52 protein-coding genes and 1 tRNA gene (2 of these 53 only partly in view) are annotated in these 57,671 nt (G+C 34.9%); 20 read left to right on the forward strand and 33 right to left on the reverse strand.

Features of this window, described 5'->3' with window-relative positions; all coding sequences use genetic code 11:
* Together EYY60_RS20095 and EYY60_RS20100 are read right to left on the reverse strand one after the other, a co-directional pair.
* Window positions 1-46: the start of an ATP-dependent helicase gene (locus EYY60_RS20095; protein ID WP_132991065.1), read on the reverse strand. Its footprint begins 2,291 nt before the window's first position; only the first 46 of its 2,337 coding nucleotides appear in the window; its start codon is at window positions 44-46; the stop codon falls past the left edge of the window.
* 503 nt (window positions 47-549) lie between these two features.
* Window positions 550-1,317: a sulfite exporter TauE/SafE family protein gene (locus EYY60_RS20100; protein ID WP_132991066.1), complete on the reverse strand. Its 768-nt coding sequence runs from the start codon at window positions 1,315-1,317 to the stop codon at window positions 550-552.
* A 127-nt stretch (window positions 1,318-1,444) separates the two neighbouring features.
* On the opposite strand from EYY60_RS20100, the gene EYY60_RS20105 reads away from it, so the two are divergent.
* On the forward strand, window positions 1,445-1,966 hold the full coding sequence (locus tag EYY60_RS20105) for a DUF7935 family protein (RefSeq protein WP_132991067.1): 522 nt from the start codon (window positions 1,445-1,447) through the stop codon (window positions 1,964-1,966).
* Between the two features lie 9 nt (window positions 1,967-1,975).
* On the opposite strand, the gene EYY60_RS20110 is transcribed toward EYY60_RS20105, so the two are convergent.
* The 3 genes from EYY60_RS20110 to EYY60_RS20120 all read right to left on the reverse strand — a co-directional run bounded on the left by EYY60_RS20110 (window position 1,976) and on the right by EYY60_RS20120 (window position 5,498).
* Entirely contained in the window at window positions 1,976-2,410 is a 435-nt protein-coding gene (locus tag EYY60_RS20110; protein ID WP_132991068.1) for a hypothetical protein, read from the reverse strand.
* Window positions 2,411-2,417: 7 nt separating this feature from the next.
* A complete protein-coding gene (locus EYY60_RS20115) occupies window positions 2,418-3,326 on the reverse strand; it encodes a patatin-like phospholipase family protein (RefSeq protein ID WP_132991069.1) in 909 nt (302 codons plus the stop codon).
* Window positions 3,327-3,437: 111 nt separating this feature from the next.
* Entirely contained in the window at window positions 3,438-5,498 is a 2,061-nt protein-coding gene (locus EYY60_RS20120; protein ID WP_132991070.1) for a M1 family metallopeptidase, read from the reverse strand.
* Window positions 5,499-5,593: 95 nt separating this feature from the next.
* On the opposite strand from EYY60_RS20120, the gene EYY60_RS20125 reads away from it, so the two are divergent.
* Together EYY60_RS20125 and EYY60_RS20130 are read left to right on the forward strand one after the other, a co-directional pair.
* On the forward strand, window positions 5,594-6,337 hold the full coding sequence (locus tag EYY60_RS20125) for a Dph6-related ATP pyrophosphatase (protein ID WP_132991071.1): 744 nt from the start codon (window positions 5,594-5,596) through the stop codon (window positions 6,335-6,337).
* A gap of 31 nt (window positions 6,338-6,368) precedes the next feature.
* Window positions 6,369-6,872, forward strand: a complete 504-nt coding sequence (locus EYY60_RS20130) for a hypothetical protein (RefSeq protein ID WP_132991072.1) — start codon at window positions 6,369-6,371, stop codon at window positions 6,870-6,872.
* A gap of 3 nt (window positions 6,873-6,875) precedes the next feature.
* Here EYY60_RS20130 and EYY60_RS20135 read toward each other — a convergent pair whose 3' ends face one another.
* Both EYY60_RS20135 and EYY60_RS20140 read right to left on the reverse strand, forming a co-directional pair.
* Window positions 6,876-7,415, reverse strand: a complete 540-nt coding sequence (locus EYY60_RS20135; protein ID WP_132991073.1) for a DUF1697 domain-containing protein — start codon at window positions 7,413-7,415, stop codon at window positions 6,876-6,878.
* Between the two features lie 78 nt (window positions 7,416-7,493).
* A complete protein-coding gene (locus EYY60_RS20140) occupies window positions 7,494-7,904 on the reverse strand; it encodes a hypothetical protein (RefSeq protein ID WP_132991074.1) in 411 nt (136 codons plus the stop codon).
* 272 nt (window positions 7,905-8,176) lie between these two features.
* Between EYY60_RS20140 and recG the strand changes: the two genes are divergently transcribed.
* Complete coding sequence (recG, locus tag EYY60_RS20145; protein WP_132991075.1) at window positions 8,177-10,285, forward strand: ATP-dependent DNA helicase RecG; 2,109 nt, start codon at window positions 8,177-8,179, stop codon at window positions 10,283-10,285.
* Between the two features lie 183 nt (window positions 10,286-10,468).
* On the opposite strand, the gene EYY60_RS20150 is transcribed toward recG, so the two are convergent.
* From EYY60_RS20150 to EYY60_RS20160, 3 genes are all read right to left on the reverse strand, one after another.
* The gene (locus tag EYY60_RS20150) at window positions 10,469-11,071 is read right to left on the reverse strand and encodes a PAS domain-containing protein (RefSeq protein ID WP_132991076.1); all 603 of its coding nucleotides are present in this window, start codon (window positions 11,069-11,071) and stop codon (window positions 10,469-10,471) included.
* A gap of 92 nt (window positions 11,072-11,163) precedes the next feature.
* Complete coding sequence (locus EYY60_RS20155; RefSeq protein ID WP_132991077.1) at window positions 11,164-12,030, reverse strand: hypothetical protein; 867 nt, start codon at window positions 12,028-12,030, stop codon at window positions 11,164-11,166.
* Between the two features lie 26 nt (window positions 12,031-12,056).
* Window positions 12,057-12,653: a DUF6436 domain-containing protein gene (locus tag EYY60_RS20160; RefSeq protein WP_132991078.1), complete on the reverse strand. Its 597-nt coding sequence runs from the start codon at window positions 12,651-12,653 to the stop codon at window positions 12,057-12,059.
* Between the two features lie 531 nt (window positions 12,654-13,184).
* On the opposite strand from EYY60_RS20160, the gene EYY60_RS20165 reads away from it, so the two are divergent.
* From EYY60_RS20165 to pheT, 5 genes are all read left to right on the forward strand, one after another.
* Complete coding sequence (locus EYY60_RS20165; RefSeq protein WP_132991079.1) at window positions 13,185-14,243, forward strand: efflux RND transporter periplasmic adaptor subunit; 1,059 nt, start codon at window positions 13,185-13,187, stop codon at window positions 14,241-14,243.
* Between the two features lie 122 nt (window positions 14,244-14,365).
* A complete protein-coding gene (locus EYY60_RS20170) occupies window positions 14,366-17,464 on the forward strand; it encodes an efflux RND transporter permease subunit (RefSeq protein ID WP_132991080.1) in 3,099 nt (1,032 codons plus the stop codon).
* A 63-nt stretch (window positions 17,465-17,527) separates the two neighbouring features.
* Window positions 17,528-18,838, forward strand: a complete 1,311-nt coding sequence (locus tag EYY60_RS20175) for a TolC family protein (RefSeq protein WP_132991081.1) — start codon at window positions 17,528-17,530, stop codon at window positions 18,836-18,838.
* Between the two features lie 30 nt (window positions 18,839-18,868).
* On the forward strand, window positions 18,869-19,732 hold the full coding sequence (locus EYY60_RS20180; protein WP_132991082.1) for a bestrophin family protein: 864 nt from the start codon (window positions 18,869-18,871) through the stop codon (window positions 19,730-19,732).
* Between the two features lie 183 nt (window positions 19,733-19,915).
* Window positions 19,916-22,336, forward strand: coding sequence for a phenylalanine--tRNA ligase subunit beta (gene pheT / locus EYY60_RS20185; RefSeq protein ID WP_132991083.1), 2,421 nt, complete (start codon window positions 19,916-19,918; stop codon window positions 22,334-22,336).
* 48 nt (window positions 22,337-22,384) lie between these two features.
* Here the strand turns inward: pheT and EYY60_RS20190 are convergent, their stop codons facing one another.
* The 7 genes from EYY60_RS20190 to EYY60_RS20220 all read right to left on the reverse strand — a co-directional run bounded on the left by EYY60_RS20190 (window position 22,385) and on the right by EYY60_RS20220 (window position 28,455).
* Window positions 22,385-23,614 (reverse strand): peptidoglycan-binding domain-containing protein, encoded by a 1,230-nt coding sequence (locus EYY60_RS20190; protein WP_132991084.1) that lies wholly within the window; start codon window positions 23,612-23,614, stop codon window positions 22,385-22,387.
* Between the two features lie 12 nt (window positions 23,615-23,626).
* On the reverse strand, window positions 23,627-25,300 hold the full coding sequence (locus EYY60_RS20195) for a S8 family serine peptidase (protein WP_132991085.1): 1,674 nt from the start codon (window positions 25,298-25,300) through the stop codon (window positions 23,627-23,629).
* Between the two features lie 10 nt (window positions 25,301-25,310).
* Complete coding sequence (locus tag EYY60_RS20200; protein ID WP_132991086.1) at window positions 25,311-25,772, reverse strand: hypothetical protein; 462 nt, start codon at window positions 25,770-25,772, stop codon at window positions 25,311-25,313.
* Window positions 25,769-26,356 (reverse strand): hypothetical protein, encoded by a 588-nt coding sequence (locus EYY60_RS20205; RefSeq protein ID WP_132991087.1) that lies wholly within the window; start codon window positions 26,354-26,356, stop codon window positions 25,769-25,771. The genes EYY60_RS20200 and EYY60_RS20205 overlap by 4 nt, the downstream gene beginning before the upstream one ends.
* Window positions 26,357-26,421: 65 nt before the next feature.
* Window positions 26,422-27,153 (reverse strand): hypothetical protein, encoded by a 732-nt coding sequence (locus tag EYY60_RS20210; protein WP_132991088.1) that lies wholly within the window; start codon window positions 27,151-27,153, stop codon window positions 26,422-26,424.
* Between the two features lie 18 nt (window positions 27,154-27,171).
* Complete coding sequence (locus tag EYY60_RS20215; protein ID WP_132991089.1) at window positions 27,172-27,576, reverse strand: hypothetical protein; 405 nt, start codon at window positions 27,574-27,576, stop codon at window positions 27,172-27,174.
* 18 nt (window positions 27,577-27,594) lie between these two features.
* A complete protein-coding gene (locus EYY60_RS20220) occupies window positions 27,595-28,455 on the reverse strand; it encodes a hypothetical protein (protein ID WP_132991090.1) in 861 nt (286 codons plus the stop codon).
* A gap of 282 nt (window positions 28,456-28,737) precedes the next feature.
* Between EYY60_RS20220 and EYY60_RS20225 the strand changes: the two genes are divergently transcribed.
* From EYY60_RS20225 to EYY60_RS20240, 3 genes are all read left to right on the forward strand, one after another.
* The gene (locus EYY60_RS20225; protein ID WP_132991091.1) at window positions 28,738-29,175 is read left to right on the forward strand and encodes a hypothetical protein; all 438 of its coding nucleotides are present in this window, start codon (window positions 28,738-28,740) and stop codon (window positions 29,173-29,175) included.
* 751 nt (window positions 29,176-29,926) lie between these two features.
* Entirely contained in the window at window positions 29,927-30,592 is a 666-nt protein-coding gene (locus tag EYY60_RS20235; protein ID WP_235832367.1) for a sensor histidine kinase, read from the forward strand.
* Window positions 30,576-31,226: a response regulator transcription factor gene (locus EYY60_RS20240; protein ID WP_132991094.1), complete on the forward strand. Its 651-nt coding sequence runs from the start codon at window positions 30,576-30,578 to the stop codon at window positions 31,224-31,226. Before EYY60_RS20235 ends, EYY60_RS20240 begins: the two co-directional genes overlap by 17 nt.
* A gap of 1 nt (window position 31,227) precedes the next feature.
* Here the strand turns inward: EYY60_RS20240 and EYY60_RS20245 are convergent, their stop codons facing one another.
* Window positions 31,228-31,740, reverse strand: a complete 513-nt coding sequence (locus EYY60_RS20245; protein WP_132991095.1) for an adenine phosphoribosyltransferase — start codon at window positions 31,738-31,740, stop codon at window positions 31,228-31,230.
* A 114-nt stretch (window positions 31,741-31,854) separates the two neighbouring features.
* On the opposite strand from EYY60_RS20245, the gene EYY60_RS20250 reads away from it, so the two are divergent.
* Window positions 31,855-31,928, forward strand: a tRNA-Arg gene (locus EYY60_RS20250).
* Window positions 31,929-32,164: 236 nt separating this feature from the next.
* Here the strand turns inward: EYY60_RS20250 and hemA are convergent.
* The 3 genes from hemA to EYY60_RS20265 form a co-directional block, all read right to left on the reverse strand.
* A complete protein-coding gene (gene hemA / locus EYY60_RS20255; RefSeq protein ID WP_132991096.1) occupies window positions 32,165-33,469 on the reverse strand; it encodes a glutamyl-tRNA reductase in 1,305 nt (434 codons plus the stop codon).
* Between the two features lie 277 nt (window positions 33,470-33,746).
* The gene (locus tag EYY60_RS20260; protein WP_066034731.1) at window positions 33,747-34,334 is read right to left on the reverse strand and encodes a globin family protein; all 588 of its coding nucleotides are present in this window, start codon (window positions 34,332-34,334) and stop codon (window positions 33,747-33,749) included.
* Between the two features lie 19 nt (window positions 34,335-34,353).
* The gene (locus EYY60_RS20265) at window positions 34,354-34,788 is read right to left on the reverse strand and encodes a hypothetical protein (protein ID WP_132991097.1); all 435 of its coding nucleotides are present in this window, start codon (window positions 34,786-34,788) and stop codon (window positions 34,354-34,356) included.
* Between the two features lie 312 nt (window positions 34,789-35,100).
* Between EYY60_RS20265 and EYY60_RS20270 the strand changes: the two genes are divergently transcribed.
* The 6 genes from EYY60_RS20270 (at window position 35,101) to EYY60_RS20295 (ending at window position 39,623) form a co-directional block, all read left to right on the forward strand.
* On the forward strand, window positions 35,101-35,469 hold the full coding sequence (locus EYY60_RS20270) for a hypothetical protein (protein WP_132991098.1): 369 nt from the start codon (window positions 35,101-35,103) through the stop codon (window positions 35,467-35,469).
* Window positions 35,470-36,016: 547 nt separating this feature from the next.
* A complete protein-coding gene (locus EYY60_RS20275) occupies window positions 36,017-36,706 on the forward strand; it encodes a VIT1/CCC1 transporter family protein (RefSeq protein ID WP_129748776.1) in 690 nt (229 codons plus the stop codon).
* A 112-nt stretch (window positions 36,707-36,818) separates the two neighbouring features.
* Window positions 36,819-37,256: a thioredoxin family protein gene (locus tag EYY60_RS20280; RefSeq protein WP_129748775.1), complete on the forward strand. Its 438-nt coding sequence runs from the start codon at window positions 36,819-36,821 to the stop codon at window positions 37,254-37,256.
* Entirely contained in the window at window positions 37,240-38,190 is a 951-nt protein-coding gene (locus EYY60_RS20285; protein WP_235832368.1) for an FAD:protein FMN transferase, read from the forward strand. The genes EYY60_RS20280 and EYY60_RS20285 overlap by 17 nt, the downstream gene beginning before the upstream one ends.
* Window positions 38,187-38,420, forward strand: coding sequence for a DUF4266 domain-containing protein (locus tag EYY60_RS20290; RefSeq protein WP_132991099.1), 234 nt, complete (start codon window positions 38,187-38,189; stop codon window positions 38,418-38,420). Before EYY60_RS20285 ends, EYY60_RS20290 begins: the two co-directional genes overlap by 4 nt.
* 18 nt (window positions 38,421-38,438) lie before the next feature.
* Window positions 38,439-39,623, forward strand: a complete 1,185-nt coding sequence (locus EYY60_RS20295) for a DUF3570 domain-containing protein (protein WP_132991100.1) — start codon at window positions 38,439-38,441, stop codon at window positions 39,621-39,623.
* Between the two features lie 1,204 nt (window positions 39,624-40,827).
* On the opposite strand, the gene EYY60_RS20300 is transcribed toward EYY60_RS20295, so the two are convergent.
* From EYY60_RS20300 to EYY60_RS20325, 6 genes are all read right to left on the reverse strand, one after another.
* Window positions 40,828-41,409 (reverse strand): DUF2652 domain-containing protein, encoded by a 582-nt coding sequence (locus EYY60_RS20300; RefSeq protein WP_132991101.1) that lies wholly within the window; start codon window positions 41,407-41,409, stop codon window positions 40,828-40,830.
* Between the two features lie 21 nt (window positions 41,410-41,430).
* Window positions 41,431-41,994 (reverse strand): NAD(P)H-dependent oxidoreductase, encoded by a 564-nt coding sequence (locus EYY60_RS20305; protein WP_132991102.1) that lies wholly within the window; start codon window positions 41,992-41,994, stop codon window positions 41,431-41,433.
* A gap of 72 nt (window positions 41,995-42,066) precedes the next feature.
* Window positions 42,067-42,885 carry a helix-turn-helix domain-containing protein gene (locus tag EYY60_RS20310; protein ID WP_132991103.1) on the reverse strand — a complete coding sequence of 273 codons (819 nt, stop codon included), beginning with the start codon at window positions 42,883-42,885 and terminating at the stop codon, window positions 42,067-42,069.
* An 881-nt stretch (window positions 42,886-43,766) separates the two neighbouring features.
* The gene (locus EYY60_RS20315) at window positions 43,767-44,864 is read right to left on the reverse strand and encodes a TlpA family protein disulfide reductase (protein WP_132991104.1); all 1,098 of its coding nucleotides are present in this window, start codon (window positions 44,862-44,864) and stop codon (window positions 43,767-43,769) included.
* Window positions 44,865-44,935: 71 nt separating this feature from the next.
* On the reverse strand, window positions 44,936-46,228 hold the full coding sequence (locus tag EYY60_RS20320; protein ID WP_132991105.1) for a leucine-rich repeat domain-containing protein: 1,293 nt from the start codon (window positions 46,226-46,228) through the stop codon (window positions 44,936-44,938).
* A 39-nt stretch (window positions 46,229-46,267) separates the two neighbouring features.
* Window positions 46,268-46,714 (reverse strand): hypothetical protein, encoded by a 447-nt coding sequence (locus EYY60_RS20325; protein ID WP_132991106.1) that lies wholly within the window; start codon window positions 46,712-46,714, stop codon window positions 46,268-46,270.
* Window positions 46,715-47,734: 1,020 nt separating this feature from the next.
* Here EYY60_RS20325 and EYY60_RS20330 point away from each other — a divergent pair.
* Window positions 47,735-50,119: an arylsulfatase gene (locus EYY60_RS20330; protein ID WP_132991107.1), complete on the forward strand. Its 2,385-nt coding sequence runs from the start codon at window positions 47,735-47,737 to the stop codon at window positions 50,117-50,119.
* 654 nt (window positions 50,120-50,773) lie between these two features.
* Here the strand turns inward: EYY60_RS20330 and EYY60_RS20335 are convergent.
* The 6 genes in view from EYY60_RS20335 to EYY60_RS20360 are tightly spaced (at most 43 nt apart) and all read right to left on the reverse strand, a layout consistent with a single transcriptional unit that may run on beyond the window.
* On the reverse strand, window positions 50,774-51,613 hold the full coding sequence (locus EYY60_RS20335) for an HvfC/BufC N-terminal domain-containing protein (RefSeq protein WP_132991108.1): 840 nt from the start codon (window positions 51,611-51,613) through the stop codon (window positions 50,774-50,776).
* A 9-nt stretch (window positions 51,614-51,622) separates the two neighbouring features.
* A complete protein-coding gene (gene bufB / locus EYY60_RS20340; protein ID WP_132991109.1) occupies window positions 51,623-52,537 on the reverse strand; it encodes an MNIO family bufferin maturase in 915 nt (304 codons plus the stop codon).
* Window positions 52,527-53,114, reverse strand: coding sequence for a hypothetical protein (locus EYY60_RS20345; protein ID WP_132991110.1), 588 nt, complete (start codon window positions 53,112-53,114; stop codon window positions 52,527-52,529). Before EYY60_RS20345 ends, bufB begins: the two co-directional genes overlap by 11 nt.
* 16 nt (window positions 53,115-53,130) lie before the next feature.
* Window positions 53,131-54,645 carry a ferritin-like domain-containing protein gene (locus EYY60_RS20350; protein ID WP_132991111.1) on the reverse strand — a complete coding sequence of 505 codons (1,515 nt, stop codon included), beginning with the start codon at window positions 54,643-54,645 and terminating at the stop codon, window positions 53,131-53,133.
* Between the two features lie 20 nt (window positions 54,646-54,665).
* Window positions 54,666-56,660, reverse strand: a complete 1,995-nt coding sequence (locus EYY60_RS20355; RefSeq protein WP_132991112.1) for a flavin monoamine oxidase family protein — start codon at window positions 56,658-56,660, stop codon at window positions 54,666-54,668.
* A gap of 43 nt (window positions 56,661-56,703) precedes the next feature.
* A protein-coding gene (locus EYY60_RS20360) for an alpha-keto acid decarboxylase family protein (RefSeq protein ID WP_132991113.1) crosses the window boundary here: on the reverse strand, window positions 56,704-57,671 show its 3' portion. 751 nt of this gene lie beyond the right edge of the window; the window shows 968 of its 1,719 coding nt (coding positions 752-1,719); its start codon lies beyond the right edge, outside the window; its stop codon occupies window positions 56,704-56,706.

The raw sequence follows: 57,671 nt of genomic DNA on the forward strand, positions 1-57,671 counted from the left end.
CAGGCGCTCTCTGCGCTTCGTTGAGCTGGTCAATATATTTCTGCATGTAATTTATCTCCTTTATATGCAAAAATAAGAATTAAAACTCTAAATAACTACTAAGATTCCAAGGTTCTAAGATGCTAAGTTTTTTCTTTTTTTTAAGCCGAACATTAGGCATTTTTTCAGGCATGGTTTCCCGCTTTCGGCTATATCTCTCCGCTCCGCTGCGAGGATACCGCCTCAATCGGGGCTAAATTCAAACAGTTTTTTTTTAGATACTAAGATGCTAAGTTTTTAACTAAAAGAAGAGAAACTTAACAACTTAGAATCTTAGTTATAAAACACATTATATAATGTTCTATAAAAAAAATGTGCCGTTAGGCACATTATATTGGTAGCAAAAAATAGATTTGAATTTGATCGGCGTGCCGTAGGTACGCAATAACAATAATATTGCGTACCTACGGCACGCTAAATATATATTTAATATATAATTTCTACCGATATCGAGTGCCTAACGGCAGATTTAAATTTCTTCAAATCTCTATATAAGCAAATAATGCAGAACTACTTATAGAAAACATCATAAGCAAAACGAATCAGCGTTCCTACAACAACCATCAGAAAGAAAATCCTAATAAATCCATTCCCTTTATTGATAGCCAGTTTTGCCCCTAGCCACCCTCCAAGTCCGTTGCTGATTGCCATCGGGATTGCGATTGCCCAAATAATTTTTCCTTTAATCATAAACAAACATATCGAACCAAAGTTTGTAGCAAGATTGACCATTTTCGCATTCGCGGAAGCGTGAAGAAAATCAAAACCCAACAGTGCAATAATAGCCACCACAAAAAAACTTCCCGTACCAGGGCCAATAAATCCATCATAAAAACCAACAATCATACTGATTACAACGGCATAAACAATCTGAGTGATTTCTGAATGATCTTTCGCAACATGTTGTCCAAAATTTTTCTTTGCATACGTATAAACAAACAACAACGACAAAACCACCAATAAAAGCGGTTTCATAAAATCATTACTCACCAATGTCAAAATTGTAGAACCTAAAAATGCCGATGGAACAGCCAAGCACATCATAATAATCAGCAATTTCCATTGAATTACTACTTTTTTCAAATATTGAAAAGCAGCAAATGAAGTCCCTGAAAATGCCGGGATTTTTAACGTCCCTATAACTGTAGAAACTGGAAGATTTGGCAATAAAATCAATCCCATTGGGGTTTGGATTAATCCGCCACCACCAACAATAGCATCAATAAAACCTGCTGCAAAAGCAGCCAAACAAAGCAAAATAATTATATATAAATCCATTAAAAGTATGTTTCGGTAGATTTTGAAAAACTAGTTGCAAAAGTAAGGCTTTCCGTTTTGTTTATTACCAAAAATTTAAAATGGATTTCTCATCAAAAAGTATATTTTTGCTAAAAAATTTACCCAAATGGACTTTAATAGAATTATAGAATTAGCCAGTTATACTTTACCTGCAATTGTAACCGGATTTGTAGCTTACAGTTTTTTTGAACTGCATATCAAAAACAATGATAAAAAACGCGCTTTTTTATTGAATAGAGACTACCAGAAGCAATCATTGCCAATACGTTTGCAAGCATATGAGCGTATGACGTTATTTTTGGAACGCATCAATTTGACGAAATTATTAATTAGAGTTGCGCCAATCTCTAACGACAAACACGATTATGAAAATTTCCTTATTGACCAAATCGAAAATGAATTCGAGCACAATTTGACGCAACAAATCTATATGTCTGAAGAATGCTGGACAATAATCACAACGGCAAAAAACGCAACAATACAAATGATTCGTAAAGCTGCAATGAGCGACCGTGTGGAAAATGCAGATAAATTACGTGAAGTTATTTTGAATGATTTGTTAGAAAAACAATCGCCAAGCAACGCCGCTTTGAGCTTTATTAAAAATGAAGTTGCAGATCTTTGGTAAAATTAAATTTTAAACTGATTTTAAAATTTTCTGAACCCAATCTTCATCATTTTCGGAAATAATAATAGTTTTGAAACCATTTTTTTTTCCTTCAATTTCTACTCCAATTGAATCATCTATGTGAAGGTCAATATTAAACATCGGAGGAAACTTCGAACAATAAATATTTCTTTTAGCTATTTTCTTCTGGTGTTTTTGCTGATTTACAATACAATCAACAGAAACACCATAAGAATAAAACATTAATCTAATTTTAAACTCGCTTCTATAAGAAGTAGTATATATGTAGATTTTATGTTTTCTCTTCTTTAATTCTTTAAATAAATATACCGTTCCTCTTCTAATTTGTTCAATTTCAAAAAACTTTCGGAACAAATTATTCTTTTCTAGATCAAATTTGTTTTTTGCTATTAAAGTATCATCTAAATCAAAAGATATAATCATATCAATCTCAAATCAATATCTTATTATCACTCATAACTTCTGATTTATTCTGAGCATATTCAAAACCTTGCTTCCACCATTCTTTCATTATTTCTTTATTGAAAATAAGAGCGTTGTCCGTAAGTTTTGTTGGTGTGTAGTATAAATTAAGTTTTACATCTTTATTATTTGCCATAAGTTTTCCTATAGCAATATCGTGTTTTTCAACCTGATCCAGAGCAATTCGGAACAAATCGATCATTAACGAAAATGGATTTTTGCCAATTACTGTTTTAGTTGTATTTACCTCAGTTTCTAAAATAATAACATCAATTTCAGTGGCACCGCGATTGATTGCTTCACGAATTGGAACTAAACTGGAGAATCCGCCGTCACCATACTCGCAATTGTTTTTTTCAACCAAACTCATAAACGGCACATAATTACTTGAAATCCAAGACCATTCAATAAATTCCTCATAAGTACAATCTTTAACCGATTTATATTCTGATTCGTTTTTGGTGAAATTTGTTACTGTAACAATAACATCAGTTTTAAGTTTTTTAAGCTTATTAAAATCTGAAAGCGAGAAATTATTCTGAATGTATTTCTTCAATCCTTTGCTTTCTCCAAAAGTTCGTTTTCCTTTAAAAAATTGACGCAAAACATTAAAGTGATTAATTGTCACAATATCAACTCCGTCTTTATTTTTAACTACAAAAGGACAGATATTAAAAATACTTGCCATTGTAACATTAGTATAAACAGAATGTATTTTTTTGATGTGACCAAGAGCCAAATGCGGAATTAATAAACTTCCTGTGGAAGTCCCTATAAACAAATCGTATTCGTGGTTTTTTTCTTCAATTAAATATTGTGCAACTCCGCCGGCAAATGCGCCTTTACTTCCGCCGCCAGAAATAACTAATGCTTTCATATGTGGTATTGTAGGTTTTGTTTTTTTAGATAATAGAGCAAAGAAGCAAGGGCAAAGATTATCTATAAACAGACAAATCTTTCATCTTTCGTCTTGATTCTTTCATTTTTTCTATTCTTTCAGCAAACGATTTAATTGAAATTGCTCATCGGGGGTCAAATTAGGCAAAATTCTGTTAAACGAAGCACGCATTTCTGAATTTTTTAATAACATTCTGATTGTATCTCTTCCAAATTTTGAAAACTGCCACATATGATGTGTTGTCGACGAAACTAAGTTACTCAAAACCTGATCGTTGATAATTTTAAACGCTATCAGTTTTTCAAGCGCATTTTGTCTGGTTGTCGCTTCGTATTTAGTAGAAGAAAAATTAATTAATTCTGTAACAAGTTCATCTGGATTTTCAGTGTAATTTGGCGTAGATAATGCCAGCGAAAGCCACATTGTACGAAGATTATAATCGTTAAAACCAATCCAATCTTTTGATTTGTCTAAATATGCTGTTCGATGTTCCGGAAAATTTCGCCACAACCAATATAATGCTACTTCTTGGGTTTGATAGGATTTATCATCTAGCAAAGTTTCATATTCAGTTCTGAAATCTTCTGGGATTTTGGTTAAACTTTCAGCAACAGTTTGACGAATCTGAACATCATTGTTTTTCATTGCTAACAACAATAATTCTTTCTTTGCTTCATATTTCTCATTTTCCAATTGATCAATAATAGCTTCTTTTATCGAGTGATAAACATCTGAATTCAAAGTCTTAGCAAAAAAATCTTTCTTTTCTGCCAAAGGCGTTTTTTTCAATTTATCAACCTCTAACCGAATCTGAATTGCTTTGTTTTTGCTCAATAGCGCATTTGCAGTTGACGTATCAAAAACCGTCGATTCCAGCCATGTTTTTTGAAATTTTTCCAAATCAAAATTAGATACTTTTCTGATTTCGCTAAAAAAATCTTCTGTGTTTACCGTTTGATACGCGTATTTTTTAAGATAACTTTTTATTGCTTTTTTAAATGCCTTATCGCCAATTGATTCGTGCAAAACAAAAAGTGCCCAAGCTCCTTTTTCATAAAAAGTAAGCGAACTAGCTTTTGGATTCAAAACTGGAATCGAATCGGTTCTTGAAGCAAATTTTATTTGTTGAGCAGTGTCATAAAGTTTCGAATAAAAATAATCGTCACCAAAAATATCGCGTTCAGCTAAAGCTGCATAATAAGTAGCAAAGCCTTCCTGAAGCCAATGATGTTTGCTGCTTTCCGCTGTAATCAAATTCCCAAACCAATGATGTGCTAGTTCATGCGCATCGACATTTGTATAATTGCGATCTCCAAAACCAACTGAATCAACAACATATCTAGTCGCAAAAAGTGTTGAAGTTGTGTTTTCCATTCCGGCATATAAAAAATCTCGTACGGGAATTTCTCTATAAATTCCCCAAGGATATTTTACGCCGATTTCTTTCTCCAAAAAATCAAAAATACGTTTTGAATAGCGGTAAGTAGATTCAAAGCGCGACGCATCTTTATTTTCTAAATAATATTCGAGCGGAATATTAGATTTAGATTCCGATTTCTTTTTGTCGTATTTCCCAATAGCAAGCATTAAAACATAAGAACTCATTGGTTTTTCCATTTCATATTGCCAATAAAATGAATTTCCTTTTTGAGTTTTTTCTTTTAAAATTCCGTTTGAGACAACTTGATAAGCCGTATCATAAGTTATTCCTAAGTTAAAAACTACTTTTTCATTTACATCATCAAAACTCGGAAACCAATTACTGGTGTATCTTCCCTGCCCTTGTGTCCAGATTTGAACGTCTTTATTTTCAATATCAACAAAATACAAAGCTTGTTTTGGCTTTGCCGTATATTCAAAGGTCAAGTGATTTTCGCCTTTTTGGAAATTAGAAACGATTGCCAATTGCTTACCGGAATTAACAAAAACCGCATTGTGATTATTGATTTTTACATTAGAAAATTCCATGTTTTTTGCATCAACCTTTATGGTGTCTATGGGTTTTAAAACCGTAAAATCATAATCAACAAAACCCGAAATTGATTTTTCTTTGGCATTCAATTTTAATTGTCCCGAAGCCGATTTAAAATCGACATATTGAGTTTGTTGGGCAAATGCTAAGGAAGTTATGAAGAGAAAAATGTATTTCATTAAAATTTTGAATTTATTCCAAATTCCCAAAGTTACAAACCTTTCATCAACAAATAGAATGAAATTTGTAAGTTTACGATTTAAAATTCCAAATCGTGTCAACACCTAAAAAAGCCTTATTCAATTGGAGCAGCGGAAAAGATTCTGCACTTTCTCTCTATAAAATTCTTCGAAATCCTGATTTTAAAATCGAATATTTATTGACGAGTGTCAATAAACAATTTCAGCGAATTTCCATGCACGGTGTTCGTGTTGAACTGTTGAAAGCGCAAGCGAAAAGCATTGGAATTCCATTAAAAACAATGGAAATTCCGGAAATGCCAACTATGGAAGTCTATGAAGATGTGATGTTTGAAACATTGGCAGAACTAAAAAATGAAGGCATTTCACATTCTGTTTTTGGTGATATATTTTTAGAAGATCTGCGCAAATATCGTGAAGATCAATTGGCAAAATTGGGTTTTGAAGGTGTTTTTCCAATTTGGAAGATTTCGTCGCACGATTTGATTCAGGAATTTATTTCGCTTGGTTTTAAAACTATCGTGGTTTGTGTGAATGAAAAATATCTAGACAAAAGTTTTGTTGGCCGAATTATAGACCAAGATTTCATCAATGATTTGCCTGAAAATGTTGATGTTTGTGGCGAAAACGGAGAATTTCACACTTTTGCTTTTGACGGACCCATTTTCTCTAAACCTATAGATTTTGAAATTGGAGAAATCGTGTATCGCAAATATGAAAAACCAGAAACTGATGATTCTTCAAATAAAGCTTGTGACACAAACGACAAAACTGCTTTCGATTTCGGATTTTGGTATTGTGATTTGATCGCCAAGTGAGAAGTTAATTTTATAAATAAAGCTAATTAAGATGATTTTAAAAGAGAATACTGAATTGAAAAAAGCATTAAAGTTCCTGAACGAAATAGGAATTGATGTTATAGAAAAACAATTGGATTCAACTTTTTTACCTGGGTTAGAATTAGGTCCTGATTGTATCTATATTGATTATGAAAAACTTTTATACCCTGGCGATATATTGCACGAAGCAGGGCATCTTGCAGTTGCAACTTCTGCAGAAAGAAAATTAATCGGCACAAATCAAATTTCTATCGACTGGCCTACACAAGGAGACGAAATTGCTGCAATTTTATGGTCGTATGCAGCTTTACATCATTTACAACTGCCATTAGAATTTGTATTTCATTCTAATGGCTACAAAGATTCTTCAGATTGGTATATTTCGAATTTTAACTCCAAAAATTATATCGGTTTACCCTTACTCGAATGGATGGGATTGTGTGTTGGGAACGAACGTGCAGAGAAAGAACATAAAACTGCATTTCCTGCCATGCAAAAATGGCTTCGTGACTAAAATTTATTCAGCATACATTTGGAGTAGATTCGTAACGGTATTCCAGTTTCTCATTGTTGTGATAACATTCAATTTTTTCTCGATGTATTTGCCTTCCAATCTTGTTTTTCCCGCTCCAATGGCATATTTAATAAAAATCCTATTACCATCAATACTTGCTTCATCTGGCTTAAACTGACTGATTTTCAAATCGTTTATACTTTCTTTTTTTAAGGCAATTGAAACAAAGGCCACATAAAGCTTTTTTATATCAATATCTTTCTCTTTCAGGAAAGGATTGTTTTTAAAACATAGCTCTAAATCTTCTTTTGCAATGACAATTACAGGAACTTCATGGCCAAAAACCTTAAAAATTTCCTGTTTTATAATGAAACCTACTTTCGCTGCATCTTCTTCGCTGTCAACAAATACATTTCCAGATTGCAGATAAGTTCGAACATTTTGAAATCCGATGTTTTCTAGCATGGTTTTCAAAGCATCCATTTTCATCATATTATGGCCTGAAACATTGATTCCGCGTAAAAGTGCTAAATGAGTTTTCATAGTAAAGTATTTTAAAAAGAAAAAAGTATTCAATTTAAAAAACTGAATACTTTTAATTGTTTAGCAAACTTACGGTTTTTATTTTGCTTTTTTGTATGTATAGCTACGATCACACATAGCTGCATTATCATTTAAATGACCAAGTTTATCTAAAGTTAAACTCTCAATTATACCACCTGTACAATTTGATATCAGTGAATTCTGCTCTTTGTATGTTAAAACAAAAACAGTTCCATTTTCGGTGGTTTTTGTTTCAAAAGTTCCTGCTAAAATTGTAGTTTTATTGTCGTAATTTCGGGTTTTTGTAAAAGTATTATCTTTATTAAATTGATACGAAAACTGTGTCGAAGATGGATCGTTTGCATACGGTTCCGCCGCAAATTGATTCCATTTTCCATAATAATCAGAAACTACAACATCGTCAGAATCATTGTTTGAACAAGAAACAACCGTAATAACGAAAGCAAATAATAGTACAATTTTTTTCATTTCTTTAAAGTTTGAAGGTTAATTATTAATAAGACTAAACTTTATAAAAATAGTTGCGCCACAAGCTATTAAGTTAACAATATGATAATATTGAAAGCTTAAAAACGTTATCAAAATCAAAAAAGCAATAAACATAAGATTTTCAGATTTCCTAATTAAAATCTATCTTCGCTTTTCCAAAAAAGATAAAAGAAAATAGAAGCAAGAAAATAGAATTTGTCTTTGCTCTATATTCTTTGTTCTATTTTCTAAAATCTAAGCCAACCTAAAAAATGTCTAACAATCTTCTTGAAACTCCTATCGAATACCTAAAAGGCGTTGGTCCAAGTCGTGGCCAGTTGCTTCGCAAGGAATTGGGAATTCATAAGTACGGAGATTTAGTCAATTTTTTTCCGAATAGATACATTGACAGAACACGCTATTACAAGATAAACGAACTCCAGAATACAGGAACCGAAGTTCAAATTATTGGAAAAATCATCAATATCAAAACCGTTGAATTTGCCAAAAACAAAAAGCGTTTGGTTGCCACTTTCGTGGATGATACTGGGCAAATTGAGCTGAATTGGTTTCAAGGACATAAATGGATCAGGGAGAGTTTAAAACTGAATGAGACTTTAGTAATTTTTGGAAAATGCTCTCTTTACGGAAGTCAATTTAGTATGGCACATCCGGAAATTGAACTTTTAAGCGAACACGAAAAAAGTCTTCGTTCTGCAATGCAACCTGTCTATCCTTCAACAGAAACACTTGCAAACCGAGGGATTTCGAATAGAACGATCAATAAATTAATGGAACAATTGTTTATTGAAACGCAAGCTTTGTTTACCGAAACTTTTCCTCCTTATTTGATTGAAGAATTAAAATTGATTCCGAAAAGAGCGGCTTTATTCAATATTCATTTTCCTAAAAGCACTGAAATTTTGGCGAAAGCCCAATTCCGATTAAAATTTGAGGAATTGTTTTTTATTCAGCTTCAATTAATTACTAAAAATTTAATCCGAAAACATAAAATAAAAGGGCATCCGTTTACCAAAGTTGGTGAGCTTTTCAATGCATTTTACCAAAATCATTTGCCTTTTGATTTGACTGGCGCTCAAAAAAGAGTGCTAAAAGAAATCCGCACCGATATGGGAAGCAATGCCCAAATGAATCGCTTGCTTCAAGGTGATGTAGGTTCTGGAAAAACAATTGTTGCTTTTATGAGTATGCTTTTGGCAATTGACAACGGTTTTCAAGCTTGTTTGATGGCGCCAACCGAGATTTTAGCGAATCAACATTTTATTGGATTGTCGGTATTTGCCAATACTTTAAATATCAATATTCGAATATTAACCGGCTCAACAAAGACTTCTGAACGAAAAATTATTCACGAAGAGCTTGAAAACGGAAGCTTGCAAATTATAATTGGAACTCATGCTTTGTTGGAAGACAAAGTGAAATTCCAAAACTTAGGCTTATCTATTATTGATGAACAGCATCGTTTTGGTGTAGAACAGCGCTCAAAATTGTGGAAAAAAAATGATATTCCGCCACACGTTTTGGTTATGACAGCGACTCCAATTCCGAGAACTTTGGCAATGAGTTTATATGGCGATTTGGATATTTCTGTAATTGATGAATTGCCACCAGGAAGGAAACCAATCCAAACGGTTCATAGATACGACACAAACCGTTTAAAAGTCTGGAAATTCCTTCGTGATGAAATTGCCAAAGGAAGACAAATTTATATTGTTTATCCGTTGATTCAGGAATCTGAAAAAATGGATTACAAAGATTTGATGGACGGCTACGAAAGCATTTCAAGAGATTTTCCTTTGCCTCAATATTCGATTTCGATTCTGCACGGAAAAATGAAACCTGCAGATAAAGATGCAGAAATGAAACGCTTTTCTGAAGGAAAAACCAATATCATGGTGGCAACAACTGTAATTGAAGTAGGCGTAAATGTACCAAATGCCAGCGTTATGATTATTGAAAGCGCAGAACGTTTTGGACTTTCACAATTACATCAATTGAGAGGACGCGTTGGGCGTGGTGCAGAACAGAGTTATTGTATTTTAATGACCAGCCATAAATTAAGTTCCGACAGCAAAATTAGAATGGAAACAATGGTTGGCACAAATGATGGTTTTGAAATTGCCGAAGTTGACTTAAAGCTTCGTGGTCCAGGTGATTTAATGGGAACACAACAAAGCGGTGTTTTAAATCTTCAAATTGCTGATATTGTAAAAGATCGAGAAATTTTATCTTTGGCGAGAAATTATGCCATGAAAATTTTAAAAGAAGACAGCGCACTTCAAAAACCAGAACATTCGGTTTTAAAAGCTGTTTTTATTGAATTGACCAAAAAGAAAAATATCTGGAATTATATTAGTTAGTTTTAGGGACAAAGGGACAAAGATACAAAGTGACAAAGACTTCATTGACGTGAAACTTGAAACTTGAAACAAAAACACTCCGCTATATCAAACTTAAAATTATCTAGGTGATTAGATTTGTTGGGGGACAAATTAATAGTGATTCTTTTGATTGATACAGCGAAGCATTTTTTTAATTATGGACTATTTCTTCGGATTATCTTTCTTTTCAAAAAGACTTCCAAACAAACCTTTACTTACTTTAATTTTGCAATCTTTTCCGGTCGCAACAAGATGATCAATATATTCCATATAAGTTTTTTTGCGTTCTTCTAAAAAACCAACTAAATATTCTTCTGAAGCTAACATACCGCTGGCTTCCTCAATATGCAAAAGCTTATTGTACAAAGGCTCAATAAATTTGCTTATAATATCTTCACGAACCGATTTTCTTGTTCCAAAATAACCTACTATTTCTCCATTTGAATCGGCTATAATTTTAAAGTCAGTGATTACCCAATAGTACCTTCCCGTTTTTGACATGTTTTTAATGATCACATGAATATTTCTACTCGATTTAATACTGTCCCATAAAAACTTGAAAATTACTTTAGGCATGTCAGGATGGCGAATAATATTATGAGGTTGTCCTATTAATTCATATTCATCATAGCCTGAAACATCTATAAAATCTTCATTGGCGTATAAAATAGTTCCTTTTGTGTCTGTTTTACTGAGTAATACTTTATTCTTGTTCCAATCAACTTCTCGGTCTGATGGATTTGGACGGGGGATTCTAATATCCATAAATTCTGCATTTAAAATTAATATGTGTTTAAGTTTGGTGCGTGTACTATTGCATTAAATTCAATTAAAGCGGTTATTTTAATAAAGTTTAATTATTGATTTGAATTTGTTTTGCCAGTGACTGATTTAAAATGAATATCATTTACAAGATCATCAATTTTTTTGGCGCTTTCCTTCATCAAATCAAGATAATTCAAGAGCTGATCGTTATCAGTATGCCCTTTTGAAACATCAATCAGTTTTAAAACAGAACTTACCGGCATTTTCAAATCTAAAGTCGTTTTATGGATAAAGTCATTGTACTCTTTTGTCTCAGACATTGAACTGAATTTTGCAGAAGCCAATTTGATGTTCTCCAATTCATATTCATCAGAAATTTTAGTAATGTGATTTTGACTATGCGTTTTAAAATAATAAGCCCAGTATCCGTTCATGAAAAATACTGCGCCAGCCAATACCACGTGAACCAAGAAAGTTTCAAGATCAAAATTTACTTGCGAAAAATAAACTTGCAATCCATTTGCATCGTTGTAAACATAATTTTGAAGATAAGCCAAAGCTCCATGATGTATGATTACTAAAAGTGTAAGCGGAATTTGAAGTTTCCAATTTTGATAAATAATCAAAATTGTACTGGCCACAAATACAGTAAAATGCATTTCAAATAAACCATGCATTTGATAAATATACTGAGCCATAAAAATTGCCAACACTACTGAAAGTACATATTGGTAAAATTTAGAATTTTTGACAAATAATTTAGCTGAATAATAAGCCAGCAAATTCAGCGTTCCTACGCCTGCTCCGATTTCCCACGTGTCATATTTAAAAGATAACGCAATTCCGAGAAGAAAATAAAGGGCAAGAACATAATTGATAATTGTATCCGATTTTTCTGTCATTGTCGACATAAAACTACGCAGGTAATCCTGCTCATTCAAACTAGCTTTCTTTTTCATAAATTTAGGTAATTTAGGGGTTAGATTTATTTAGTGCATTTTGGTAATGAACATCCATAAGCTGTCAAAGCCAAAGCATCAAATGATGGGGCATTTGTCTTTTTCAGCAACATTTCTATAGCCTGTTGGGCATAATTCGTCTCAGCATCCGTACAATATCTTGTTTTATTGTAATTCCCTCTAAAATAAAGCTTTTGCGAACTGTCGATCAGTGCTGCTTGTGGTGTTGAAAAGACACCGCAGTTTTTTGCAATTGATTGATCAAAATAAACCGGAATTTTGGCATCAAATTTTTGCTGAATTTCCCCAATAGTGACACTTTTTTCATTGTTTATAACGACAATTTTAAAGTTAACACGATCTCCATATTTTTTTATCAATTCAGCAACATGAGGAATGTTAAAACGGGAACATGGGCATTCCGGATTAAAAAAGTGAATGAAAACAGGTTTTTGATTCATTGTGCAACATTTCAAATCAATCTTGCTTCCCATTGCAACCGCATGATAATCCTTAGGAATGGGGGTTGGAAGACTGTACTGAAATTCATTTTTCCAAAACAAAACCGAAATGGCAGCAAGAAGCAAACAAAACCATAAGCCAAGGAGTAGTTTTCTCATCATAAATAAATAGATTTTGATTTAAAAAATATAAACACTTGTTAATTTTAAACTTTGATAAGGTAAAAAATAAAATCAAAAACAAATAAAAAAACCTACATTTATCAATAACGAAACAAAAAAATGGCAAAATACAATCAAAAATGCCATTGTTTTGTTTAACCCTATCAATGTTACAAATAAAATCGATAAAGCGCAAAATAATTGAGCTAAAATGCATTCTAAAAAAAGCAACGTAATCTTTTTCCTAGTTTTAAAACGCGTATTTTTACGTTTTTTATAAATAAAAACCTACTTTTACTTTTTAAAATTTTACAGAATTTTACGAGTCCGTAATTATTTTCATCAAAATCGAGTTTTTTTTTCTTTCCACATTAAACCATTGTAAAGAAAAATAGTCCAAACAAATCGGCAATGCAAAAACTTGTACATACAAATGTTAAATAAAGGATAAGCTCTTTCGTTTTCGTATCAAAAAGTTAAATTTGTTAGCTACAAAAACAAAAACCCAAAAAAACATATCACTTTAATTTTATGAAAGTAAAAAACCTAATTTACGCCCTGATAATTATTGTTTTAGGAGGATTTATTACGTATAGAATAGTATCCAACAAAAGCAAAAATGATGAATCAAAAAAATCTGGCGACAAAGACAAACCAACAACAGTTACTGGAATTGTTGTAAAAACAGCCACTTTTGATAATAATTTATCTTTATCAGGATCAATTGAAGCTAATGAGCAAATAGAAATCAGAAGCGAAGTTTCTGGAATCGTTGAAGGAATTTATTTTAACGAAGGAAGTTACGTAAGTAAAGGTCAAGTACTTTTTAAAGTTAACGATATTGAATTGAGAGCACAATTGCGTCAAGCGCAAACTAGAGAAGGTTTGGCCGCTGAAAATGAAAGAAGAGCAAAATTATTACTTCAAAAAGAAGCTATAAGCCAAGAAGAATTTGATGTAGCAAATGCTGATTATGCTTCTGCAAAAGCGCAAACACAATTAATTAAAGCCCAGATTTCAAAAACCTCTGTAAAAGCTCCTTTTTCAGGAAAAATTGGTTTACGTTCTATTTCACCAGGAACATACATCACTCCTACCATTTTGGTCGCGAAATTAGTCAATACGGGCAAAGTAAAAATCACTTTTTCAATTCCTGAAAAATATGCTACACAAGTAAACAATGGTTCAAACATTGATTTTACAGTTTCTGGTTCAGACAAAACCTACAATGCAAAAATCTACGCTATAGAACCCGAAGTTGCCGTTGCAACAAGAACTTTACAAATTAGAGCTATTGCCGATAATACTGACGGAAAACTTTTCCCTGGAACTTTTGCAGATGTAAAACTTCCTCTTAATATTATTAAAGATGCAATTGTCGTTCCATCTGAAGCTATCGTTCCTGTTCAAAGCGGGAAAAAAGTATATATCGCTGATATGGGCAAAGCCAAAGAAGTTATGGTTGAAGCGACAACTCGTACCGATGCCTCTATTTTAATTTTATCTGGATTGAAAGCTGGTGACACACTTGTTACAAGTGGTGTGATGTCACTTAAAAATGATGCACCAATAAAAGTTAAAATAAAATAGTCTTAAAGTCATAAAGTCAAAAGTCGCAAGACTTAAATATAGATTTAAAGATGTCAGTAAGATTTAGCAATAAATCTGAAATCTGAAATCTAAAATCTAAAATCTAAAATCATAAATCAGATATGAGTTTATCAACCACAAGTATAAGAAGACCCGTTTTAACGATTGTACTGAATCTTTTGATTATTTTATTCGGTTTCATTGGTTATACATTTTTGGGTGTTCGTGAATTCCCTTCAATTGACCCGGCGCAGGTTTCGATCAGAACAAACTATACCGGAGCCAATTCAGATATTATCGAATCGCAAATTACAGAACCGCTTGAAAAAGCAGTAAATGCTATCGATGGAATCAGAAATATTACTTCATCTAGTAATCAAGGAAGCAGTAATATTACAATTGAGTTTAATTTAGATAAAGATTTAGAAGAAGCAGCAAATGATGTCCGTGACAAAGTTTCACAAGCCATCAGAAGTTTGCCTCAAGATATTGATGCACCGCCAGTTGTATCAAAAGCTGATGCTGATAGCGATGCCATCATTTCAATGACGGTTCAAAGTGACAGCCGAAATTCGCTTGAATTGAGTGATTATGCTGAAAATGTTATTTCACAGCGTTTAGAAACGATTCCTGGCGTGAGTGGCGTTCAAATTTGGGGGCAAAAACGTTATGCAATGCGCTTATGGATTGATCCTGCTAAACTTGCTGCCTATGGCTGCACAGTCGCTGAAGTCCGTACGGCCTTAAATTCGCAAAACGTAGAGCTTCCATCAGGAAAACTAACTGGTAACAATACAGAACTTACTGTAAAAACTATTGGAAACCTTTCAAAACCTGAAGAATTCAACAATATCATCATCCGTACTGACGGAGATAAAATTGTTCGTTTCAGCGATATTGGTGGCGCAGAACTTGGTCCAGAAAATATCGAAACAAAACTGAGCCAGTCTGGTTTGCCAATGATCGGTTTGGCAATTGTGCCAATGCCAGGAGCGAATTATTTAGATATTTCAGCGGAATTTTATAAAAAATATGAAGCTTTAAAAAAGGATCTTCCAAAAGACATCAAACTGAATATTGCACTTGATAATACTATTTTCGTAAAAAAATCAGTAATGGAAGTTGCCGAAACTTTAGGAATTTCGATTGTTCTGGTAATCATTATTATCTATTTATTCTTTAGAGACTGGGCAATTGCTTTCAGACCTTTAATTGATATTCCGGTTTCCTTGATTGCTACATTTTTCATCATGTGGCTTTTTGGATTTTCAATCAACGTTTTGACTTTATTAGCGATCGTACTTGCGACCGGTTTAGTTGTGGATGATGGTATTGTGGTAACCGAAAATATTTTCAAAAAAGTTGAAGAAGGAATGTCACCAATTGAAGCTGCAATTAAAGGTTCAAATGAGATTTTTTATGCGGTAATTTCGATTTCTGTTACCCTTGCAGCGGTATTTTTACCAGTAATTTTCTTAGAAGGTTTCGTAGGACGACTCTTTAGAGAATTTGGTGTCGTGATTGGTGCTGCAGTATTGATTTCTGCATTTGTATCACTTACGCTTACGCCAATGTTGAACGCCTATTTAATGAAAGGTGGCGAACAGAAAAAATCAAAATTCTATATTAAAACAGAGCCGTTTTTTGAAAAAATGAACAGCAGTTATGCTGAATCGCTTTCAAAATTTATGGATAAAAAATGGATCAGCTTCCCTATTCTTATTGCGTGTTTCGGATTGATTTATTTGTTCTTCACCATTCTTCCAAAAGAAACTGCTCCCCTTGACGACAGAAGTTCAGTAACTATGCGTATGACAACTCCTGAAGGTTCATCTTATGAATATACTGACCGTTTTATGCAGGAAATCTCAAGATTGGTTGATGATTCGATTCCAGAGAAAAAAGTGAGTTTGGTAATCACTGCGCCAGGTTTTGGAGCTTCGGCAACAAATACTGGTTTTATCAGACTTTCACTAAAAGAACCAGACGAAAGAAAAACATCTCAAAAAGATATCGCTGATAAATTGACAAAATGGACAAAAAAATATCCTGAAGCTAAAACTGCCGTTATTCAACAGCCTACAATTGCTGTAAACAGACGTGGAGGTTTGCCAATTCAGTACATTATTCAAGCTCCAAATTTTGAAAAATTGAGAGAAAAAATTCCATTGTTTATGGAAGAAGTTGGAAAAAGCGACGTTTTCTCAACAACAGATGTGAACTTGAAATTCAACAAACCAGAAATCAACGTAAGCATCAATCGTGAAAAGGCTGAAAGTTTGGGGATTTCGATCTTAGATATTGCACAAACATTACAACTTTCTTTAAGCGGACAACGTTTTGGATATTTTATCAAAAATGGAAAACAATATCAAGTTATTGGTCAATTTGATCAAAAAGACCGTTCTAAACCATTGGATTTGACTTCGATGTTTGTCAAAAATAATAAAGGAGAATTAATTCAAATGGATAACGTTGTGAATGTCGAAGAACAAAGTAATCCTCCACAATTGTATCACAATAACAGATACATGTCGGCTACTGTTTCTGCAGGTTTAGCACCAGGAAAAAGTATGGGTGACGGAATTGAAGAAATGAACCGAATCAAAGCTAAAGTTCTAGACGAAACTTTCACAACCGATTTAGCGGGAGAATCAAGAGATTTCGTAGAAAGTAGCTCAAATACTTCATTTGCATTTGGTTTGGCTTTGCTTTTAATCTTCTTGATTTTGGCGGCACAATTTGAGAGTTTTATTGATCCATTCATTATTATTTTAACAGTGCCAATGGCGGTTGCTGGAGCGTTGTTCTCACTTTGGTTATTCAATCAAACATGGAATATTTTTAGTCAGATTGGAACCGTAATGCTTATCGGATTAGTAACGAAGAATGGTATTTTGATTGTCGAATTTGCCAATCAGCTTCGAGAACAAGGAAAACCAAAATTGGAAGCTATTTTAGAAGCCTCAGAAGCGCGCCTTCGTCCAATTTTAATGACGAGTTTAGCCATTGCATTAGGAGCTTTGCCAATTGCAATGTCACTTGGAGCAGCTTCAACAAGTAGAATTGGGATGGGAGTTGTAATCGTTGGAGGAACAATTTTCTCTCTTGCTTTGACACTTTTTGTAATTCCGGCAATTTATTTAATGTGGTCAAAAGCTAGAAAACATTATCCTGAGTTCGATCATATTGATGAATACGAAAAAGAAAGTATAAAATAGTACCCAAAATCATGAATTTTGCTTCTTGCAGAATTCATGATTTTCTGGCAAAAGAATATAAATATGAATATTAAGAATATATACAGCACTTTACTAATCATCTTTTTGTGCCTTGCAAAAACAAGCGCTCAAGGAGTTTTGACTATTGAAGATGCTACAAAAATCGCTTTAGAAAACAATTTTGAAATTAGAATTGCTAAGAACAATTCAAAAATAAGCGAAACCAATGTTACGATTGGAAATGCGGGATTACTTCCAACCGTTGCAGCTACAGTAAACGACAATAACAGTGTTACAAATTCATCACAAACACGTCAGGACGGAACAACAACTTCATTAAATAATGCCAAAAACAATACGTTAAGTTATGGAGTTGGCCTGAACTGGACTGTTTTTGATGGAATGAAAATGTTTGCACGTCTTGATCAATTAAAAGAGCTTCAAAAACTAGGTGATTCTGAATTAAGAAGAACGGTTTTGATCAAAATTGTCCAAGTGAATTCAGCTTATTATGATCTTGTACAGCAACAACATCAATTGGCTGCTTTAGACACAACAATCGTAATTTCAAAGCAGAGATTGACATTGGCACAAAACCGTTTCAGTATTGGAAAAGCTTCAAAATTAGAAGTTTTAAATGCTCAGGTTGATTTAAATTCAGATCAGGTTGCTTTGTTAAGACAAAAAGAAACCTACGCTAATGCAAAAATTTTGCTGAACCAATATTTAGCACGCGATCCTAAAATCGATTTCACTGTTACCGATTTAGTTACTGTTGATAACGCAATGAATTTAGCTGAATTATCTGATTTAGCGCATAAACAAAATCCAGCTGTTGAAGCTCAAATTATCAATAAACGAATTGCTGAACTTCAATTAAAGCAAATAAAAGCAGATCGCTATCCAGTTGTAAACCTTACGTCTGGTTATAATTTTTCAGAAAATCAGTCCAGTTTGGGTTTTACTAGTCAATCGTCTTCAAAAGGTTTTAATTACGGTTTTAACGCAAGATTGAACATATTTGATGGTTTGAATCAGCACCGAAATGAAAAAGTAGCACAAATGGAAATTGAAAATTCTCAAATTGCTATTGATCAGCAAAATATGATTTTGGATACACAGTTGAGCACCGCATTTCAAACTTACCAAACAAATTTGGGATTAATTGATTTAGAAGAAGATAACGTTACAATTGCCAAACAAAACTTAGATATTACGTTAGATAAATTTAGAATCGGAACTATTACAACGCTTGATTTCAGAACAGCGCAGTTAAATTATGTTAATGCAAAAGTACGTTACAGCAATGCTCAATATCAAGCAAAATTATCTGAAATTGCCTTGAGAGAATTAGCCGGAAATATTAATTTTTAATTTAAATTTGTTTTAACAAAACAAATATAGATGATCGCATACAATACAAAAGAGTGGTTTACTTTTATCTTTCATTTTCATAAATCAGATACCATTAGGCAATTATTCCCTGTAATGATTGGGATTGGCATTTATGCTGCGATTGTAGGATATGTAGAAGTGATTTATTTCGGAATTGATGAAAACCATTATCTTAAAAATATTCCTGTAATGCACGGAATATTAGGTTTTGTGATTTCACTTTTATTGGTTTTCAGAACAAATACTGCATACGACCGCTGGTGGGAAGCCCGAAAACTTTGGGGCGGATTAGTCAACAACAGCCGTAACTTTGCGATAAAACTTTCGGCTATTTTAAAAGATGAAAATGACCGAAAGTTTTTCAGAAAGTTTATTCCTGGCTATGCTTCCATCTTATACAAACATTTGAACAACTCCGAAACTGCGAAACAGCTTTTTGAAGATGTTGATTTAGAATTGGATCATCATAAACACAAACCGAATCAAGTAAAGCAAATGATGTACAATAAAATCAATGCTTTATATGAGGCAAAAAAGATAACTGGAGATCAACTTATCATCTTAAATGCCGAATTAGTAGCTTTTACAGATATTTGCGGTGCCTGCGAACGCATTAAAAACACACCCATTCCCTACTCTTACAGTGCTTTTATAAAAAAATTCATTTTCTTTTACATTATGACTTTGCCTTTTGGATATTCCTTGAGTTTGGGTTATTATGTAGTTCCTGTTGTTGTTTTTATCTTTTATGTTTTGGCAAGTTTGGAGTTAATTGCCGAAGAAATTGAAGATCCTTTTGGCGATGATGAAAATGATTTGCCAATCAAAAAAATATCTGAAAACATTAAAAGACATGTTGAAGAGTTGATTTAAATCTTCAATATTAAAGCCGTTTGAAAATTTCATAAAAGACATTCGTCTTTTATGAAAAATTGTTTATTACTTTTAAATTCCGACAAACGCCTCAAATTTGGGTTAAAAAACCAAATATTTTTTTTCTTTCTCCAATCCGCAATCCTTATATTTGTATCCTTATACAAGAATAATCAAACTAACATGAAAATATCTTACAACTGGTTAAAACAATTTATTAAAACCGACTGGACTTCAGAACAAACATCAGAACTTCTTACTGATTTAGGTCTGGAAGTTGAAGTTGTAGAAAAATACCAATCTATAAAAGGTGGTTTAGAAGGAGTTGTTATGGGGCATGTACTTACTTGCGAAAAACATCCTGACGCAGACCGATTGAAAGTAACAACTGTAAATATTGGTCAAGAAGCTCCTGTACAAATTGTTTGTGGCGCCTCAAATGTTGCTGCAGGACAAAAAGTTCCAGTTGCAACTATTGGAACAATTTTATACGATAAAGATGGTGCTGAATTTACTATAAAAAAAGGAAAAATTCGCGGACAGGAAAGCCATGGAATGATTTGTGCCGAAGATGAATTAGGATTAGGTACAGGCCACGACGGAATTATGGTTCTAGATGAGGCGTTAGTTCCTGGGACTCCAGCTGCAGAAGTTTTCAAAATTACAAATGACGAAGTTTTCGAAATTGGTTTGACTCCAAACCGTGCCGATGCAATGAGCCATTTCGGTACAGCTCGTGATTTAAGAGCTGGAATGTTGCAACGTGGTGTAAACGTTGAATTAATTACGCCATCTGTAAGCAATTTTAGAGTGGACATGCGTACACTAAAAATCGATGTTAATGTTGAAGATTCGCATTTAGCTCCAAGATATTGCGGTGTGACGATTTCTGGAATTACAGTTCAAGAATCGCCAGCATGGCTTCAAGATCGATTAAAAGCTATTGGATTAACTCCAAAAAATAATATTGTCGATGTTACTAATTATGTTTTACACGAATTAGGACAACCGCTACATGCATTTGACGCTGCAAAAATCAACGGAAAAGTAATCGTAAAAACATTACCAGAAGGAACAAAATTTGTTACTCTTGATGATGTTGAAAGAACATTACACAAAGAAGATTTGATGATTTGTGATGAAAAAGGCCCATTGTGTATTGCGGGTGTTTTTGGAGGAAAAAAATCTGGTGTTACTGACGGAACAACTACAATCTTTTTAGAAAGTGCTTATTTTGATGCTGTTAGCGTTCGTAAAACGGCTAAAAGACATCAATTAAACACTGATGCTTCTTTTAGATTTGAAAGAGGAATTGATCCAACAATTACAGAATATGCTTTGAAACGTGCCGCACTTTTAATTCAGGAAGTTGCTGGTGGAAAAATAACTTCTGATGTTGTGGAAGTTTATCCTAAAAAAGTAGAAGATTTTTCTGTTCTATTGAATTTCAGCCACGTTTATAAAATCATTGGGCAGGAAATTCCAAAAGATACGATCAAAAAAATATTAGTTTCTTTAGATATCAAAGTAAACAGCGTTTCTGATTCTGGTTTAGGATTGACAATTCCTGCTTACCGTGTTGATGTGCAACGTGAAATTGATGTTATTGAAGAAATTCTGCGTGTTTACGGCTACAACAACATTAATTTTTCTAAAAAATTCAATGCAACTGTAGCAAACTCACCAAGAACAGAAGATTATAAAGTACAAAATGTAATCGCCTCTCAGTTGAATTCACAAGGATTCCATGAAATGATGGCAAACTCTTTGACAACAGCGGCATATGCAAAACTTTCGACTTCATTAAAAGAAGAGCACAACGTAACGATGTTGAATCCTTTGAGCAGTGATTTATCAACAATGCGTCAATCTTTATTGTTTTCTGGATTAGAAGCTATTTCTTATAACATCAATAGAAAAAATTCGGATTTAAAGTTATTTGAATTCGGAAAATCATATCATAAATATTTGACTGGCTACGAAGAGCACAAACATTTGACTTTATTGATTTCTGGAAACAGAAACAAAGAAAGTTGGACAAATCCTCAAAAAACAACTGATTTCTTTTTATTGAAGGGATATGTAAAAGCAGTTTTGGCTCGTTTAGGTATTGACAAAATTTCGAATGCGCCAGTTCAATCTGATATTTTTTCAGAAGGAACTGCAATTTGCTACAACAATGATACTTTGGTTGAAATGGGAGTAGTTAAAAAATCCATATTAAAACACTTCGGAATCAAACAAGATGTGTATTATGCTGATTTCAATTGGGATTTAGTTTTGAAAATCATTACTGGAAAAATTAAATACACAGAAATCCCTAAGTATCCTGAAGTACGAAGAGATTTGGCGTTATTGATTGACCAAAGTACGACATACGAAAGCATTTTCAATTTGGCAAAACAAACTGAGAAATCACTTTTAAAAGATATCAACTTGTTTGATGTTTATGAAGGAAACAAACTTCCGGAAGGCAAAAAATCGTATGCTTTGAGTTTTACCATTCAGGATAATACAAAAACGCTTACAGATGCTCAAATCGACAAAATCATGTCGAAATTGCAACAAACTTTCGAAACGGAGCTTGGTGCAAGTTTAAGATAACAAAATAATTTTCAATGAAAAACCTAGCTTAACGGCTAGGTTTTTTTATTAAAAATTGACTCTCGTTGACAATCTCCTCGCTCCTGCCGAGTTTGGATGAATTTCATCTCGCCAATATTCTGAAGAATTTAAAAGTCCGCGGTAATCAATAATCCTGCTTTGAAAGCTATATCCGTAATAACTGAAATGATTCTTGATTTGACACAATAGAGCATAAAATTTGTCTAATAAACGAATAATGATATACGATCTTAAAATTTCATCGGCAATGCCCAAACGATCAAAAACCGGTTTTATCCAAGGACCCAGAGGCAAATCGACGCCTACAATTGAAGGTCTTACACCAAGCTTAAATAATGGATAATCGTAAGTATGCATATAAAAAAAAGTATTTGGCGTTGCGTATGTATTTACAATATTTCCAAAACTCAGATAATTTCGCATAATTGTACTGAAAATTGAATTCAAATTAACCGAATTAAACAGAGCACGATCAAAAGTATTTGTATTTAGAAATCTTTTATAGAAAATACATTTTTGATACAACGCATCTCCAGACAAACTTCTGAGTTCTGTCAACTTCTCTTGATCAGTAAAAAAGCTTGGATCGAAAGAAGTTACACCCGCATTTACTATTCTGCCCAACTGCGGAAAAACATCGTTTCCGCCTCCGCTAAAATAAATTCGGTCAATGCGATAACCGCTTACATATTGGACAAAATGAGCTCTGTCGGCATACATTTGTGAAGTTGTTTCTCCAAATTTTGCTAAATGCAGACAATTCAAATTCAATCTTTGATTTCGGTCTGTAATTGTATCGTATAAATCCAGAATAGTCGGAACCGGATAATCCAGCCATGAATCTCCTTCAAAAATAACATTCAATGTATTTGCGTTTCCGGCATTTCTTCTAAATAAAAATGAATTTGTTAAGAACGGCTGATGCAGGGATTCGTCTTCCGATTCAACCAGCGAAGTATTTACGCTATTCAATTGTTTCAGGGCATTATAAGTCACATCACCCGGATTAATGTTCCCAGTGACCTGAATGCTTCTATTCGCCTGAAAGTTAAGAATAGAGATAATGGTGCTATCCGTTTGATTATTTACTATACTCCCGCTGGTTTGCACGGGATAACCTAATGCTTTTAAATAATTTTGTATTAGTAGTACGTCAGATCTATTGTTTACTGCATTTAACCCTACACTGTTTACAAGTGCACTTACTACAGGAGGATTTTGATTTACAACTGAGGGATTTGAAATTAAATTTTCCATAATATTCCATGTTTATATTATTTTATTCGGATTGATATAGCCGTGTCCAGCTCTAAAAATCTCGAAATTATTCTCCTTAAATGAAGCGGTATCACAAGCGCTGAAAAGTTTTTTTCGTATTGAAACAATATCAAGATGTGGCTCTTTTTCTAGAATTTTCATTACTAAAGAAGCCACATAAGGCGCCGCCATACTGCTGCCACTTTTAGAAGTCAGTTTATTTGAAGCTCTGTTTTCTCTGCTTGAAGAAGAACATGATGACTTAATTTTAAAACCAGGCGCAACAAGCTCAGGCTTCATGCGTCCATCTGCTGTTGGGCCAGAACTGCTGAAAGACAAAATAGGTTTTGAGTCATCATTTTGATTATAAGCTCCAACAACAATACTGTATTTTGAATTGCAAATTGAATTTGTAGTATGGGTTTTATTTGCAATTGCAGGCAAAAAAATAGACTGTCCACCATCATCACGCTCAATATAACAATGATAACGTCCGTTTTTTACAGTTCTGCCCACCAATTCTATCGTCCAAAATTTCGAATCCAGTTTGCCGTTAACCAAAATATTGATTTGATTTTTTCCTGTATTAGGTTCGTTGCTTCTATGCAGGCAAATTCCGACTTCATCATTTTCTTTTAAAATTATTTCATCTTTAAAAGGTTTTGAAGAAAGCAAGAGTTTCATATTATCATCATATATATCCACGCTTAAAATATCGTCTCCATGATACCAAATTTCCATTTCATTTGGAGTCCGATCGTGTTTTTTAAACATCCATGGAATTTTGACCTTCTGATTTTCTTTGATATCTCCGTAAGTGTGCGCATTTGACTGATGATAATTTCCTGTACTTTGCACAATAGCAGTTCCTTTTCGTGTTGTCACAATATGATCGATGATTTGTTCAAATAACGTTTTTCCCATATGTGCATCCCCATGACCACCCAAACTCATATTAATTACCAAAGGTCTTTCACCAGCTTCATTCGTAATCAAACACAAACCTTCAGCACCTTTTACTGAATCGCCTAATGATAAATTAGATCCATTAACAAGATTAGTTCCCATATCAACTGCTATTATTGGCACATTTGGAGCGAAACTTTTGGGCGCAACTGAGCCGTTGCCACAGGCAATTCCGAGTACATGTGTTCCATGTGTTCCATTACCAAACAAATCTGATTTCCCTGGATGATAACCTAGTTTTTTAAACGGAAATTCATCTAACAAAGCTTCGTTTATTTGCGCTTTTGTAATAATTCTTCCATATCCATACTTATTGCCGTCATATCGATCAGATTGTACCCAAATTTTCTCGAAACGGGTTTTTCCATTACTTATAAAATCCGGATGGGTAAAATCGAAACCAAAATCAATAATTCCGAATACAACATTTGAAACAGCACCATCTAAAACATCATTTTTTTTATCCAGAATTTGTGTTTCAGGAGCATGTTCAACAGAATCATTAGCAGGAACAACCATTGCCGCTTTTAAGCTTTTTACCTTTTTACTTTGGTAAATTTGGCATAAAAAACGTCGATGAGTTCTAATACTCACAATCTTCCCAAATTCTGAAATGATTTTACAATTATCAGGATATTCGTTTTCTTTTTCTAAACGCATTAAAAGCGACAATTCTTCATCTGGATTTCCATATAAAATAACTTTGAGTCTCGGATCCATAATGTTAAATTTAGTGGTGCAAACGAATTGTAATTAACTTACTATCAATGGAAAAAAGTTCTGAATTTAGAAAATTGAAGTACAGCATTTCTTCGGTCATAGAACTGAAAACAACATCCAAATCATTATCTTGAGCTACAAAGCTGTTAATTTCATTTACATATTCGCTGTTTTCAAGATCAATACTTTTTAAGGCTTGAATGAAATCTTGATCTTTTTGTTCAAGTTTTGAAAAATCAGGATCTTCTGAAACCTTTTTCAATAATTCCAGTGTTTTTTCAATTGAAAAAATCTTTTTCGGAATCAATTCCTTAAACAACTTTGTCTTTTCTTCTTCGGCTTTTTTTGAGAATTTTAGATTTTTCGCATAAAAGCTTGGGCGAATTGAGTTTATTTTCTTTAAAATTTGGGTCGTGTTTTCTTCGATTTTATCTAATCGAAGGGTTTCTTCATGAGTGACAGCGGTTTTCATCTTTTTACATTTTTAACAGGTGGTTTTTGGTCGGAAATTGTAGAAGTTCCTGAAACTGATTCTGGTTTAGAGATTGCTTCTAATCTGCTTTTAATTTCCTGAATAGCAATATTTATATCAGTATTACTCTTCTCTAAAGCTTCAATTTTTGGATTTAATTTTTCGGCGATAAATCTTTCAACTTCGCCTTTGTTATTTTCTGAAATTGCCGCGATTTGATTTTGCAAATTTGATGTGTTTTCTAAAATCTTCGTTTCTAAACTTTGTAAGGTTACAACATTAACAGAAGTACTATCTGTAGTTGCTGTCCCTTTTGTTTCGTCAGAAGTGTTTCCTGCTGCATTTGAAGTAGTTGTTCCCGTACCAGGAATAACATCTCTTTCTTCATTTGCTTTATTAGCAACAAATTTATCACCTTCAATTTTAGCCTTGTTTTCTATAATTAAATAGTTCAGCAATGGATTTTCAGAAACTGCCCCCGCTAAAAGTGCTGTATTCGTAATTTCCTGATTTCCTGAAACATTATAGAAACTCGCTCTGCTGTTGGCAATTACATAATTGATTAATATACTAAATGGATTCATCTTGCATAGTTTTAAGGTTAATAGAAAATAAAGGGCAATTGAGGATCAACTGCCCTCTCTATAATTTACTTATTCATCATCATCATCATTGCAATAGGCAAAATATTGTTGTTATTTGCAGTATTGCCTTGATTTTGCTGAGACATTATAAGTACTAATGGCAACATCATGTTTGAATTGTCTGATTTTCCAGAACCTGAATCCCCCATTGTAGTCATCATTGGCAATAACAAAGACAGGGTCTGATCTACATAAATCGCACTTGTATTTGTCTTTTCAACTATTTTTGCCTCATGTGCAGGTCCATTAGCATCGCCAACCGTTTTTGCTGGAATGATTTCTAAATTTTCAGGCTTTAATTTTGGCTGATTCAATAATGACCCCATCATGCTCATCATTTGCATATTTTTTAAAACCTTTGTTTGATTATCGCCTTTTCTGGCGTCTATCTTTGCAAGTTCTGTATGCTTTTGATCTAATGCAACCAAAGTTTTATTCGTTGCAATTGATGTTTTTTTCAACTCATTTACCTGATTTGAAATCGCATCCAATGATTTTTTCAATTCGCTTTTAGTGGCGTAATCATTAGCTCTTCCGCTCAAGGCTTTTCCAAAGTTTGACTTTTGTTTAACTGCAGAACTTATACTAGGTTTAATTCCTTTTATGAAAGGTTTCTTTTTTACAGCTTCATCATAACTTTCGTCATAACTTTCTAATAAATCTTCGCTTAAAAGATCTTCATTGAAATAATCTTCATTTAATAAATCTTCGTCTAAATAACTTTCAAAATAGCTCATAATTTTAATTTTTAATGGTTAATTTTTGTTGAAATAATGTTTGTTATATTTCTGGATGGCTGGCTGAATATATTTGTTGAAAAGAATAAAATCTGGAACATTGTTGCCTGGTTTTCCAGTACCGAAGCATTCTGGGCAGTCTGGATTATCTCCAAAACATTCTGTGCAGGCACCAATCGCTTTTGCTAAATCATCATTTTGATTTAATTCAAATTCCAGCTGAAATTTCAGCCCTTCAATTATGGTAAAAAGTTTATGATTGATTTTTTTTAGTTTCTTAACTCTTTCCACAAGTTCTAAATCAATTTTTGGGATTTCTTTTTCCTCTTCAGGCTCTTTTTTTTCCATCATGGGCTGCATAAGCTCAAAATATTTAGCCATTTCTGGATTATGTTCTTTCAAATATTCTAAATAAGCATCCATCAGTATAACTTTTAGGTTTTATAAACTTGCAATAGAATTTTCAAGTCTATTGATTCGGTTAGGAGTATTTGTGCCAACAAACTGTCCATATTGATCAACGTAGTAATCTTCTGTTGGAATTAATCCTCCGTTGTAATATTCATATAAAATATTCTCTGTCAAATAATTAACACTTTCAATTAATTCAGCGAAAGAATGGCTTTCAATTGGCGCATTTGGACTTGCAGTACCTAAGCTTTGCTGTGCCTGGCCTGCCTGAAATTGAGGATTGTTAATCACGCCACCTAATTGATTATACAAGCCTTGAACTCTGCCAATATCCTGCGCCGCTTGCGGGCGCAATTGTACCGGATTATCTTGCACATATTGCTGAATTGCTGGAACTGCAGCTCTACCTGCGTTCGCCAGATAACGTCCTGTGTCGCCTAAAGCTTGTCTAAAAGCCGACGGTTGTGCCGGTCTGCGTTGTGGCTGAGGCGCCGGTCTGTAGGGCTGTTGCGGTGCTGGTCTGCGTTGCGGCTGACGGCTATTGTCTAAAGCGGCGCTACCAGCTCCGGCTAAATTACTAACCAATCCTCCAACGGCGCCACCAATTTGAGGCGCGCCAAAATATGTACCAACGGCAGTTCCAACAATTGGAGCTACAGCTGAAACACCGCGTAGAACTCCAGAACCAATACTGCTCGCAACATTTCCTAAACTTGACCAAAATCCTTCTGCCTCACTTTCGGTCATTTGATTTACTCTTGATAAAAGGACATCTTCTAATTCACTTTCGCTTAAATTAGAATATTCTGGCCCTAAAACATATCGTACAGCTTCAAAATAATTGTCTTCGCTGAATGATTCTCCCTGAAAAACTTCATGATATAAACTCATAACTTTTAGTATTACAATTTGTTCTTACTCTATTAACAGGCTTTTCAGATTTCGCCTATCCATTTTGTGCACAAAAGGAACGATGTAAAATTGTTTCTTTATAATTTCTTACAAAACAGTACTTTAACCCAAATTTTTAAATAAATTTACCCTTACAAAAAAGGGGATATTTCCCCTTGCCCGCTGTAAGGCTTTAAAATAATTTTGCCCATACTATTTGATTAAAACAGTAGTCAACAAATCAATTAAACCATCAATTATTAAAGATTTAATTTTATCATTATGGAAAGAGAAACTGGAAGACCGACTCAATTAATTACTAGAAAATTTGCAAAAGAATTGCATTCTAATTTTATGAAATACCGAGCCAGCATTATTGCTAAATACATTAAAAAAGAAGATGCCAATGCTGTTTGGTTTTCTGTCGAAGAACTTGAAAATTATATTCATTATATAAAATCAAAAGGTGAAAAGACAGGATATGACGTAAATGGAATTCGTATTTATTTTGGAGTATATCCCGAACAAAAAAAATATGAAGAAAAAGCTGGTTTAATGACCGTTTTTTTACAAGCTACAGGAAAGAAAATAAGAAAGGTGGCTAAAGAAGGAGAAGTACATACTCTTGCTTTAATGATGGAAAATGGAGAAAGCGACATTTCAAGTATCGAACCAATGAATTATGGCAGTATCGGAAGACCGCCTGCTTTAGAATATTAAAAAATATGTTTGAATTTTTACGATTTTACACTTTCTATTTAGCTTTATGTTCTGGAATTATTGGATTGCTATGCATGCACAAACTTCCAAACCTTAGAGCTAAATTTTTAGTAGTTCTAATTTGGTTTTCTGTAGTAATTGAAAGAGTTGGATATTATTTCACAGAATGGACCGGATTATTGAATTACTACGTTTTCAATTTCTATATGCTCGTCACGTTTTCTGCCTATATCTTGCTTTTGCGGAGCTTATTAACAAAAGTAAATCATCGTTTAACAGCTCTTCTTTGTTTTTTCTTGTTTATTGTTTCTTACTTTTTAAACATTTTATATTTCAAAGAAGATATAAACCATTCTTACACATATAGTTTCGCAATTGGAGTTTTATTAATTATGATATTAGCCTGTTTATATTTGGTCGAAATTTTTAATTCGGATAAAATATTAAATTTCAAAAAATCGGTTTTCTTTTGGTACATATTAGGAATACTGGTTTTTCATGTACCCTTTCTGCCCTTTATGCTTGCATTAAATTGGTTTTTGATCAAACACGATGAATCTATTTTTAGCCTAGTAGTATTTTTATTGAATCTTTTAGCGCACAGCTGCTATATTATCGGATTTTTATGGAGCGAAAAGAAATACAATTATTAGTCATCTCATTAGGCATTGTTTTTTTAACTTTGCTAATCATCTTGTTGGTTATTTTTTTTTATTTTTTGAAGAAGAAAAACAATTATTTGGTTGAAAAAATGGAATCCGAACTCTATTTTCAAGCTGAATTAATAAAAACCAGAATCGAAATAAAGGATCAGACGCTAAGCGAGATTAGCAAAGAGCTTCATGACAATATTGGCCAGATTATATCTGTGGCCATCATGCAGCTCAATATGTATCATGCAAGCGGCAAACAGCTTCAAGAACAGGAACTAAACGATCTTAAAGAAATATTAGCCAAATCATTAGATGAAATCAGGATTTTATCCCGTATCATTAATAAAGACAATTTACTGCAGATCAATTTTATTCAAGCCATACAACTCGATTTAGAACGAATAAAAAAATTAAAAAAGATTGATTATAAATTCAATCTCACAGGAGAAGCCCCAATAATCAGCCAAGAACACGACTTATTTATCTACCGTATATTCCAGGAAGCACTCCACAACAGTTTAAAACATTCTCGCAGCGATTTATTTGAAGTAAATTGTACTACCACCGATACCGTTTTTCGTTTAGAAATAAAAGATTTCGGAATTGGTTATGATAGTGCTCATATAAATTCAGGATTGGGTTTAAACAACATGAAGTTAAGAGCCAAACTAATTGGTGCGCAATTAATTATGGATTCATCTCCATCTGGAACAACGGTAAACTTAGAATATCCCTTAACCAAAACCAATGAAACCGAACACTAGCAAAAAAATAATTATAGTAGATGATCATCAGCTTTTTTCGCAATCATTAGAACTTTTGATCAACAGTTTTAAAGATTTTGAAGTCATTAACCGATTTGAAAACGGAAAAGTTTTTCTTTCGCATTTAAACGATCATCCTGATGCAGAAGTCGATTTGATTTTATTAGACGTTAATATGCCCGTTTTAGACGGCGTAAGTACGATGAAATGGCTCAAAGAAAACAAACCCGATTTAAAAGTCATAGCACTTTCTGTAAACGATGATGAAGAAGTGATTATTAAAATGATTACAAATGGCGCCAAAGGTTACCTGCTGAAAGATACTTCGCCTGAAATTTTTAAAGATGCCATTACATGTGTCATCGAAAAAGGTTTTTATTTCACCGAATTGGTTTCTGGAATGTTGATTAAAAAAGCCAATAACGAATCTAAAAAAATAAATTTAAAGGAAAAAGAAATTGTTTTTATCAAACATGCCTGCACTGAAAAAACATACAAAGAAATCGCTTCTGAGATGTGTTTGAGCCCAAAAACAATTGATGGTTACAGAGAATGTCTTTTTGACAAACTTGAAATCAAAACTCGTATTGGGCTTGTATTGTATGCTATAAAGAACAAAATAGTTCTGGTTTGAATCAATAGGTCAGCGCGGCAAAAATTGGATGATCTTTAATTTTTTCCCTTCCGTTCAAGAAAGACAATTCCATCAGGAAATTGCATTGTACAATTTCGCCACCTAATTTTTCTACCAATTCGCAAACTGCTTTTGCGGTTCCTCCAGTTGCCAAAACATCATCATGAACCAATACACGATTTCCTTTTTGTATTGCGTCAGTATGCATCTCCAAACTATCGAAACCATATTCTAGTTCATACGATGCTGAAATCGTTTCAAATGGAAGCTTCTTCGGCTTTCTCACCGGTATAAACCCCGCATTTAATTCTTGCGCTAATAAAATTCCGAAGAAAAAGCCTCGACTTTCTGCTCCTACTACCTTATCAATTTTCTGGTCTTTTAAAGAATTTACCAGAATCGAAAGGCATTCGTGTCTCGCAATTGGGTCATTTAAGAGCGGCGTGATATCTTTAAACAAAATTCCTTCTTTAGGAAATCCCTGAATATCACGTATATAATTTTCAATCTTCATTTTTTTTTATTTTTATCGTATTTTATGTTTGTATATGTCACATTTATATCTATCTTTGCACCCGCAATAAGCAATCAACAAAGCTACAAAAAATTAGTTAGTTGATAAAAAAAAGGCCTCGTGGCGCAACTGAATAGCGCATCTGATTACGGCTCAGAAGGTTACTGGTTTGAATCCAGTCGAGGTCACAAAGCCAAATGGCGCCAATTGAAGACAATTGGCGCCATTTTTTTTGTTTATACCAGCACGACGCTGAGCTTATTTTATTTTCGCTTTTTATTTTTTCTGTTTGCTGTTCAATTTCGAAAATAATATCTCACTTTAAAACTGTTTAACAATTCATCATTATTCGTATTTCACGCGCTCATTTTTTCAAATACAGCTGTTGCCCCACTGCCGCGATAGCTCTTTTATTAGTCCATTTTTATGACAGATCGATTTTGTATTTTTCTTCAATTGGTGAAGAAGATTTACCTGGTACAAACTGCCCTATTTGGAATACTTTTTCAATAAATTCAATGCTCTGGTCCAATGACGTATTTTCGTCTTTTAAATGGCTTGCAAAATGGCCTATTAATTTTTGGATAATCCTCGAACTGATCAAATCCATCTGAACTTCATCAAAATTGATTGTTTTCTTCTTTTGAAAAGCAAACTCAGCCGACACAATATCATTCAGTTTGGCTTTTAATGCATGGATGGTTGGTGCGCTTTTTCGACCGTTTACCCATGTATTCAGTTCTGATTTCAGATCCTCAATAATGGCTTCTGCAGAAGGAATATGCTGTTTTCTTCTTTCCAGCGTGTCATCGGCAATTTGAGATAAATGATCCAGATGTATTAAAGTTACACCGGGTATCTCTTCCACATCGGAATCTACATTGCACGGAATGGACAGGTCCAGAATTAATAAGGGTTTATGCAGGGCAAGTGATGTCTTGTCAATAGTGGGGCTTTGTGCTCCTGTAGCCACAACCAGCACATCTGTCCGCTGCAGTTCTTCTTTCAGATTGCGGTAATCCTTTACGATGACATTCAGTCTTCGCGCCAGTAATTCAGCTTTGTGTTTTGTTCTGTTTATAAGGGCAATATGGCTGTTTTTAGTATGCTTTAATAAATTTACGCAGGTATTCCTGCCTATTTTTCCTGTTCCGAAAAGCAAAATATTTTTATTCCCGACATCGGCGACATTTTGGATTATATACTGCACCGATGCAAAAGAAACAGATGCAGCGCCGGAAGAAATTTTTGTCTCTGTCTTAACTTTTTTGCTTGCCTGGATTACAGTATTTACCAAACGTTCCAGAAATGTGTTTACCAAACCTTTCTCTTTGCTGTGGTTAAAAGCAGTCTTAATCTGGCTGATGATTTCAAAATCACCCAGGATCTGGCTGTCTAAGCCTGTCCCTACCCGGAACATGTGGCTCACGGCTTCGTTATTTTTATAGATGTAGCCAGACTGCTGAAATTCCTCCACGCTGCCTTTTGTATGGCTGCAAAGCAGTTTTATCAGTTCATAGGGATGAGAAGCCCAGCCATAGATTTCAGTCCTGTTGCAGGTGGAAATCACAAGTAATGACTCTATTCCTTCATCTTTAGCCTGCGCCAGCAGTTCAGTCTGTGCTTTAGGGTCCAGGCTGAATTTTCCCCTGATCAGGGCATCTGCTTTTTTATAGCTTAATCCTAAGGCGTAAAAGGTCGTGTTTTGGGACAGCTTAAAATTTTCCATGGGATAACTTTAATTTAAGATTCGACAATTTAGGGAAGTCTGTGTTATAACATCAATTCGCAATGATGTTTTTACAGGTATGCCGATAAACGGCTCCAAGGCAAAGCCGCTGGCAATCATTTCAATCCATGTATCATGATATGGCCAAAGATGGCATAAAAGAAATTTATACTGAAAAGGGGTTTCTTTAGGCAGGCATGCTCATTTTGGAATAAAAAAATGTTTAAAACAAAAACGCCGCCCGCAGAAAAAGGCGGCGTTTTTTTGGGAAGATTACTTATTTTTGGACGATAGGCGTTCTCAATGATTCCAAAACTGCCACAATATCCGTATAGAGTTCTGTGTTTGAGGCAACGCCGTTCGCATTGGCCGCCGCTCCCACATAACCTTCGAATTTTGTATAGTCAGCACTGCTGGATTTTGTTCCCATTCTAGGATTTGTCGCAGGGTTGTGCGCCGCCGCCATGCTCAGGCCCGAATACGTATTTACTGCATTGGTGCCTCCGGTGTTGAATGAAAAGAAATCAGTCAGGTTATCGGATAATTTTGCAATATTTGTAGCCTGGGTTGTTCCGGTTTCGGCCAAAAGGGGTGCAAAATGAGCCTGCAGGTTTCCTGATGCATTGGACTGGATATCGGCAACTATCAATCCGATGGTTGAATTGACCACTTTACGGAAGCTCAAGCGCCCCTGCTCGATCATCTGTCCCGAATTATCAGGATCTGCGACCATTTTAGTGCCTCCCAATCGCTCATATATGGATGCTTTTACAGGAGCCGGAGTCTCATCATCATTGCTGCAGGATGTAAAAACAGCTGCTGAAAGGAATAACACGCTTAAGGCAATTTTAGAATAATTTTTCATAACAATTATATTTAAAGGGTTAATTAAAAAAATGATTGATCTTCTGGGACAACTTATAGCCCAGACTGTTTTGGTCCATAGGACAAACTTCTTTGGAAGCCAGATTTTCAGGCAGTATATAAGGCTGGGCATCATAATGCCTTTTGGCCATCAGCTGCGCATAGACCTTTTTCGAATTTGTGATTCTGTTATTATGGAAATAAACCACTACGTTTCTCTTGATAATGATGGAATCTGAGGTCAGCCCTTTAATGGATCTCAGATCAGCGCAAATCTGTATGGCCTGCGCAGAATCGATAGCTTCCTTGAAATCAATGCGGCTTACCTGCAGGTTTGGAGTGTCATAAACCGCAGGCTTGGCAGTAATGATATGGAAAAGAAGAATTGCCGAAAATAGGACCGTAATTCCCATTGCGATCCAAAGTGCTTTTTTGATGTACTTGTTGATTTTCATACGTGATTTTTATATCGGTTAGATTTAAGATCATATACGGAAACTTTTTTAGGATGGTTTTAACAAGTAAAAAGAAAACTTTAGTTTAGAATTATTTTAAATAGTTTGAATATTTTCCCCAGCATCAGCTATGGGTAAAAACAGCATCCCTCACGCTCTATTTTTTATACAGCCAGTAAAAGTCTTAATCTGAATTTGAATGGATAAAAAAAGTACTTCTTAAAATCTGTAAAATAAATTTTGACGTATATAGGTGAAAAGCATTCCTTGAGATGAAAATCATGTCTGCTTTGTAAACTAAAAAAACACGTTATGAAACTACAAAAAGCATGTTCCGTTTTATTAGCCGCCATAATCCTTGCAGGCTGCTCAAATGATGATTCCTCCGCTCCAATGAACACCACCGCGCCTGCCGGATCAGTAACATATGACAAGGATGTAAAATCAATTATTGACAATAACTGCATTGTCTGCCATGCAGCGGTTCCTACAAACGGTGCCCCTATATCTCTTGTCACATATGCCCAAGTCAAAGATGCTGTTTTAAAACGAAGCCTCATTATCCGAATTTCCCTGGAAAACGGCAATAGTGTGCTGATGCCTAAAGGAGGCCCAAGAATGCCCCAGGAAACTATAGATATAGTCAAGCAATGGGAAAAGGATGGATTATTTGAAAAATGATTTTATCTTCAGGCTTTTTTCAAAAATAATGCAGTCCAGGGAAATTTAGTCGATATATCTCCATAAAAGCCCTGAACTGCTCCATTTGGGTCTGCGTAAAACAGACCGCATGTTTATCCTGCGCCTCAATCCTGTTCCATCTAGTGCCAGTCAGCATTTTCACGCAGTCAGGAAGGCAGGCAGGCAAAACAGGCTAGCCGGGTATATTGAAAGAGCACTTCATAAGGCATTCTTTTTTTGCTGAAATCTCACAAAGCAGTAGGAATCTTCCTTTTAATTTTGGGCTAACAAAGAACGATATACAATATAAATATAATTTCCTATTAAATTTAGAATCATTCTAATGGTATTATTCTCATATCCAAAAAGGATTTAAGTTAATTTTATTATGAATTTCAAGCCGGCTAAAATGAGCATTGCTGATAAAGACCATGTGCAGAGAGCCCTTACAGGCATAGATAAAAAAATAAACAGTGTAAAAACAATTTTGGCGGCACGCAGAAAACCTCTGAAGACCGTGACTGGGTAAAACTGCTAAATAAAAATTATGGAATCTGAGGTTCATTATATTAACAGAAGCGGCTGGCTCCGGGCGGCAGTACTTGGAGCCAATGATGGGATACTTTCGACCACCAGTCTTACGATTGGCGTCGCAGCGGCAAGCACAGCCAGAGAGCCTGTTCTGCTTGCTGCAGTTGCTGGACTGGTTGCAGGCGCGCTGTCCATGGCTGCCGGGGAATATGTATCGGTCAGTTCGCAATCAGATGTTGAATCAGCTGATCTCGAAAGGGAAAAATTGGCACTGCAGAATATGCCGCAAGAGGAACTTGAAGAATTAGCGGAGATTTATATACGAAGGGGGCTGAATGAAGAACTGGCTAGGCAGGTGGCCTCAGAATTGATGGCTCATGACGCCCTTGAAGCACATGCAAGGGATGAATTGGGGATCAACGAAATCACGCAGGCCAATCCTCTAGCAGCTGCATTTGCATCGGCGGTATCTTTTATTATTGGAGGTTTTCTTCCCCTGCTGGTAGCAATTTTTGCCCCCATTAAAGACATGATTTTCTGCCAATATGCCTTTTCCATTCTTTTCCTGGCTTTCTCAGGGATTCTTGCCGCTAAGGCGGGAGGCTCAAATATCCTTAAATCAGTCCTTCGGATCTGCATCTGGGGTACTTTTGCTATGGCTGCCTCAGCCCTGGTCGGATATATTTTTGGAGTCCAGACTGCTTAAAACAATAAAACAAGGCTCAAAATCACCTAAAAAAATTAATCTAATATTAAGAAAATCGAAAAAATAAGATCCATACATATTCGTTATTTCGTATATACCAAAAAAAGAAAAAATGAAATTAATAACTATATTCCTTGCACTGACAATGACGCTTTCCATAAACTGGGAACCTGACTTTAATAATGCAAAAAAAACTGCAAAAGAAAAACACAAATTAATCCTCTTGAATTTCTCGGGTTCTGACTGGTGCGGACCTTGTATCGTGACGCGCAAGAACTATCTAGAAAGCGCAGTTTTTACTGCTATGGCAAATGAAAACTTAGTACTTGTCAATGCTGATTTTCCAAGAAAAAAGAAAAATATTGGAACTCCAGAGCAGGTAAAGCGAAACGAGGATTTAGCCGAAATTTATAATAAGGAAGGAAGTTTTCCTCTTACGCTTCTTCTGGACGCAGATGGCAAGGTAATCAAAACCTGGCATGGAAAACCGGAAACGACTCCTGATGAGTGGACAGCCGAAATAAAAGCGATCTGTGAGAGCCGAAAATAACATATCTGAAAATAAAAAATATTCCCAGTCCCTAAAACTCATGGGCAACAGCTTTACCATTACGGTTGTCGCACATAATGAGAAAACAGGAAATGAGAATATCAGCCTGGCTATTGAAGAAATCAGGCGGATTGAAAAACTTCTGACTACTTACAAAGAAGACAGCCAGACCAATCTCATAAATGAGAATGCAGGAATCAGGCCAGTTGAAGTCGATCTGGAAGTCTTCAACCTCATCGAAAGGTCCATCGGCATTTCAAAGATCACCCAGGGCGCCTTTGACATTTCCTATGGAAGCATAGACAAAAGCCTTTGGAATTTTGACAGGGCCATGACCAAATTGCCCGATGTGCAGACTGCAAAAAAGATGGTGCATCTGATCGATTACCGAAACATCATCCTTGACAGGGAAAACACGACTGTCTTTCTAAGTGAAAAAGGGATGAGGATAGGTTTTGGAGGAATCGGAAAAGGATATGCCGCCGAAATGGCCAAACAGGTCTTGCTTAAGCGGGGCGTGCAAAGCGGCATCATTAATGCCAGCGGCGACCTTTCTGCTTGGGGGCTGCAACCCGACGGCCGGAAGTGGACAATCGGAGTGGCAGATCCGGACTCTCCCAATGCCGCATTCTCCTACATGGAGATATCCGACAAAGCGGTGGCCACTTCGGGAAACTATGAAAAGTACATAACTATAGACGGCAAAAAATATTCGCATACAATTGACCCAAAAACAGGCCTTCCGATAAGAGGAATAAAAAGCGTCACTATTATTGCCTCAAACGCGGAATTTGCAGATGCCATGGCTACACCCATAGCTGTTATGGGCATCAGGGCTGGATTATTCCTAATAGATCAGATTCCTGATTTATATTGTATTATAATTGACGAGAGCAATAAGATCTACACATCCAAAAACATTAATCTGAAATGAAAAAGCTAACGCAAAAAAATCTCGCATTGTTATGCAGTGCCGCTCTTGCGGGCCTGCTGCTTGGTTCCTGTACCAGTGTAAAGGAATACCAGAAAGGAAAACTCAACGATTCTGAAATGTTGCTTTCGAACAGGAAAATCGAAAAAACGGAACTCAGTTTCCAATCCTACCGAGAAGGAGCTTCCGGGGCAAATGCAGGAAAAAGCGGCGGAGGCTGCGGATGCAATTAATTTTATGCCTTATTAAAGATGAAAAGAGTATTTCTTACAGGAGCAGCGTTGCTGGCATTGTTCCAGTCAAGAGCGCAGGATATCCCAGCTGATTCTACAGGCTATAAAAGCAGAAAGCTTAAAGTTGAAGAGGTAAATCTCGTATCGAGCTATTACAGCCAGAATGGCGATCATTCCGCCGTAACTGGAGGCATCGGAACCCAGAAGCTTACCGATATTGCCAACACCATTGATGTCAGACTGATCAAATATGGGCAGACAGGCATCAAGCATACCTTTGACATCGAAGCGGGAATTGACCACTATACCTCTGCCTCTTCTGATATGATCGACCTGAGTGCCAACTCTTCAGCCTCTTCATCAGATAACAGGTTTTATCCATCGCTGACCTATCTTAGAGAGAACGAACAGAAAGGCCGCACTATTGGTATTGGCGTTTCTTCTTCCACTGAGTTTGACTACCAGTCCTTTGGGGGAAACATCAGTTTTTCTCAGAAAACAAAAGACAGGAACGGAGAGTTTACGGCACGCTTCCAGACTTTTATCGACCAGCTGAAGCTTATTGAGCCTATAGAGCTTAGAGATCCTGGCAGTGAAGGTTATGACAGTGCCAACAGAAACACCTTTGCCGGAACCTTGAGCTACTCACAGGTTATCAATCAAAGGCTTCAGGTAATGCTTGTCGGGGATGTAATCAGCCAGAATGGGTATTTAAGCCTTCCCTTCCACAGGGTTTATTTTGCAGACGGCTCAGTGCATCAGGAAAAAATGCCCGATACGCGTTTTAAAATTCCTCTCGGAATCAGGGCCAGCTATTTTATGGGGGACAACATCATCATAAGGGCCTATTACCGCTATTATACCGATGACTGGAATCTAAAAGCGCATACTGCTGATCTTGAAATTCCTGTAAAACTGACCCAGGCTTTTTCGCTCAGCCCGTTCTACAGGTATTACTCTCAGAGTGCGGCTAAGTATTTCAAACCATACGGCGAACATACTGCCGCTGATGAGTATTACACTAGCAACTATGACTTATCGAAATTCAACAGCAGTTTTGTGGGAATGGGGTTAAAATTTACCCCGCCTGACGGTATTTTTGGACTGAAACACTGGAATACACTGGAGATACGCTACGGCCATTACAATAGATCCAATGACCTGGCTTCTGATATAATAAGCATAAATATCAAATACAGATAAGCCATCAGGCAAAAGAGAAGACTTGCCTGAAACTTCAAATCAGGTGCAGTCTTAACGAGAGTCAAAAAAAATTCCGTTATCATCCTTTGATGTTAGATCCCGGACAGCTGGAAAAGTTCTCCGGGATACGGCATTAGAAAAAAGAAAACCTTTGATTTATTTCTTTTGGCGGTAGATACATCCAGAATTGTATTGATAAAATCTGAAAAGTATAAAAAAACAGGTAAAGTTACCTATTTAACTAATGCTTATTTGAAAACAATAATCATTAAAATATTATTTGGGAAATTAAATATATTTTCAATCAATACCCGAAAGAACATCTAAACCAAATTTACAAATGAAAGACAGACACCAAATATAGCAAGCCAATTTCTTTAAATCATCCAAAAAAGATGTTGAAATTTGTCCTGTCCCTGTCACTAAGCTAAATGGCGCCAATTGAGGACAATTGGCGCTTTTTTTTATGTCAAATTAACCATAATTCCTTTCGTCCATTTATCGAAAAAGAATCAATGAAAAACAAAGGCAGGAGCTATAAGTACATCCACAGTTCAGGACTGTTTATATAATAAAATAGATAAAAAGCCATCAACAATTTTGCCGATGACTTTTCCATTGTTTAATCCCATTGCATAAAACCCTCATATGCAAAGTAGATCAGGAGGATATAAAAGCTATATTTTATTAACTTTTTAAAAATTTTATAGCTTCTAAATACTACTGGATTGTACTCTGATTTGTCGAATTCTTTTTTTGCTGACTGTTCCATTTTCTAAATTAATTAAATTGATGTTTATTTTATTGTTTTTCAGATTCTTTCTTTAAGTTTAAAAGCCATCTGTCCAGCGACGAATGCTTTACGCGACCATCCTTTTTACTATTAGGCATGACGGTATGTAAAGTTGAACGAATGTTCAGGCCTCCTGATTTCCAATCGAAAGTTGATCCAGGCTGAAAGGCTCCATTGAGCTTCGTTGACTCAACATCTGTATGCCATTGCGGCCATTGATCGATTCTGCTCATTCTCCAAGCCTGCTATGGCCAAAGCGATGGCTGCTAATAGCAGCATGACACTATAGATTAATTTTTCATTTTAATTTTTCATTTTAATTTTGTTTTAAATTCTGTTATCTTTTTGCAGCATATTAGCTTTTAGCGGATAAGCTGTCATGGGGAGTAATTTAGGAATCCCTTTAAATCATTACTTTATTTTATAATCTATGTAAGTATAAGACGTTGGGTGTTTCATACCTTGATAGTCCTTAGAAAACTGCAATAATTCTTTTGTAAGCAGCAAATAAGTATCGCTTTGGACTGTATTTTTCAATAAGGCGTGTGATTGTACTACGGCATCCCCATATAGCTTGCTAAAATTACCTATAGTATATTGCGTAAAGCTTCCGTAATGGGCAATCAGTTTTAATGATACATCCAGCTTTCTCTCAATTAATTCTTCAATGAGCTCAAGTTTTTCTCTAAAGTTCTTTAACATCAACTCATATTGTGTGACGATCTGCTCAATTGTTGGATTATTGCAAAACTTGTAAAACAGGACCGCATCGCCCTCTACTTCTGAAATTTCAAGACCCAACGTATTGCTCTGTATTATCGACATAAGCAGCTCACGCATAATATATCTACCCGCCTCTATGCATATACTTGATACAAAATTGGTAAAACCGCTCACATCAGGAATTAAAATGATTCCTTGTTCAATCTTAAGCTTGTCGGCTTCAATAATGTATCTCCTTAACATTTCATCTGAGTCAATTGCTGTGTACATAACCTCTTTTTTTTTAGTTGTTCAGTATACAGAGACTATCTCATCAATCCATTTTTCAGCCATTTCTGGTGTCACACGATCCGCTCGGTCAAAAAAGAGATGCTTTTTTATTTCAAACCCACAGTACGAATAAATGCCTTTATCAGAAGTCAATTCCAACGCTCTGTCCATACCGATTGCGTTGTACTCCTCGTGTGATTTACCATGTGTATTAATAATTACCGCTTTTTTTCCTGTAAGCAGCCCCTTTTGTATTCCCTGATCATAACGATAGGCAAATCCATAGCTAAAAACACGGTCAACATAACCTTTCATAATGGCAGGCAGGCCAGTCCACCAGATAGGATATATAAATGTGATGCAATCTGCCCAAATAATCAACTCTTGTTCTGCTTTTACATCGTCTGCAACTTCTCCTTTTCTCTGGCCCGCCATATCTTCTAGTGATAGCACGGGATTAAAATTAAGTTCATTTAAGTCTCTTAAGATTACTTCATGATCATGAAGGTGATTAGCCAATGCATTTTTGAATTGTGCATTTAAGCTGTAAGGATTTGGGTGCGCATAAATAATTAAATGTTTCATCTTTCTGTGATTTTAAATTGATAGGACAAATTTAAATCGCAGAAATCGGGAAAAATTGGAAGAAAACGAAAGCTAGCTTATGGGATTGCAGATACTGCGCTGCAATTTGAGGTATTTGGTAGGGCTTAAATTTAAATAATACTTGAAATCGTTGATCAATTGGCTCTGGTCGTAATAACCGCATTGATCAATAATTTCGAACCAATCGTCTTTAGTTGCCTTGCTTGCGATATTTTGTATCATCTTAATGGCTTTCAGAAAACGTTGGTAACGGCTTATCTCCTTGGCAGAATAGCCCAAATGCTTTTTGTGGTTGAGCTGTATAGTGCGCTCACTCTGATTTTCGTGCGCAGCGACTTTTTTTATTGCATTGTATGATGTATCCTTAAGGTCTATTAACTGTTCTGCTATAGTGTTGCGAGCTCTCAGATATGGTCTGCAGAATTCTAGGATATAGTGCACTTGTTTTTCTTTATCGTTAAGCTCATCAAGCTTATGCCACAAGGCTGTAAAACAGTTCTCTTCCAGCAGCGAATTGGGATCAATAGGCAGATGCTCGGCTATGGCAGCAGCTCCAAAAAAACGATAGAATGCATCATCTTTAAAATTGGCAACCAAAATCTTGTTTGCGGGGGGAAGCGAGTAATCGAAGGCTTTTTTAATTGGCCCCACCACAATACATTTGTCGACTTCAATTTTTTCAATAGCATCAGAGTGGATATATGCATTTAACCCAAAACTGAAGATCATAATGGTTTGGTATGACGGTATCAGCGTCTTGGTAATGGTCGCAGCTGAATAGTTTTCAGCAAAATAAAAATGAGAAAACACCTCTTGAAATTCATCAGGAACTGGTATTCTGCCACTCAATATTTCGTCATTATTATGCATAGTATTGCTAAATTATATATTTTTTTATTTTTATAATCAAATTTTTATATAATAATACTAGCTTGCCCTGTTAACACTGCTTTATTTGCATAATTCCTGTTTATATATAATCCAACAGCTTTTTTGCTACAAAATTTTTATGCTTAAGTTTTAACTAAATTAAATTATCATTTTCTTTTAAAACATTGGAGAAATCAAATAGATTTTTCGATCAATCCCTAATAGGACATCCAAACCAAATTCATAAAGCCAATGGAAGACAGACATTACATATAGTAAGCCAATATCTTCAAATCATCCAAAAATGATGTTGAAATTTGTCCTGTCCCTCTCACAAAAGCCAAATGGCGCCAATTTAAGACAATTGGCGCCATTTTTTTTTATTGTTTTTAATCAAGCTATTAACCTATCTAGGGTGCATTTTCTATAGAGAAATCAGAACTAAAAATAAAACCAAGCGGCCAATGCGATCCCATGAATTGTGCAAGCGATACTTGCATAATTGAAAAATCAGTGCAAGGCTCAGAAAGGTTCTGCCGTATCTTCTATTTCAAAAAGAAAACCTCTGCTTTCAGGAGAATAACTTGTCGAATCAGCATTGAATTGCCAATGATTTTTTAATGCAACAATTGGGTTGGACTATCAGTTCTCAAAAGAAGAAACAGGGCGTCATAGCGGCCCTAGCCCCGATAGCAGTGAAAATCCTTTTGTGTCGGGGTTCGGCGCAAAAGAATGAAACGTATAGCGGGAAGAGTTCCTAAAAAACATTTAAGCATACCTATACTAATTTAAATAGCATTTCAATAGCTCCAATCTTCGATTACTGCTTGCTGCTTAATCAGGCAAAAAAACAATTAATTCCAGTTTTTAATTTCCTATATCTATTTGGAAAGATTCAATTCGTTTTTCAAGAAACTTTCAATTTCAAAAAATAGATGGCAGCTATCCGGCATTAATGATTTTCCTTCTGTGTCAAGTAATAGAAATTCTGGAGCGTAATCAGTATAATAGTTTTCTGCGACGGTTTTTTTACTGTTTGGAAGTCCTGACAAATTATACCAAGTCATTTTTTCTTCTTCAACTGCTTGTTTCCATTTTTGAAAATCAGTGTCAATACTTAAATAAACGATGCTGACTTTATCTCCATATTGCTGTTCTATATTTTTTGAAAATTTGATCTCATACCTGCAAGACTCGCAATCACTTGACCAGAAAACAACTAGCACGTATTTTTTGCCATTTAAAACCGATTTAAAATCATGTGCAACCCCATTCACATCAAACCAATTAAAGCTTGTTGCAAATTCACCTTTTTGCAGCATTTTTATTTTACTTAGGTATTTTTTTATGGCAGCATAACTTCCAGAATGTTTCAATTCATCAGAAAACAATTCGATCATGCTAGCGATATCATCCGTTTGCAAACTTCCTCTTTGAAAATAAACGGCCTGCAATACACTGTAACTATCAGGATGTTTTTTAATAAAATCTTTATTTACATAGTGATAATTTAAATCATGTGTATTCAACCAACTGTACAACTTGTGCTCTTTTAAACCTATAGAGGAAACTTGAACATAAGGCATTCCAAGCCACTCGGGATAGGTACAGCTGAGTTTTATATCCTCGTTTCCAACTAAAAACTCTCCATCATAGCCATACTCCTCAGAAAGCGCTGCGTCTTTGACTGCAAGATCAGTTATTTCTTCATTATTTTTTAACAGCACAATAGTTGTCATTCTTGTTTCCGGTACAGAAAAATGATACTCAAATTTCCCTCCTATAGCCTTTATGGTATCAATTGTCTCGACAGAATCTCCAAATTCTGCATAGCCTGTCATTTTTATTACGACATGATCAAAATAATTTTTAATTGGAGAAAGGTCAGCCGTTATTTTTCCTTCTCTCTTATTTGCAAATGACTTAAAAGAAAAAAAAGGCAATATTAAAATTAGTATTACTATATTTTTAATTTTCATAATATATTTATTGTGACAAAGTGTTAATTCAAAAACTAAAAAATTCGTAAATTTCTTACTTAATAAGTTATTTATTTACAATTTGAGCTATAATTAGCGATTCCATCTTTCCGCCAGTTAAAATGAGGAACTATATTTTTGTCCGTTTGAATACATTTAAGGTTGGGATTAAAATAGGCATGAAAATTCAGGTTTTGATTGTTTCCATTACTAATATTCAAACTCGTAAGTGAATTTGAGTTGCAATAGAGCGCATATATTTTCGGGTTTTGCGAAATATCCAAACTAACCAACTGATTGTTTGAACAAGTCAAACTGAGCAATAATGGATTTTGGCTTACATCAAGGGCAACCAACTTGTTGCTATAACAAACCAATTCGTTTAATGGAGCGTTGGATACATTTAATTTAACCAGCTGATTTTTATAGCAGCTCAAGTACGTTAAATTTATATTTTTTGAGACATCAAGAGAGTTCAGTTTATTTTCGTCTAAATACGCTTTATTCAAAGCAATATTTTTACTTAAATCCAAGTTGGTCAATGGCGTATTCATACAAACTAAATAACTCAAATAAATATTATGTGTTAGATCTAACTTGTTCAATGGATTATTACTACAAGAAAAATTCGACAAATAAAGATTTGCCGAAAGATCTATACCTGTTATTTGATTTTCAGAACATCCGAATGACATCAAATTAATATTATGTGATAAATCTAATGTCTTTAACTGATTGGTATTGCAGTAAAAATTAGCTAAAACTATATTTCTGCTTATATCTAAGGAAATTAATTTATTTTTTCCGCATCGCAATTCACGCAAACTTATATTTTTAGAAACATCTAGTTCATCTAATTGATTTCTCTCACAACTTAAAGATGTCAATTTCACACTTTGCTTTAAATCTAATGCGGTTATCCTGTTATTTGAACAATTCAAAGATATTAGAGCTTCATTTCTGCTAATATTCAATATGGTTAGTTTGTTTTCTTCACAATTCAAAGTGGTTAATGCTAAATTATGAGATAAATCCAACTTGGTTAGCTTATTTTCAAAACAAATCAGTTTTTTTAATGAAACAAAATCTTCTATACCAGTTAAATCTTTTATATCAAGATTTCTAAGATGAAGTTCCGTTACTTTTGCAATATCAGCAGTAAGAACTTTTCCGTCTGGTACACCATGATCATAACCAGAATCCCTTAAAGCATTTTCAAAATTAATATCAGGAATTAATGTGTATTTATTTGCGTCTTGAGCTAAGATTGTATGAAAAAAAGGCAAAATAATAAATGAGAATACAGTAAAATAAATTCGCTGTTTTTTATTTTTTTTTGATGAATAGCTATTTGTAATTAACACCCTCTATTTTTTTAATTAGTTCTTTTTGTTTTACATCCTTTATTTCTTTTTTACTAAACTTAATAAATAAGAAATCCTATCCGTATAATATTTGGCATTTTTTTGATAAAAGATTCTGGCATCGGGTTTTAAAGCAGGATCATTATCCCACACAAATTTACCAGGATGCTTCACTTGAAACTCCTTCATGGTCTTAGCAAAATAATAATATGTTGTCTCTTTCCATTCTGCTTGTTTTCTTTCAAATGTTGCTCTTTCTTCTTCAGTTTTATTTCCATAAACAATTTCTGAAACAGCATTAAAAACTTCTGTCTCCCAGAACTGAAGTTCATGATAGTATTCTTTTCTGCAATTTAACTCTTCCTTACTATTGGTTATAATGCATTCATTAAGTTCTTTTTCAGCGGTTGGCAAAGGATCCGTAATGTTTTGGCTAAAACAAGTTGTCAATGTTAAAATAAAAAATAAAATAAATTTTGAAGTCATTATTACAGTCAGTTTTTTAATAAATTTTGGTTTTGCAATTATAATAAAAACGAAGTTAGGAATTTTATCAACTGACAAAGAATCACTAATTGCTTTTTCTCTTAAATTAAGTCTACTGAGATAATTGTAACCATTTGTTTTTTTGCCCAATTATACTTGATTTCTTTTTGCTATAAATTTTCCATGTGTCTATTTTTAAATAAACAATTATCTTAGAATATTTATCTACGAATTATTTTGGAATTAAACAGATTTTTACATCAATCCCCAACAGGACATCTAAACCAAATTTACATAGCCAATGGAAGACAGACCACTACATATAGAAAGCCAATTTCTTCAAATCATCCAAAAATGATGTTGTAATTTGTCCTGTCCCCGTCACTCTTAAAAAAAAAGCTAAAACTTTCGTTTTAGCTTTTTTTTTGACTTTTTCTAACCTAATTAACCAGTTAATACGTCTAAAATTGCACGGTTAGGATGTCCTGTAGAGTTAACTTCATAGAAATCAAACCAAATACAACACTCTATAAAACTGCACACTAACAAACTCAACTTTTTTATTTTAACAAAATTTTAAGCAATTAACGATTATGCTAAGTCTATTCACAAGGAGTTTTTGAAAATAGAATTCTAGCAAAGTAAGGATATGTGAGGTTTAGGTTCAAAACTATATTAAATGATTTATTTGAGGATAATTTTAAGTAAACTACCTGAATTTTATCCATTTTAATTTACAATTTATTAGGTTAAGATTTTTGAAACTGGTTGCAAGTTATAATTTGAAACACATTATTGTTATTTTTTAAGACGGGCTTGTTTTAAGTAAGATACCTTTATTACAAATAATCAATAACAAATTGATTACAAACCAATTAACCACACCAGTATAATCTTGCAGACGAAAGCTTATAAAAAATATTATTAGCTGTAATTAATAATATTACCTCTGGACTTTTGGATACTTTTAAAAATAGATAATATATCTGAACTCATTATTTAACTCCTAATAAAATAATCATGAACTATGTCCATATTAAAAATTTGTATACTATATTAATGATTATTCTTATCAGTAATCATTTACTAGCTCAGGAAAAAAGTAAAGGTGAAAATGCAAATACGCCAAAAATAGATCGAACCATCTTGCCTGTTCGAGCTCCTTCATATCCACCAGTTACAGAACTTGATGCAAAAAATGTTACGCCACCTCCTCACTTTGAAGTTAAAGCACCGGAAGGAGCACCAAACGTATTAATAATACTGCTTGACGATTTTGGTTTTGGACAACCCAGCACATTTGGCGGACCAATTCCAATGCCAACGGCTGATAAGCTAGCTGATGAGGGGTTGCGCTACAATATGTTTCATACCACTTCAATGTGTGCGCCGACCCGAGCAGCATTGCTTTCAGGACGAAACAGCCATTCTGTAAACATGGGAACAATTACCGAATTATCTACTTCCATGATAGGATACACCGGCGAGCGTCCTCAGGATGTTGCTACACTTGCAGAAACCTTAAAGCAAAATGGATACAACACTGCACACTTTGGGAAAACTCATGAAGTGCCTTCTTGGCAGTATTCGGTTACCGGAAAATATAACAATTGGCCAACTCAATCAGGAATGGAAGTTTTTTATGGTTTCTTTGGCGGAGAAGCTGATCAGTACAATCCTGGAAATCTTGTTGAAGGACAGACCAAAATCCCCCCTCCCGGAACAAAAGATTATCATTTTATGAAAGATATGACTGATCATGCCATATCTTATGTAAGGCAGCAAAAATCACTTTCGCCTGATAAACCATTTTTTGTCTATTTTGCTTCTGGTGCCACCCATGCGCCTCATCATGTTCCTAAAGAATGGATTGCAAAATTCAAAGGGAAATTTGATATGGGTTGGGATAAGCTAAGGGAAGAAACCTTGGAAAGACAAAAAAAACTTGGAGTCGTACCGCAGAATACTGTTCTGGCCCCAAAACCTAAAGACATTCAGGACTGGGATAAATTGAGTCCACAGGAAAAAAAATTATATGCACATCAAATGGAAGTATTTGCGGCATATGCCAATTTTGCTGATTATGAAATTGGCCGACTGATCAAATCTATAGATGATCTTGGAGTTTTAGATAATACCCTTGTTTTTTACATAATGGGAGACAATGGTGCAAGCGGAGAAGGTCGTCTGCATGGGGTATTTAATGAAATGAGCACCCTCAATGGTGTAGATGAACCAATTGAGATGCAGGTGAAGATGATGGACAATCTTGGAGGGCCCGACGCCAGTAACCATTATGCTGCCGGCTGGGCTGTTGCCGGTGATGCTCCATTTGCATGGGTAAAACAGGTTGCTTCTAATTTTGGGGGCACAAGAAATGGACTTGTAATACACTGGCCTAAAGGAATTAAATCACATGGAGAAGTCCGTAGCCAATTCCATCATGTAATTGATATTGCTCCTACCATTCTTGAAGCCGCTAAATTACCACAGCCTAAAGAAGTAAATGGATTTAAACAGCGCCCCATTGAAGGTGTCAGCATGATGTATACTTTTGAAGATGCCAAAGCTAAAAGCCATAGAACAACCCAGTACTTTGAAATTAATGCTAACCGCGGAATATACAGCGACGGCTGGTTTGCCGGAACCATCCATCTTATACCATGGATACCGAAAACTTCACCAGTACCACTCACAGAAGACAAATGGGAATTATACAATGTTGATAAAGACTTTTCCCTTGCTCATGATCTTGCAGCATCTAACCCAACGAAAGTAAAAGAGATGGAAGAACTCTTTATGAACGAAGCCGCAAAATATAATGTATTGCCGATTGACGGCCGTTATGTTGAGCGCTTTAATGCACAATATGCAGGCCGTCCAGAACTATTTTCCGGTCGTAACTCCATTACGCTCTATCAAGGGACAAGTCTTCCCCTTGAATCTTATCCTAATGTTAAAAATCACTCCTTTGAAATTAAAATGGATCTTGAAATTCCAACTGGCAAAACAGCTCAAGGTGTATTATTAGCAAATGGTGGAGGTACCGGTGGCTGGGTTCTATTTGTAAAGAACGGAAAACCTATATTCGACTTTAACTATCTCGGGCAGGAACATCTACAGACTGTTTCTCCTAAAGCCATCCCTCCTGGCAAACATAAACTTGTATACGAATTTGATTATGAAGGAGGAAAAGAACCTGGAAAAGGAGGAAAATCAAGAATAATATTGAACGGAAAAGTGTTAATCGAGAATACAATACCTAAAACCCTGCCTTACGGATACGCTTTAGAAAGTATGGATGTAGGGCGTGATCTAGCCACAAGAGTAAGTGGAGAATATGTAATTGGAGAAGCAAATAGTTTTAACGGGATTATTAAAAATATGACTTTAACTGTGAAATGATTTCTAAGAAGCTTAAATTATTTTGATCTTCAAATTGAACGATGGTTCGAAATCCCGTTAAGGATATAGGATTTTTTTCTCTTTTGCTTTTTCGTAATTTTTTGATATTAAATATCGTTGCTCAACTGAGATCAAAAATTAGTTTATTTCTTGCCTAACAAAATTTCTTTCTGAGTAGATTAAAGCCACATAGAAACTCTAATATCATCACCAAATTTTGATTTGAATAATCTCCGATTTATTATATAATTTTACTAAAAACTAGGTCATTTTCTCTAACAGTAATAAATTTTATTTTGAAGAATTTTATCAAAACTATTATTCCTTAATAAATTTAAATATACAGATATTTTAATATTTTTTAACTTTTAACCCTTGCAATACATACAAACCGCTCTTGAATAAAAATTTAAAACAATTATCTTACAAATTCACTTGAAAATAAGCTAATTTCTTTAAATCATTCATAAAATGATTTGTAAATTGTTCAGTAAGGGTCACTAAAGGAGACAACTAACAAATAGTTATCTCTTTTTTTTCACACAAATATGTAGATTTTTCAAGCCTTTACAGATTAATACAGAAAAGCAGCATTCTTCAGAATACTGCTTTTTTATTTTCTGTCCATTTTAGAATTTAGCTCATAAAATCTCATCACATTCTAAAAAATTGAGCATCCAGCCAGCGTTTTTTCCAACTGCTCCATATCTGTTCGAATTGGACTGTATTCTGTTTATAATGAATATTAAACCATTCTTTTGCCTCAATCATATTCTTATTCTCTTTTAAAAAACACAGAAAATCATACTGCTCTTCATGCAGATCGTAAATGGACAGTTTAAATTTGTGCCTTAATACCACACAATAACTTTTTTTTTCAAAAGGCAAAGCGGGATTTTTCCCATTTTTGAATTCATAATAGTACTTTCGGACTGGAAACTGAAACTTAAATAAAGCAAATACAGGCACCAACTTTAGTTGATCTTCGGATGTATCAATTGTCGCTAATTGATAATCTTCGTCTGCTTTTTCATCAAAAAGAACACCAATGGCATATTCAAAACGGGCCAGTTCGATCATAAAATCAATCCAGTCTTCTTTGATATCTTCGTTGGCATCGGGTCTGTTGTTTTCCAGATATTCTGCAAAATGGGCTCCCAAAAAAGATAAATTATAATTATAAGAAGGTTTTGAAGCCAAATAATCATCTGCGAAAGCACAAAAAATCGCCTCTCCTAAAGCATATTCTAAAGCACTAAACTGCTGTGACATACAATTTCGCAGTCGTGCAATATAACTTCGTTGGTAAATAGCTAAATGTTCCTGAGCCGTAAGTTTTTCTGAATGGCAAATTACATCTTCAATTGAAGCTGCATTTTCTGCATTCGAAAGCAAATCATTAGGGTTTACTCCTGTTTGCTGATAAGGATCAAGCAAAAGTTGCTGCATCCATTGCTGAAAGTCTTTTAATGGTATTTTTACCGTTTTCTGCATCTTTGGAGTCTATAAAAATTTGTCGACAGCGAATAAATTCAATGGGTTTGAAATTTGTTCTTCATCAGTAGAAAAAACTTCTTTTTCAACTCCAACAAATGCTGCATCCATATATTGCTTTGATTTCAGTAATTCCGAATGATAAACATCAAAAGCCGGAATATTACCATCCCATTCTAATAAAATTGATGCCTGATTGGCCAATTGATAAGCTTGTTGAAATAATTTCCAAACCTGATTATTTACTTCTCTATCGTGTGTATCAATAATATAATTACCACAATTTTGATGACCTGCCAAATGCATTTGAACTATTTTATCGTGCGGGATTCCGTTGATGTATTCTACAGGATCAAAATCATTATTAAAAGAAGAAACATATACATTGTTTACGTCCAGAAGTAATCCACAGCCTGTTTCTTCGGTCATGATTCGCAAAAACTCCCATTCCGGAAATGTCGAATTATTGAAGGCTGCGTAGGTACTTGGATTTTCTACAATTAGCGGTCGTTCTAAATAATCCTGAACTTGTCTGATTCGGCTGCAAACGTGTTTTAATGAATCTTCATTCAGCGGAAGCGGCAATAAATCGTGAGAATTGGTAGTTAAAACTCCCGTCCAGCATAAATGATCGCTAATCCAGGCTGGCTTAACTTCACTTGCGAGTTGTTTTAAACTCTTTAGATAATCAAAATTTAAGGGATCAGTGCTTCCTATAGAAAGCGATACCCCGTGCATGACCACGGGATATTTTTCTGCTATTTGTTGTAAAATATATCTCGGACGTCCATGTGAATCCATGAAATTTTCAGAAATTACCTCAAACCAGTCTACGGCAGGGCTTTTCTCCAGAATATGTTCAAAATGCTGGCTTCTGAGTCCTAATCCCAATCCTAAATTGGGTAATCCAAGTCTAGTGTCCATTATTTTTTGATTGACAATTTGAAAGACTCTCCGGTAATTTTTTAGCGCTTTCTTCCTCCATTTTCAAAACTCTTTCTGCTGCTGCTGCTTTTCTTTTAACAGGGTCGTTGATGTATGAACAAGATCTTGAACCACTTTGTCCACAAGAAGAATAATCTACGCCCGAAGTTCCGCGAATTGTGTTTACGTATTCATCGCTCGGCCCATATTGCTGCGGAGCCTCTCCGAAGGTCTCTCCTTCTTTTATTCTTTTTTCTTCAAAACGTATTCTGGCTAATTGCCAAACACTAAGCCCTTTATTAGGCCCTTGTGCCATAAAACGGGAAGATAAAATAGGTACACCGCAACTTCCTTGATAACGACAATCATTTTCGCCGGGATGGCAAAGTTCTTCTGTCGTTCCAAAAATTCCGCAGCCTCCCTGTCCTTTGCAGGCATTTAAGGTGTGGCAAGGATGACCAGCTGCTGTTGAGCAATCGCCTTGACCAGCACAATCATTATTTCCTGAATATCCCGCATTTTTGCATGAATTAAGCCCCATGCATACATGAAGTTCTTTAGTTACTAATTCTGACATGTTGTATATTTTTATATTAATGATTATGTCTATAAGGTGTACTTGGTACTTTAGGAATATCGGCTTCAATGCTGTAATCTAATCCTACGTCTGGTAAAGACGGGAAATAGTTTTCGCTATTAATTGCCCAGCCCCAATTTACAGGATCGGCTTTTGCCAATTGATCAACCAAACTCATGATTTGTGCTTTTGGTCTTAAGAAACTTTGTTCAAATGAAAAAGGTTCAAATGTTAAAGCTCCTTTAAAAGCCTGATTGCCTTTGGTATAAGTGTATTGATTAATTTGGTTACCAACACCACTCAATAACCAGATCATTGATTTATGAATACCAAAAATGAATAAATCATATTGTGTACTTTCATCTTTATGATAACAAGCTTCAATCATTAAAAGAATATAAGCAAAAACTGCATTACCTAATTGTGAACACAATGCCAGTGCCTGATTGTTTGAAGCTATATAATCGGCTGTTTTAGGATTAGCATCGGTATCATATACAAAATAGCTGAAGAAATCATCTAAGCCCTGAATGTTACAGAACTTTTGTTGATAATGTCCGCCAAGTGTGTAGGCTTCAAGAAATTTGGCAAAGTGAGCGGGTTCTTTTCCGGAATCATCATAATCACCTTCCCAAAAAACTACTTTGCCATCAACAATATCCATAGGAACCGGCATTTTATTCTCGCCCCAAATTAAAGTATGCTGCTTGTATTTGCTTTTTCCTTCTCCCTGTTCAATGATGCGATGTATAGCTTCAATTGCCGATTTAGCGTCGTGTACGCCAACAAGTCCTTCACTATCATCTGTGTTGGCAAATTGAGGATTGTGATCTCTGTCATAATGTACCGTATTCATTGAATTTTGAGAATAATACGGTCTCGGACGATTCGGGTTATCTGGAGGAAGCAATTGTGGTCTTTGTTCATAAGGTCCAGGGAAATCCTTTTCTATACATTTAATAATCATTTCATATAAAAGTCCAATCGTTTGATATTCAACCGTATCAAGCAATTGTGCATTTGCATAAGGATCTTTAAACGGCTCAGGACTTTCAATTTGCAAAAATGTAGTCAATTGCTTCAATGACAATTTTGCTGCATCAATTTGAAATTCAGGAATATGTCCGTCTAATTGTGTTGGAAATGTTAATACTTTTCCAATTCCCATTAAATCAGGCGCTGTCTGACAAACTGCTTGTTTCACATTGCATGAAAGTGCCAGATGCAGCATTTCTTCAATAACAACGCTCATAATTAAGGCTGCCGATTTATTCGAATAAACTAATATATCTAGTTTCAGTTCTTGCGCCAGTTCGTCGATTTCGGCAGCAGTAAGCACACCAGATTGTGAAAGCTGCGCATGAAGTTTAGCATACAGTTTATCCTGATCCTGCGCTCTGTTTATCGAGTAATAGGTCGATAAATACGTTGGAATTGTAGCGAGCTCCAGTGCAATTGCCTGCTGCATTACATCTTTGATATTCTCTTTTGTTACCGAAGTAGAAAAGTTAAATAGTTTTTTTGTTTTCATTTGTTTTTGGTTAAAGTAGATTATTCCGGACTAATAAATGGATAGTATTTTTCGTCAATAATAGGTTCGATTCCAAAGAAATCATTCAAAACAGATTCGGCAGTACAAAATGCACCTTCTACCCAAGCCTGATCGTTTGAATAGGTTTCTCCTACAATAAAAATTTCGCTGTCTGTATTTGGAACGAGCTGAGATGGTTTTCTAATTTTTCTTTGCACATCACCTAAATTATAATGCGATTTATAAGCATGATATCCTGCATTAAAAGGAGGAAGCGACCAGTCCATATATTTTGTTTCTAAAGGCTCAGGCACATACGAATAATCAGCCTGCGGCCCAAAATGCAATGATGCCAATTGAGAGCGCAGCATTTTCACCATTACAGGAGTAGCTTCTCTTGGCCCTTCAAGCGGCTGACAGTCTCTGGATTCAGGAATTTCACGTGTAGCATTTGGTCCAAGTTCTAAGGCTTTCCAAAATGTTGCATATAGAATATCATCGTAACTAGCCAAAATACCATATACTTTTTTTCCTTTTCCGTCTCTGGCATTATCACCAAAATAAACCACTTGTCGAATAGGCATATCTGTAATACTTGGCCCAATAGTATCTAATTCGGCTACAGTCGAAATTTGTTTTTCTTGTTTAAAAGTCAAACGTTCCTCGATTGCGTTTTCTACAGCAGCTATAAAGCTTGCCTTATCGTTAAAAGAATTAACAATGATAGCCGGATTTTTTGCCGATTCTATTTTTTTAAGATAGTTAGAAGGAAAACCCTCTTTTTTTAATTTCTCAATTCCTTCTTGTGTCAGGAAATAACTTGTTAGTTTAGCAGGATATGTCGGGCTTCCGGCCTCGGTTGTTCTCCACCAAGGTGTATCGAAAAACATTCCTATTTTGTATGAAGGTTCCATTAATACAGACTCTAAATACAGCTGTACTTTTTCATGATTCAATACATCTACACCTTCTGCATCACTATATCTCGATGCCTGCGCCACTAAGTCAATTGCTGCTCTTGGCATAGCCAGAAATGCTGCATCACATTTTTTTCTTTCTGCAAGTGCATCCGGATCTTTGCGTGTTGCAGTTGTAAAATTTACTCCAGATTTTGTGTGTATAATAGAACGCAACCTAACATTTGGATAATAATTTAGTGTGATTCCTTTTTGTTTTGCTAATTTTTCAACTTCTTCAAATAAGCTGTCAAATAAGCTTGAATATCCCTTTATTAAAGTTTTATATTCTGTTCCCGGAAGAAATTCATCATTGACATTAAATGACTGAGCGCTATTGCTATTTACTACGTTTGAACTATAGCCATTACCATCAGATAAGTAGCTAAATCCTTCTTGGTCAAGCATATCATAACCTAAGTTCCAATATCCAATTTCTTTTAGCAAATCTCCTTTTTGGTAGATTGAACTATCTGGCATATCAATATTGATCCTTCCTTCTTCATAAAATTTGCACCATTCTCTTCGGGTAGTCGGCCCTGATGTTTGTGTGATTGCTACAGATTGTATGGTTGTAAAACCATCATCTGGGGGAGCATCCTGAGCGTAATTGTTTGCGAAATACGGAGCTGGCTGGTTAGAATTGATATCTGAGATATACATGTTTTTTGAACGCAAAGACATTAATGGATCTGCTGATTCATTAAACGGAACTGAATCTTTCTTTAAATCCAATTCTTCAATGGTTTTAGTCACTAAACGGTGTCCCGGTCCTTCAGGAGTTCCATCCCAATATAAATATCTCATACCTCCTAATTCAAGGTACGAATTGTCTTTGTCATCTTTATAATGCCATGTACAAACACGTGCGCCTGGTTCTCTGGTTCCTGGATTTTTTTTAGAAAAATCATATTTCCCCCAGTCGTAAAGTTCTAATACATCGCCCTTAACGAGCATTTTTTCGTTTTTGGCGAGTTTAGATTTTCCATCGAGTAACCTCCACGCAGTATAGAGTCCAGCTGCACCTGCTCCAAAAATAGAGTATGTTTTTTTGCTCATGATAGTATATTTTTAGATTTTTAGTAGTTTATAGATAGTGGTTTTATTCATTTCCCAGTCTTGCCATTTGCTGTGCCAGATCTTTTTGAGGAATTACAATTTCTACCAAAGTTGGAAGATTTGTTTTTTTCTTAAGTTTAAGAAGTACTTCGTCTAACTCTGAAACAGTTTCAGCACAGTAAAAGTTTGCTCCAAATGCTTTGGCAAGTGCCTGATAATCCCATTTTGGAAGAATATCAAATGCATCAAACTTATGATTCGGGCCTGCTTTAAACGAGTCGATGTCGACATATACCTGCTCAATTGCATATACACCATTACTCATCACGAAGATTACGGAGTTGATGTTGTATTTTACAAGGGTAGAAAGTGATTGTGCAATCATCATAAAACCACCATCACCGGCTACAGTCCAGGCTTGTTTGCCGCTTCCCAACTGAGCTCCTGAAGTTGCACCGGTTTCAAAACCAATACACTGCCACGCAGCCGAAGAAATATAGGCGTTTTGAGATAATCCATAAATATTCGTAGCCACGTACATTGATGAACTTACACCAAAAGTCATTACAATATCGTCCAGCATTTTTTGCTTTTGCAGAAATGATGTTGCATGCTCAAAAAAGCGGTTAAATGTTATTACTTCTGGAGTTAAATCATATTTCGGATCAGAGTTTGATCGCCATGGTTCCGGGAATCTTGGCTGAGCCGGAGCTATTACTTTTAAAGGATACCCTGAAGCTCTTTTAAATCGTTCTGTTAATGCTTCTATAAAGTCTTTTAAAGTTACTCCCGAATAGGTAAAATAACCAGCTCTCGTTTCCTGCGTAGTTACCTGAATCATATCCGAAAATTTATTTTCTACCAGCCATAAATAATCATCGGTAATGATAGTTCCTAATGATAAAATACAATCTGAGGCTTCAACTATCTTAATAACTTCCGGTATTGAAGCCTGATCAGAATAGGTACCAATAAATTTATCGCCTTTCTCATCCAGAACCGTTTTTCCAA

It is taken from the genome of Flavobacterium zhairuonense, assembly GCF_004352915.1.
Taxonomy (GTDB): domain Bacteria; phylum Bacteroidota; class Bacteroidia; order Flavobacteriales; family Flavobacteriaceae; genus Flavobacterium; species Flavobacterium zhairuonense.

Excerpts from the sequence above, each read along its gene's own strand:
- EYY60_RS20100 (WP_132991066.1), bottom strand. The coding sequence starts at position 1,317 with ATGGATTTATATATAATTATTTTGCTTTGTTTGGCTGCTTTTGCAGCA.
- EYY60_RS20105 (WP_132991067.1), top strand. The coding sequence starts at position 1,445 with ATGGACTTTAATAGAATTATAGAATTAGCCAGTTATACTTTACCTGCA.
- EYY60_RS20110 (WP_132991068.1), bottom strand. The coding sequence starts at position 2,410 with ATGATTATATCTTTTGATTTAGATGATACTTTAATAGCAAAAAACAAA.
- EYY60_RS20115 (WP_132991069.1), bottom strand. The coding sequence starts at position 3,326 with ATGAAAGCATTAGTTATTTCTGGCGGCGGAAGTAAAGGCGCATTTGCC.
- EYY60_RS20120 (WP_132991070.1), bottom strand. The coding sequence starts at position 5,498 with ATGAAATACATTTTTCTCTTCATAACTTCCTTAGCATTTGCCCAACAA.
- EYY60_RS20130 (WP_132991072.1), top strand. The coding sequence starts at position 6,369 with ATGATTTTAAAAGAGAATACTGAATTGAAAAAAGCATTAAAGTTCCTG.
- EYY60_RS20135 (WP_132991073.1), bottom strand. The coding sequence starts at position 7,415 with ATGAAAACTCATTTAGCACTTTTACGCGGAATCAATGTTTCAGGCCAT.
- EYY60_RS20140 (WP_132991074.1), bottom strand. The coding sequence starts at position 7,904 with ATGAAAAAAATTGTACTATTATTTGCTTTCGTTATTACGGTTGTTTCT.
- recG (WP_132991075.1), top strand. The coding sequence starts at position 8,177 with ATGTCTAACAATCTTCTTGAAACTCCTATCGAATACCTAAAAGGCGTT.
- EYY60_RS20150 (WP_132991076.1), bottom strand. The coding sequence starts at position 11,071 with ATGGATATTAGAATCCCCCGTCCAAATCCATCAGACCGAGAAGTTGAT.
- EYY60_RS20155 (WP_132991077.1), bottom strand. The coding sequence starts at position 12,030 with ATGAAAAAGAAAGCTAGTTTGAATGAGCAGGATTACCTGCGTAGTTTT.
- EYY60_RS20160 (WP_132991078.1), bottom strand. The coding sequence starts at position 12,653 with ATGATGAGAAAACTACTCCTTGGCTTATGGTTTTGTTTGCTTCTTGCT.
- EYY60_RS20165 (WP_132991079.1), top strand. The coding sequence starts at position 13,185 with ATGAAAGTAAAAAACCTAATTTACGCCCTGATAATTATTGTTTTAGGA.
- EYY60_RS20170 (WP_132991080.1), top strand. The coding sequence starts at position 14,366 with ATGAGTTTATCAACCACAAGTATAAGAAGACCCGTTTTAACGATTGTA.
- EYY60_RS20175 (WP_132991081.1), top strand. The coding sequence starts at position 17,528 with ATGAATATTAAGAATATATACAGCACTTTACTAATCATCTTTTTGTGC.
- EYY60_RS20180 (WP_132991082.1), top strand. The coding sequence starts at position 18,869 with ATGATCGCATACAATACAAAAGAGTGGTTTACTTTTATCTTTCATTTT.
- pheT (WP_132991083.1), top strand. The coding sequence starts at position 19,916 with ATGAAAATATCTTACAACTGGTTAAAACAATTTATTAAAACCGACTGG.
- EYY60_RS20190 (WP_132991084.1), bottom strand. The coding sequence starts at position 23,614 with ATGGAAAATTTAATTTCAAATCCCTCAGTTGTAAATCAAAATCCTCCT.
- EYY60_RS20195 (WP_132991085.1), bottom strand. The coding sequence starts at position 25,300 with ATGGATCCGAGACTCAAAGTTATTTTATATGGAAATCCAGATGAAGAA.
- EYY60_RS20200 (WP_132991086.1), bottom strand. The coding sequence starts at position 25,772 with ATGAAAACCGCTGTCACTCATGAAGAAACCCTTCGATTAGATAAAATC.
- EYY60_RS20205 (WP_132991087.1), bottom strand. The coding sequence starts at position 26,356 with ATGAATCCATTTAGTATATTAATCAATTATGTAATTGCCAACAGCAGA.
- EYY60_RS20210 (WP_132991088.1), bottom strand. The coding sequence starts at position 27,153 with ATGAGCTATTTTGAAAGTTATTTAGACGAAGATTTATTAAATGAAGAT.
- EYY60_RS20215 (WP_132991089.1), bottom strand. The coding sequence starts at position 27,576 with ATGGATGCTTATTTAGAATATTTGAAAGAACATAATCCAGAAATGGCT.
- EYY60_RS20220 (WP_132991090.1), bottom strand. The coding sequence starts at position 28,455 with ATGAGTTTATATCATGAAGTTTTTCAGGGAGAATCATTCAGCGAAGAC.
- EYY60_RS20225 (WP_132991091.1), top strand. The coding sequence starts at position 28,738 with ATGGAAAGAGAAACTGGAAGACCGACTCAATTAATTACTAGAAAATTT.
- EYY60_RS20235 (WP_235832367.1), top strand. The coding sequence starts at position 29,927 with ATGGAATCCGAACTCTATTTTCAAGCTGAATTAATAAAAACCAGAATC.
- EYY60_RS20240 (WP_132991094.1), top strand. The coding sequence starts at position 30,576 with ATGAAACCGAACACTAGCAAAAAAATAATTATAGTAGATGATCATCAG.
- EYY60_RS20245 (WP_132991095.1), bottom strand. The coding sequence starts at position 31,740 with ATGAAGATTGAAAATTATATACGTGATATTCAGGGATTTCCTAAAGAA.
- hemA (WP_132991096.1), bottom strand. The coding sequence starts at position 33,469 with ATGGAAAATTTTAAGCTGTCCCAAAACACGACCTTTTACGCCTTAGGA.
- EYY60_RS20260 (WP_066034731.1), bottom strand. The coding sequence starts at position 34,334 with ATGAAAAATTATTCTAAAATTGCCTTAAGCGTGTTATTCCTTTCAGCA.
- EYY60_RS20265 (WP_132991097.1), bottom strand. The coding sequence starts at position 34,788 with ATGAAAATCAACAAGTACATCAAAAAAGCACTTTGGATCGCAATGGGA.
- EYY60_RS20270 (WP_132991098.1), top strand. The coding sequence starts at position 35,101 with ATGAAACTACAAAAAGCATGTTCCGTTTTATTAGCCGCCATAATCCTT.
- EYY60_RS20275 (WP_129748776.1), top strand. The coding sequence starts at position 36,017 with ATGGAATCTGAGGTTCATTATATTAACAGAAGCGGCTGGCTCCGGGCG.
- EYY60_RS20280 (WP_129748775.1), top strand. The coding sequence starts at position 36,819 with ATGAAATTAATAACTATATTCCTTGCACTGACAATGACGCTTTCCATA.
- EYY60_RS20290 (WP_132991099.1), top strand. The coding sequence starts at position 38,187 with ATGAAAAAGCTAACGCAAAAAAATCTCGCATTGTTATGCAGTGCCGCT.
- EYY60_RS20295 (WP_132991100.1), top strand. The coding sequence starts at position 38,439 with ATGAAAAGAGTATTTCTTACAGGAGCAGCGTTGCTGGCATTGTTCCAG.
- EYY60_RS20300 (WP_132991101.1), bottom strand. The coding sequence starts at position 41,409 with ATGTACACAGCAATTGACTCAGATGAAATGTTAAGGAGATACATTATT.
- EYY60_RS20305 (WP_132991102.1), bottom strand. The coding sequence starts at position 41,994 with ATGAAACATTTAATTATTTATGCGCACCCAAATCCTTACAGCTTAAAT.
- EYY60_RS20310 (WP_132991103.1), bottom strand. The coding sequence starts at position 42,885 with ATGCATAATAATGACGAAATATTGAGTGGCAGAATACCAGTTCCTGAT.
- EYY60_RS20315 (WP_132991104.1), bottom strand. The coding sequence starts at position 44,864 with ATGAAAATTAAAAATATAGTAATACTAATTTTAATATTGCCTTTTTTT.
- EYY60_RS20325 (WP_132991106.1), bottom strand. The coding sequence starts at position 46,714 with ATGACTTCAAAATTTATTTTATTTTTTATTTTAACATTGACAACTTGT.
- EYY60_RS20330 (WP_132991107.1), top strand. The coding sequence starts at position 47,735 with ATGAACTATGTCCATATTAAAAATTTGTATACTATATTAATGATTATT.
- EYY60_RS20335 (WP_132991108.1), bottom strand. The coding sequence starts at position 51,613 with ATGCAGAAAACGGTAAAAATACCATTAAAAGACTTTCAGCAATGGATG.
- bufB (WP_132991109.1), bottom strand. The coding sequence starts at position 52,537 with ATGGACACTAGACTTGGATTACCCAATTTAGGATTGGGATTAGGACTC.
- EYY60_RS20345 (WP_132991110.1), bottom strand. The coding sequence starts at position 53,114 with ATGTCAGAATTAGTAACTAAAGAACTTCATGTATGCATGGGGCTTAAT.
- EYY60_RS20350 (WP_132991111.1), bottom strand. The coding sequence starts at position 54,645 with ATGAAAACAAAAAAACTATTTAACTTTTCTACTTCGGTAACAAAAGAG.
- EYY60_RS20355 (WP_132991112.1), bottom strand. The coding sequence starts at position 56,660 with ATGAGCAAAAAAACATACTCTATTTTTGGAGCAGGTGCAGCTGGACTC.